We start from the raw sequence: 57,671 nt of genomic DNA on the forward strand, positions 1-57,671 counted from the left end.
TTGCCCCGTTCCATCATGGTTTCGCCTGCCGGTGCGAAGGTATCGCTGTACCACGCCGCATGAAGACCATCGGTCGAGAGTGCCGGCATGAGATAATGGAACGGAGCAAAAGCGCCGCCTTCGATGACAAGCGATGCGGCGCGCAGATTGGCGGCGGCCAGCGGGATGGCAATGGCGTCGTTGAGGCAGAGACCCGGCTGGAGCTCAAAGCTGAATGTACGCCCGGTGCCGACGACACTCTCGAACCGTTCCGCGGCCGCCGGGCCGGGTTGCTGCAACCGGCGGTCAGGCACCGACCACCGCCGAACAGCTCTGTCCGCCATCGACGGGCAGGCAGACACCGGTGATGAATTTTGCTTCGTCTGAGGCAAGAAAGACGGCGGCATTGGCCACATCGAACGCGCTGCCCATCTGCCCCAGCGGAACAAGGCGATTGCGTGCGGCGACCATCTCTTCGTTCGATGTGTAGTTGCCGGAAATCTGCTTGTAGATCAGCGGTGTATCGATCATGCCGGGCATGATGCAATTGGCGCGGATGCCGTGCGGTGCGTATTGCATGGCAAGAGCCACGGTCGCCTGATTGACCGCGCCCTTGGCCGCGTAATAGGCGAAATAGGGATAACCGGTCCAGCGGATAGCGGCCAGCGACGAGATATTGACGATCGCACCGGATTTGCGTGCCTTCATGTGCGGCAGGACGGCCTTGGCGGTGCGGAACACCGAGCCGACATTGATATCGAGCGACATCCGGAATTTTTCATCATCGAGGTCTTCCGGTCCGCCCGCTGTGGCGACGCCGACATTGTTGTGCAGGATGTCGATCCGGCCATAGCGCTCGATCGTGGCGTCCACCGCTTGCGTGACGGAAGCGCTGCTGGTGACATCCGAGGTAACCGCCAAGGCGGAAAAGCCTTCCGCCGCAATGATTGCTGCCGTTTCCTCGGCGGCTTCCTGTTGCAGGTCGATGCAAACGACGGTTGCACCTTCCCGGGCGTAGGCGACGGCGGCAGCCTTGCCGTTGCTCCATCCGGGGCCGGACGAGCCTGCCCCGAAAACCATGGCGATTTTATCTTTCAGTCTTTCAGTCATCAGAGGAAGCCAATCGAAATCCACGGGACGGCAGCCACGAGAATGATGCCGAGAATGAGGGCGGCGAGATAGCCCCAGATGGGCCGCATGCCCTCGTCGGGGTTGACCCGGCCAATGGCGCAGGCAGCATAATAGCCAACGCCGAAGGGTGGGGCGAAAAGGCCGATGCCCATCGAAAGGATCACGACCATAGCGTAGTGCACCTCGTGCACGCCGACCTGCCGGGCGATGGGAAACAGCAGCGGGCCGAAAAGCACGATGGCGGGTATGCCTTCCAGAACGCTGCCGAGAATGATGAACGCGACAATCGAAACGGCAAGGAATGTGATGGGACCGCCGGGCAGGCCCGTCATGGCGGCGGCAAGTTCGCGCGAGAAGCCGGACTGCGTCAATGCCCAGGCCATCCCGGTCGCCGCGCCGATGATCAGCAGGATGGCGCCGGAAAGCGAGGCGGTATCCACCAGCATCGGCTTCAGCCGTGCCCAGTCGAATTGCCTGTAGATGAAAAGCCCCGCCACGATGGAGTAGACAATGCCGATGGTCGATACTTCCGTTGCCGTCGCCACACCCTCGACCACCGAAGCACGGATGATGAAGGGAAGCGCCAGGGCGGGCAGGGCGATGACAAAAGCCCGACCGATCTGCCGTCCGGTGGCGCGGGTGACATGCGACAGGTCCTCATGGCGGTAGCGCCGCCAGACGACGAAACACAGCATCACAGCCAGGACAACGCCGGGAAGCAAGCCGCCGGTGAACAGCGCCGCGATGGACACGCCGGTGACCGAGCCGATGGTGATAAGCACGAGGCTGGGCGGAATGGTTTCCGTCTGTGCGCCGGTGGCGGAGAGCAGGGCAACCAGATCGCCCGGCTTGGCGCCGCGTGCCTTCATTTCCGGGAAGAGCACCGGCGCGACGGCGGCCATGTCGGCGGCCTTGGCGCCCGATATGCCGGAGACCAGATACATCGCGCCGATCAGCACGTAGGACAGGCCGCCGCGCACATGCCCCAGGAGGCTTGCCAGGAACTGCACCATGGCGCGCGCCATGCCGGTCATTTCGATCAGCACGCCGAGAAACACGAAGAGCGGCACGGCGAGGAGAATGAGGTGCGACATGCCTTCGTCCATGCGTCCGATGACCACGATCATCGGCACATTCGTCGTCAGGGCGAGATAGCCGAACGTGGCAAGACCGAAGGAAAAGGCGATGGGAACGCCGCTGAGAACGAGGGCTGCGACGACACCGACGAAGAAGATCAGCAGATTGATGTTGCCCAGCGGCTTCAGGGAAGGTCCGAGCAGCCAGAAGACAAGCGTCAGCACGCCGATAAGGGCAATCGCCGTCACGACATGCCGCAGGTTCGACACCTGAAAGAGTTTGATAAGCGCCGAGACGATCATCAGTCCGGCACCGACGGGCAATGCCGCCGCCCGCCATGCATTGGTTATCTCCAATGCGGGCGTGGTGATGTAGGTTTCCTCATGGGCATAGTCATAGGCGGGGTAGACGATGAACAGGAGAAATGCCATTGCGCCAACAATGGCGATGACATCGAAAAATGCCCGGCGCTGCGGGTTCATCATGCCGACCAGCGCCGTCATGCGCATGTGCTCGCCGCGCCGGAACGCCACCACGGCACCCAGCATGGCAAGCCACAGGAACAGGATCGACGCGAGTTCATCCGACCAGATCAGCGGTTGATGCACGACATAGCGGGCGATGATGCCGGCAAACAGGATGACCACCTCGGCAACAACGAGGATTGCCACGGGAAACTCGACGAGATGGCCAAGCAGCCGGTCGAGTTTCGATGCGATGGAGTGGTCATTGCGGGGCGGGGGAGAAAGAATGCTTTCGCCCTCCGCCGCCACGGCGCCTTCGGTCAGTCTGATTCCTGCCATCGGGTGCGCCCCTATGTCAGCTGGCCGACGACTTTTTCCAGAAGACCCCAGGCTTCCTCGCCATACTTGCCCTTCCATTCGGAATAGAAGCCTGCCTTGCGCAGGGCATCGCGGAAGGGCACGGGGTCCGGCGTGTTGAATTCAAGACCCTTGGTTTTCAGATCGGCCTGCAAGGTTTCGGTGAGCTTGGCCACGTCGTCGCGTTCGGCAAGACCGGCGGCGTTGATATGCTTGGCAACGACGGTTCTGATATCGTCGGGCAAGGCTTCCCAGGCGCGGCGGTTCGACAGGAACCAGAAGCCGTCCCACATATGGCTGGTCAGCGAGCAGTATTTCTGCACTTCATAGAGCTTGGCCGTCGAGATAATGGCGAGCGGGTTTTCCTGGCCCTCGACAACTTTGGTCTGCAGCGAGGAGTACACCTCGTTGAAGTTGATGCTGGCGGGTGATGACTGGAAAGCGGTGAACATCGATGTCCACAACGGGCTGACCGGAACACGGATCTTGAAGTTCTTCAGATCATCCGGTGTGGTAATCGGCTTGGTGCTCGACGTAATGTGGCGGAAGCCGTTGTCCCAGATCTTTTCCATGGCGACGAGATTGGATTTCTCGATCTGCTTGCGCACATGGGCGCCGAGATCGCCATCCATCGCCTTCCAGACGGAGGCGCTGTCGGGGAAGGCAAAGCCGATGCCATTGATCGACGCCGCCGGAACGAGCGTCGACAGGATCAGGCCGGACAGCGTGAAGAATTCCACCGCGCCGGAACGCAGCTGGCTGAGCGTATCCGTATCGGAACCAAGCTGGCTCGACGGGAAGATCGACAGTTCGAAGCGTCCGCCCGTTTCCGCTTTGATCTTGTCGGCGGCTTCCTGCGCCCGGATGTTCATCGGATGAGACACCGGCAGGTTGTTGGCGTATTTATAGGAAAACTCGGCAGCATGGGCCGGACGCCGCATGATGAAGGGGCTGGCAACCAGCGTTGCAGCAGTGCCGGCCAGAACCTGGCGGCGTGACAGATTATTCATGTGATTTCCTCCCGAACAGCATGGCGCATTCCCCCGGAACTCATTGAACGAATGCAACCTCCATCGCATCTGTTCAAATCATAGGTCCATATTATAGAATGCAATTCCTCCTTGAATTGGATAAAACCATAAACAAATACTGGTATCTTGCAATAATTTTTATGCCATAGTTCAATAGAACAACAAAATGATCCACAATATGGATCAAAATGCGTGTGGGAGAGCATGGAAGAAAAGATGACGGCACCGGCCAGTCTCAACGGGTCGCAAAGTGTCGACAGGGCACTGGGTCTTCTCAGTCTTGTCAGCTATTTCGGCGATCAGGGCGGATCGCTGAGCGAGATTGTCGAGCAGGGCGGCCTCAACAAGCCGACGACGCGGCGACTGCTGCTTGCACTCATCCGCTCGGGGCTGGTCGAACAGGATGCGCAGACCCGGCGTTATTATCTCGGGCAGGAAGCCTATGTGCTGGGAACGCTTGCCACCCGCCGTTACGGCCTATTGCAGATCACGCGCGACAGCCTCAGCATTCTCTCCGCCAAAACGCAGGATACCAGTTTTCTCTCCATCCAGCGCGAGACCTATGCGGTGTGCCTGCACCGGGAGGAAGGCACCTATCCCATCCGCACCCATGCGCTGCAGGCAGGGTACCGGCATCCCCTTGGCGTCGGCGGCGGTTCGCTGGCCATCCTTGCAACGATGCCGGATGACGAGATCGATATCATCCTGGCCGCCAACGAGGCGGTGCTGCTTGCCGATTACCCCAATCTTCCGCCGTGGCAGATCAGGGAGGATATCGCGGCAACGCGGGAACAGGGTTTTGCCCTCAACCCCGGGCGTATCCTGGCCAATTCCTGGGGTATTGGCCTTGCGATCCATTTTCCGGATGGGCGGGCCGCCGGCGCGTTGAGCATCGCGGCCATCGACAGCCGCATGCAGCCGGCACGCCAGCAGGAACTGGCGGAACTGATGCGTATCGAGGCGAAAAAGATCGAGGCGCGGCTGGCCCATCTCCAGCCGCTCAATGACCGGCCGAAACGGGCTTCGGCGGCCGGTGTGAAATCCAGAGCACGACCCGAACGGATAAAAGCATGAGCAGCACGGACACAGCCCTGATCACGGCCATGTCGAAACGCGTGATGAACCTGTCCGGTTTCCTGGCGCAGACCGCCCGCCGTCTGCCTGAAGAAACAGGTTTTGTCTGGGGAGAGAAAAGCTGGAGCTGGCGCGAGCTGCAGCGGCGTGTCGATGCGATGGCTGCGGCACTGCACAGCGAATTCGGTGTCGTCAAGGGTGACCGTATTTTGATCCAGTCGCAGAACTGCAACCAGATGTTCGAATCCATGTTCGCCTGTTTTCAGCTGGGCGCCGTGTGGGTGCCGACGAATTTCCGCCAGACGCCGGATGAGGTTGCCTATCTCGCCAAGGCGAGCGGAGCCAAGGGCATGATCTGCGGTCACCTCTTCCCCGACCATGTCGTGGCAAGCCGGGACATGAACCCAGATCTCGCTTTCGTCATTGCCATCGGCAAGGCGGATTTCGGCGACGATTACGATGACATCGTCGCCCGCTTTGACGGCCGGAACGTTGCAACCGCCGCCGTCGATCACGACGATCCCTGCTGGTTCTTCTTCACGTCAGGCACGACGGGCCGTCCCAAGGCGGCCGTCCTCACCCATGGCCAGATGGCTTTCGTCATCACCAATCATCTCTGCGATCTCATGCCCGGCACGACGGAGAAGGATGCTTCGCTGGTCGTTGCGCCGCTGTCGCACGGCGCGGGCATTCACCAGCTGACCCAGGTGGCGCGCGGTGCGAAGACGATCCTGCTGCCGACGGAGAAGTTCGATGTTGCCGAAGCGTGGAGGCTGGTCGAGCGCTGGCGCGTGAGCAATATGTTCACGGTGCCGACGATCCTGAAAATGCTGACGGAACACCCGTCGGTGCATGAGCGCGATCACTCCTCCCTGCGCTACGTGATCTATGCCGGTGCGCCCATGTACCGGACCGACCAGATCCATGCGTTGAAGACGCTTGGGCCGGTGCTCGTGCAGTATTTCGGCCTTGGCGAGGTGACCGGCAACATTACGGTCCTGCCGCCTGCCCATCATACGTCGCAGGATGGTCCCGATGCACGGATCGGCACCTGCGGCTTTGCGCGGACCGGCATGCAGATCGCCATTCAGGACGATACCGGCCAAGAGGTCAATCCCGGCGAAACCGGCGAGATCTGTGTCATCGGGCTGGCGGTGTTTGCGGGTTATTACGACAACCCCGAAGCCAATGCGAAAGCCTTTCGCGATGGCTGGTTCCGGACCGGCGATCTCGGCCACATGGACGAGGCGGGTTTCGTCTACATCACCGGCCGGGCGTCCGACATGTATATCTCCGGCGGTTCCAACGTCTATCCGCGCGAGATCGAGGAAAAGATACTCACCCATCCGGATATCAGCGAAGTGGCGGTGCTTGGCATTCCCGATCCGGTGTGGGGCGAGGTCGGGCTGGCTGTCTGTGTCGCACGATCCGGCAGCGCCCCCGATGGCGAGGCTGTCATGGCGTGGCTGACCGGCAAGATGGCGCGCTACAAACTGCCGAAGCGTATCGTCTTCTGGCCGGATATGCCCAAATCCGCCTATGGCAAGATCGCCAAGAAGCTCATCAGAGAAGAACTGATCCGGCGGGGTGAACTGGATAGCTAAGCTCATTCCAGCATCCGCGCTTTCACCAGATAGCGCATCGGTCCCGATGTTGCGGCATCGAATGGCCAGCAGGTGGCAAGAACCAGATTCTTGCCGGCGGCATTCGTATCAATGCCGGACTGATCCCAGCGGACGACCGATGTTTCCGTAACCTGATAGGTGAACACTTTGCCGTCGCGCCGGGTAATCCGGACCGCATCGCCGACCTGTACGTGCTTCAGAAAGGCAAAATGCGTATCGCGGTGTGCGGCATAGACGGCGGTGCCGTTGTCGCCTGCTTCTGCACTGCGGTCCACATGGCCGGGACCGAAGGCCAAGGCCTGTCCGCTTGCCCCGTGCAAGGCGATGGACGTTTCGCCGATACGCGGAAATTCAAGCCGCGCAACGGGCCAGGTGTCGGCCCATGACCAGGGTTTGACCGGCTGGCCGGTTGCGACGCTCCGGGTAAAGGCACGGTCCAGAAGCACCTGCGCCACCATGGCTTTCGCGTGAATCCACAGGCCTTGGCTGACCAGTACCAGTCCGACCAGAGCCATCACGATCATTCCGGCCCGCAGGGCAGGGCGGAGCACCGCCCTGCCTTTCCACTCGGAGACGCCGTACCGTGTGCGGATCGTGCTCATCATGCTTTCCCCATTGTCTTGCGGCTGAAGAAGAACAGCCCGGCGCTGGCGAAGAGCAGCAGCAACCCGGCGATCATGCGCAGTTCCGCATCGGTTGCCGTCTGCGGCAGGGGAAGCTGATCGGCAGGCGCCTGTTGGACAGCCGGCTTCTTGCCTGCCGCCAGCTTGGCAAACTGGACGTCCGGGCCATTGTCGAGGCTGGCCTTGCGTGTTGCCTGTTCACCGAACACCTTGTCGAAATCCCAGCCTGCCGGGAGATTGAGCGGAACGTCGGCGCGGGTCAGCGGCTTGTCCTGCGGCCGTGATGGATTTGTGTCGACGGCAACCAGACTGGTCAGGCGCGAGACGAGACTGTTTTCAAGCGCGAGTTTCAGGATGCGCCTGTCAGCTTCGTCACGGCTGATCTTGCCGAGGGTACTTTCGACCTCCGCATCGGAAATCTTGCGGCGGGCCCAGAGTTTTGACAGGCCTTCACCTTCAGCGGCCTTGGCAACCGGCAGCGTGACTTCCCATGGCTGCTTGCCGATCATGCCCTTGATTGTCAGGGTGCCGGAGAGCGAACCGAGCTTGGCGGCAATGACGAGCGGCTCGCCACGATAGAGGTCAGGCAAGATAGCTGGCGTTACGTCAGCGTTGCCGGAGGAGAAGGTGGCGCTGAGGTTGGTGATGATGGGACTCTCTAGCTTGGCAAAGAGATTGCGCATGCGCTCGTCGACCTGATCCGTCGAGCCGATGGAGGTGAAGGTGCCACGGCCAAGTTCAGCGGCGCGGTTCATCAGATAGTTGTTGGGAGCCGAGCCGATGCCGACCATGAAAACCCGTGACCGACCAAGCTTGGCGGCAATGGTATCGAGCAGTTGCTGTTCATTGCCGATGGCACCATCGGTGAGGAACACGATCTGGCGGACAAAGGACTGATCGTTGGGGCGCCGGTCGTTGAGGGCTGCCTCCAGCGGTGCAAGCATTTCCGTGCCGCCGGATGCTTCAAGGGCACCGACAAATTCACGGGCGGTGGAGACGTTCTCGCGGTCGGCGCTGACGGTATCCTGGAACAGCGAGGTCATGGTGTCGTCGAAGCGGATGACGTTGAAGCGGTCAGCGGGTTTGAGGCGGCTCAGGGCATAGTCGAGGCTGGCCTTGGCCTGATTCATCGATGTTCCACCCATCGAACCGGAATTGTCGATGACAAAGACGATTTCGCGCGGGCGCTGCTCCTGCTTCTGTTCGATAACTGGCGGCGTCACATAGGCAAGGGCATAGTCATGCTTGCCGACCGTTTCGCGGAACAGGCCGACAGCGGGTGCCTTGGCATTCTGCGGTTTCCAGGTCAGTTCGAAGTCGCGGTCGGCGTGGTTGTCACCCGCCAGCGAGATGACCTGCGTCTGCGCATCAACGGTTTCGGTGTTGACGGAATGGTGATGGCTCTTCACCTCGCCGAGGGCAAATCCAGCCTGCAGACGAACCTTGATGCTGACCGGATTGACCGGGGCGTTGATGCGCGGATCAAGCACGGGCGGCGTGATCTTGCTGCGATCGGGGACAGGATCGGCTGTGGTGCCCCAGCCGGAACCATCGGCCGCAAGGTCGGCGGTCTGCGTGATCGGTGCAGGATTGTAGCGCGGGGCGACAACCAGCGGCACGCGCAAGGAAAATTCATCGCCGGACAGGCGCACGGGCTCCTGATAATCGATCTGGACAACAACCTGTTCGTGCGGGCCGATATTGGCGACGGAGTTGGTGAAAAGGTTCGGCCGCTGCTGTTCGACAAGGCTGGCTTTCTGGCCGGCTGCCTTCGCCGTTTCATAGATGGTTTTGGCTTCCTTCTTTTCCTTGATGTCACCGATGATCACGCGCTTGCCGACAACCATTTTCAGGGCGTGCACGGCGCTGTCTTCCGGCAACGGATAGGCATAGACCGCCTCGACCCAGCCATTGGACGGGTTGGTGAATATCTGGGTGATACGGGCGCGTGCGGTGGGGCCGCTGACGACGATGTCCACATCGGTGGCCACGCGCGGGGCTTCGATGTAGCGGCCGGCTTCCGAGCTCTTCAGCAGAAGCGTGCCGGATTTGACGTCATCGAGGGTGACAAGTGGCGACCGGGCGGTTTCGGCATGCGCCGTCGCCAAACTGAAAAAGAATACGGCGAGCGCAATAAATGGCAGACCAACGACGTTGATCAACCAGAGTGCGTGGCAGGTACGGCGCAGCCAATGGGGCATCGCTCGGGGAGATTGCTGGGTATGGAAGGTTGCGGTTTTCATCGGGAAAGCTCCTGTTGGTGCTCCCATCGGGAAGCTTTCCCCATTTCATACATGGGCCTTTTTGCCGCCAGCGTAAGCTTCGGGAATGTTCCGCACGGCCGCGTCACGAGATGTCTTGCCCCCGACGGCCTTGTGTGGATATGTGAAGGAATGTACGTGATTTGACGGGAGCGAGGCCTATGGCCGGGGATATCGACAGTCAGCTATCGGAGCGGCAGAACCAGGCGGTCGCCACGAAGATCCGCGAGGAAATGGCGCGGCGGCGGGTTTCGCGGCAGTATCTGGCCGACCAGGCGAAGATCAGCCTGTCCACCCTGGAAAAGGCACTTTCCGGCCACCGGCCGTTTACACTGGCAACCACGATCCGGCTTGAAGAAGCGCTGGGCATGCGTCTGCGCGCGGCGGACCTGCTCGATAACCCGGTTGCGGTGAACAGTGGACATGCCAGTGAGGAATTCGGAGCCTATTCCCGCGCAGGAGCCGGGTGGATTGAAGGCCGGTATCTGACGTTGCGCCCTTCCTTCGGTGATCCGAAGGCAATCTTTGCCTATTGCACCGAGATCGGCTGGAACGATGCCGCATCCAATCTGCGGTTCATTGAAAAGGAACGGCTCGATGCGGCCTTTACCCAGCAGGGGACGGTGGCGATCCCGAATCTCTCCGGCCACATCTATCTTGCGACCAATACGTCGGGACAGCAGCGCCTGATCATCGTTTCGCGCCCGTCCATTACGGGTGAAATGTACGGAATCCTGACCACATTGCAGGCGGGCCGCGGCGCGCAATTGACGCCGATATCAGCACCTATCGTTCTCATTCCGATGGTATCCATGCCGGACGCACAGTTCGGACGCATCGCGCCCGATCACGGCAGCTACGCGTCCTATCTCGCCTATCTCAAACGCACGGTGGAGGAGCCCTTTGCCGTGTTCCTCCCCGGGCCTGCTGTCTCCGGTTAGGCCCGCATCGATTTGCTGCGCACGTCCAACCAGACGGCGAAGAGAATGACGATGCCCTTGAAGATAAGCTGGTAGAAATAGGGGACGGCCAGCATGTTCATGCCGTTGTTGATGACGCCGATGATGAGCGCGCCGAGAATGGTGCCGACCATGGTGCCGACGCCGCCGGCAAGGCTGGTGCCGCCGAGCACGACCGCGGCAATCGCGTCGAGTTCATAGCCCATGCCGGCATTGGTCTGGGCCGAGGAAAGGCGCGAGGACAGCAGGATGCCGCTGATCGCCGCCATGACGCCTGAGATCATGAAGATGATGATCTTCAACCGGTCGACGCGGATGCCGGAATAGATCGCCGCCTCGCGGTTGCCGCCGGCCAGATAGGCGCGGCGGCCGAAGATCGTGCGGGAGAGGACGATGTGGTTGATGGCAAAGAGGGCGATGACGATCCAGATGATGATGGGAAGGCCAAGCCAGCTTTCGCTGCCGATGGCCAGCCATGTTTCATTCTCGATGGAAGCGGGGGCGCCGTTGGTCGGCAGGCTGACAGCGCCGCGGTAGATGCCCATGGTCGCAACGGTGACGATGAAGGATGGCAGCATGAGTTTTGCCGACAGGACGCCGTTGAGCCCGCCCATGATGGCGCCTGCCGCCAGCGTGATCAGCACAGTCGGTGCAAAGCCAAAGCCCATGGAAAAGGCCTGCGCGGCCACCATGCCCGCCACGGCGATGATCGAGCCGACGGAAAGATCGATGTCGCCGAGCAGGATCACATAGGTCATGCCATAGGCAGCAACCGCGATTACAGCCACTTGCTGCATGATGTTCATGAAATTGTTGAAGGCAAGAAACCGCGGGCTGATCGAGGAGAAGACCAGGCACAGGATGATCAGCGAGATGACGATGCCACCATATTGCCGGATGAGGGGGGAAGCCAGAAGCGCCTGCTTCGTCTCGGTCGAATTGCTCATTGGTGTATTCCTGCTGCATAGGTCATAACGGTTTCGGGGCTGAGGCCCTGCGCATCCAGCGTTTTCGCCACGCGCTTGTCGTGCATGATGACGAGCCGGTCGCTGAGGCCGAGCACTTCCGGCAATTCCGACGATACCATCAGGATCGCAGTCCCGGCGGCGGCGAGCTCGCGGATGATGCGGTAAATCTCGAATTTCGCACCGACATCGACGCCGCGTGTCGGTTCGTCAAGAATGAGTATTTTGGGCCGCGTCTGCAGCCATTTGGCAATGACGATCTTTTGCTGGTTGCCGCCGCTGAGCGAGCCGGCAGGGGTATCGATGGAGGCGGTCTTGATGGCAAGGCGCAGGACTTCCGTCTTGGCCGCCGCCCGTTCGCGGGCCGGGCGGGTAAAGCCGAACTGTCCGGCCAGCTGGCCCAGCGCGACCATGTTGATGTTGCGCTCGACGCTGTGCTGCAGCACCAGCCCTTCTTCCTTGCGGTTTTCCGTAACGAAGGCGATGCCGTGTCGGATCGCATCGGCCGGGGAGCGCAGATGCACGGGAACACCGTTGAGGCGGATTGTCCCGGCCGGTTGCCCGAAACCGAACAAGGCCTTCATCACGTCGGAGCGGCCGGACCCGATCAGGCCGAACAGGCCGACAACTTCGCCCGGCCGCACGTCCAGCGAGACATTTTCGAATTTTCCCGTTTCGGAGAGATTTTCAACTGCAAGGACCGGAGGCACCGCAGATGAAGGGCGTTCGACAAGACGCGGCGGGTAAATGTCCTTCATCTCCCGCCCGACCATCAGCGCGATCAGGCCTTCGATGCTCGTGTTCTGCTTTTCCGTCGTCGCGACAAAGGAACCGTCGCGGATCACCGTGATATCATCGGAAATCCGCATGATTTCCTCCATGCGGTGCGAGATGTAGATGATGGCCGTTCCCTTGGCCTTCAGGCGTTCGATGATGGTGAAGAGGATTTCCGCTTCGCTGTCGGACAGTGAGGATGTCGGCTCGTCAAGGATGACCACGTCTGCGGGACGGCTGAGCCCCTTGGCGATTTCCACCAGCTGGCGCTGGGCGATGGACAGATCGCCGACCTTGGTGCGCACATTGACGGGCAGGCCGAGGTCCTGAACGATCTGCGCGGCCTGTGCGTTGAGATCGCGTTCATTGATGAAGCCGAACCGGTTGGGTTCATGCGTCGCCAGAATGTTTTCGGCAACCGAAAGGTTGCGGCAGAGGCTGAGCTCCTGGAACACGATGCTGAGGCCCAGTGCCTTTGCCTCGATAGGGTTTTTCGGGGCATAGGGCTCACCGCGCAGCATAATCGAGCCCGATGTCGGCTGGAACAGGCCGACGAGAATTTTCATGAGCGTGGATTTTCCGGCACCGTTCTCGCCCAGCAGCGTATGCACGCGCCCGGGCCGCACGGAAAGGTTCATGCGCTTGAGTGCCGTCACCGGACCGAAGGTCTTGGCGACGTCCTTGATTTCAAGCACAGGTGCGTTGGATGAAACGGCCATGAATGACAATCCTTACCGCAGGTCTTCCTGGACTGCCACCCGCGCGGCGGTCCTGCGCGGGTGGCACTGTTGTTTGTTGACGTTGGCGGGGGTTACTTTTCTTCGCCTGTTTTGGTGACAACGCCAGGAACGATCGGCTGCTTGGCGTCAACGGTCTCGCCCTTGATGACCTTGCCCGCGGTCGCAACCGCAACCTTGCCCATCTGGTCCGGATACTGCGCGATCACGCCGACCATGATAGGGTCGTTCTTGACCGCATTGCGGGCTTCTTCCATGCCGTCGAAGCCGATGACCTTGACCTGATCCTGCAGCTTTGCCGACTTGACGGCCGAGGCTGCAGCAAGGGCCGCATCGTCGCCGAAGCCGAAGATGCCGACGACGTCGGGGTTCGCCTGCAGGATGTTCTGGGCGGCGGCAAGCGCCTCGGGACGGGTGATGCCGGTCTGGATGGAGACGATCTTGATATCGGGATGCGCGGCAATCGCCTTCTTGAAGCCTTCAACGCGATCAACCACCGACTGCACCGTCGGGTAGTCAATGACAGCCACATTGCCCTTGTCGCCGATCTGCTTGGCCATCAGTTCGCCAGCCTTGACGCCGCCGGTATAGTTGTCGGTGCCGACATGCGAGGTGACTTCAACGCCCTTGGCGGGAACGTCCACGGTGATCACCTTGATGCCAGCCTTCTGCGCCTTGGCGATGGCGGATTTCACGCCTGTGCTGTCCACAGGCGAAATGATGATGACGCTGACGCCCTTGGTGATGAAATCTTCCACATCGGCGAGCTGCTTGTTCAGGTCCTGATTGGCAATCGCGATTTCAAGCGGCAGGTTTTCCGCCTTGGCTTCCGCGGTCATTGCCGAAGCAAGCGAGATATAGAATGGATGCTGCTGGGTGAGCAGCGAAGCGCCGATACCTTCGGCAAAAGCGCCGGTGGCCATCAGTGCGGCGGCGCCAGCAAGCAGCAGTTTGGTAAAATGGGTACGGATCATTGTTCCCTCCAGAACAGTTGTTTTCTCGAAAGCCGGCAGATGGGCATTGGCGATACACAACCGGATACTGCATGGCCGCTCTGCCGTGCTTCGTCCGTTGGCGATGGCCGATGCTCCTCCCACCTTCGTCCGCCGCATGGATGTTCAATTTATGTTGCTGTGTCAATATAAAAATTTGCGCGCGTAAAGTTTATTGCAGAAAGATGATCCGCATTCGCCACGGTATTTATTCGTTTGATGATGGCTGCTTGATGTCAGGGCCGTCATTTCGCGGCGTGTGATCACGGAAGAGATAGTGGGAGGCAAGGAGAACCGGCTCCAGGATGACCACGCCGAACAGGATGCCCGCAAGCCGTTCGATACCGGGTTCCAGCGCGGCACTGGTGTAGGTGTCGGGCACAAGGACGACAAGAAAGGCAAGGACGAACTGCGTTCCGATATAGCTGATGGAGGAGTTGCTGTTTTCGATATGCCGCCCGACAAGGACACCGATGCACACGCCAAGCGTCATGAGGACGGGCGAATGATGACTGCCGAGCAGGATGATCGTGGCGATCAGGCCGCCGACGCTGCAGCCGACAAAGCGCAGCACCAGCCGCGATGTGATCGGGTTCAGCACGCTTGCGGCCAGACTGCTCACCGGAATCATCATCACGGCCATGATGGTAATGCTCGACTGGCTGAGGGAGGTGATGCCCGTCCACAGCCATATCCATGGAATCAACCCCAGAGCGATTGCGGCCTGCAGCGCATGCTTCGCGGCGCCCCTGTGCCAGATCACGGAGTGTCTTATCGCGGTCTGCGCGGGCGTTTCCCGGGATTGCCGCGGCAACCGGCGCCGGATGGTGAAGGTCGATACCGCGCTGACGAGAATGCAGGCGAGGGTGCCCGCAAGAATTTCGACGAGGCGCGACTGGGCGAACGGCAGCACCGATTCCGATGGATGTTTCATGCCGTCGATCAGCACCATGCAGAATGTCAGCCCGGTGAACAGCCAGGCATAGCTGCGTTTTCCGACGAGGGCGAAGTAAAGCGTGACGCCGCCGATAATGACCAGCGACAGGCTGAGAAGGAACGGCTTGCCGATGACAAGCGGGGCCAGGGCCAAAGCGGCACCCGCACCCGCCGATGTGCCGATGATGCGCAGAATGCCGCGGGTGAGACTTTCCGATACATGCGAGCGCATCACCATGTAGCCGCTGAACGCCGCCCAACCGATGTTTTTCGCCCCAAGGACGTGCGCGAAGATGATGGCGAGCAGCACGGATATGACGCACTCGAACTCGTCGACCATCCGCGGTCCGGGCCTTGCCAACGACCGGAGTTCCCGCACGCTTGCGGTTGCGAAAACAGTAAGGCTGGCTGTGGCTTGCCGCAGATAGTTCATTGTTTGCTTCTACCGATCTTGCAGCCAGCTGTCGATGTTTCGATTTCCGGGCAAGGCGCGGCTTCCGAACCAATGCCGCTCTTGTTACTCTCGCACACCCTTAACGCTGGAGCACTGTCATGGGCCACGCATTCGACGCGATCATCATAGGGGCGGGGCAAGCGGGTCCATCGCTCGCCGGCCGGCTGACCGCGGCTGGCATGAACGTGCTGATTGTCGAGCGAAAACTGTTTGGCGGCACCTGCGTCAACACCGGCTGCATGCCGACGAAGACGATGGTTGCCAGCGCCTACGCGGCGCACCTTGCCCGGCGCGGCGCTGATTATGGCGTTGTGATAGAACAGCCCGTTCGCGTCGACATGAAGCGTGTGCGGCAGCGTGCCGATACCGTTTCGTTCAATGCCCGCACGGGTGTCGAGACCTGGCTGCGCGGCATGCACAATTGCCGGGTTGTCGAGGGGCATGCCCGGTTCGTCGACGCTCATACGATTGCTGTCGACGGCGCGCTTTTTCAGGCGCCGCGTATTTTCATCAATGTGGGCGGGCGCGCCAACATTCCGGACATGCCGGGTATTCGGGATGTCGATTGTCTCACCAATACGACCATGATGCGGCTCGATACCTTGCCTCGGCATCTGGTGGTGGTTGGCGGCAGCTATATCGGCCTCGAATTCGCGCAGATGTACCGGCGCTTCGGATCGCAGGTCACTGTCGTCGAGAAAGGTCCCCGGCTGGTTGGACGCGAAGACGCCGATGTGTCCGAGGCGATCAGGTCCATCCTGGACAATGAAGGCGTTGCCTGCCGTCTCGATGCCAATTGCATCGCGTTCAAACCGCATGCCGATGGCACGGAAGTTCATCTCGATTGCGATTCCGGTGCGCGCAGTGTGGTCGGCTCGCACGTGCTGCTGGCGATTGGCCGGCGTCCCAATACCGACGATCTCGGTCTGGACAAGGCAGGCATCGAGACGGACGAGCGGGGTTACATCAAGGTCGACGACTTTCTGGCGACGAGTGCCGACGGTGTCTGGGCGCTTGGAGACTGCAACGGGCAGGGCGCATTCACGCACACGGCCTATAATGATTATGAAATCGTGGCTGCCAATCTGCTGGATGGCGAGAGCCGCAAGGTCAGCGATCGGGTTCCCGGCTATGCGCTTTATATCGACCCGCCGCTCGGTCGGGCGGGAATGAGCGAAACCCAAGCCAGAGCAACGGGCCGCCCCATTCTGGTGTCGAAGCGACCCATGACCCGGGTTGGCCGGGCTGTCGAGAAAGACGAAACGCAGGGCTTCATGAAGATCGTTGCCGATGCGCAGACACAGCAGATTTTGGGCGCGGCGATTCTGGGTACCAGCGGCGATGAGGCGATCCATGGGATAATCGACGCGATGAGCGCCAAGGTGGGCTACCCCACGCTCAAATGGGCGGTGCCTGTCCACCCCACCGTTTCCGAACTAATCCCGACAGTTCTCGGCGATTTGTCCGCCCCGGCGCTCTGACAAGGCCCGCGTCAAAGTGGAGCGACGGCGCAACTTGTTCCGGAGAAAATTAGAGGTTATTGCCTTGTTCAGATATGACGGATAGCCTTTATGCGTGTTTGCGGTCGATGCCCACGCCCTCCGGTGGTTTCGGCCGATACGGAATAAAAGGGGAGGAGATGATGAGATGACCACTGCATTCGATACAGCCGATGAAGCCGCCATTCAGCAGTGCGAAGAACGCCTGAGGTCTGCGATGCTGCGCAGCGACGTTGAAGCGCTCGATGTGCTGCTGGCCAACGACCTCATTTTCATCGATCATCAGGGACGCCGGATTGAAAAGGCGCAGGACCTTGAAGCGCATCGCAGCGGTGTCCTGGCGCTCGAACAGATCGACGTCCTCGACAGCATCATCCGGCCGCTTGGCAATGCAGTCCTGGTTTCGTTGCGGGTCAGGTTTACCGGAACCTATTACGGCGAAAAATTTTCTGAAAAACTGGCCTTTACCCGTGTCTGGAGCCGCACGGCGGATGACTGGGCCGTTACCCTGGCCCATTGCTCCAGAATCACCATGTAAACAAAAGCAGCGAACCGACCGGCGAAACGCCGGTCAGTTCGTCCAGGTGCGTTCGAGAACGCTTATCCAGTTGCCGTGGCAGATCTTGTCGAGCGCCTCCCCATCATAGCCCGCCTGGCGCAGGGCATCGACCAGCAATTGCAGGTCGCCGGCATCGCGCATGGCGGCTGGAATGGTTGTGCCATCGAAGTCCGATCCAAGCGCAACATGATCGATCCCGATGCGATCGACGATGTAATCGACATGCCGCACCAGCTCACTCAAATCCGTGTCGGGATTTCTCACGCCGTCCTGACGCAGGAACAGGACGCCGAAGTTCAGGCCGACCAGTCCGCCTGTATCGCGGATCGCGTCGAGCTGGCGGTCCGTCAGATTGCGGCTGTGCGTGCACAGCGCATGCACATTGGAATGCGAGGCCACGAGCGGTGCATCCGATATGGCCGCAATATCCCAGAACCCCTGTTCGTTCATGTGGGAGAGATCAACCATGATCCGCAGCTCATTGCAGGTCCGGATCAGCTGTTTGCCATGGTCGGTCAGGCCCGGCCCGATATCCGGGGAACTGGGAAAGCGGAAGGGCACGCCGTGGGCAAAGATATTGCTGCGGCTCCACACGGGTCCGAGCGTGCGCAACCCCGCCTGATGCAGGACGTAGAGTGCATTGAGGTCGGGTCCGATGGCTTCCGCGCCTTCGATATGGAGCACCGAGGCAAACGCCCCGTCTTTCATTGCATTGCGGATATCATCCGCCGTCCGGCAGATGCGCAGGCGGTCCTTCGCCTGCCGTTCGATCCGTGTCAGAAGCGCGGCCATGGCCAGGGTGGTGTTGAGCGCACTTTCCATGTCCGGCGTGTTGTAATCGCCATTGGTATTTTTCTGCGGCGATGGCGTCGGAACGTAAATCGCACACAGTCCTCCCGCCAGTCCGCCCTTTTTCGCGCGCGGCAGGTCGATATGACCCACATTTTCCCCCTCGATGAAGCGCTTCTCCGGCGACGGTTCGGTCGACATCCAGAGGCGGAGCAGGACATCGTTGTGCCCGTCGAAAACCGGGACGATTGAATGGCTGGTCATGGGTCAGGAAACCTTGGTGCGTTTTGCGGTGGCGGGAGCGAGTCCCGAAGCTGTCACCAGCTTTGGCGCGAATACCGGCAAATGGCAAATGCGTTTTCGGTCGCTGCCCATGCGCGCAACGCATCGGCGCGCCTGTTCCGTACCTCTGTTCCCGCCGCATGCACAGTGTGCATAGGTACTGCCAAAATCGGCATTGGCCGCCCGTTCAACCAGCATGATAGAGCCTGCTTAAAAAATTGACACGCAAGAAATTTGGGCGGCGAGCCAGTCAGACGATGTCTGCGGCGGGGCGACGTCCGGGAACAAAAATAACCATGAGCAAAGGGGCACGCAACATGATCTCAAGACGCAATCTGTTGATTGGCGGCGCAGCGATACCGTTTCTATCCTATGTCAATCTGACCCAGGCATTTGCCGATACACCGAAGGACATCCTTGTTGTCGCGCAGCAGATCGACAACATGACAAGCCTCGATCCGCATGAAAGCTTTGAGGCGGTCGGCAGCGAGATTGCCGGCAATATCTATCACAAGCTGGTGCATCCCAATCTCGAAAATGCCGATCAGGTTGATGGCGGCCTTGCCGAATCATGGGAAGCCGATACCGACGGCAAGGTATTCACGTTCAAGATGCGCGCGGGTGCAAAGTTTGCCAGCGGTGCGCCGGTGACGGCCGAAGACGCGGCATTTTCCCTGCAGCGCGCCGTCAAGATGAACAAGGGACCCGCGTTCATCATCACGCAGTTCGGCTTTACCGCCGAGAATGTCGAGCAGCAGATCAAGGCTGTTGATGACAAGACATTGAAGATCACGCTTGAAAAGCCGGTTTCCCTGTCCTTCCTGCTCTATTGCCTGTCCGCCAATGTCGGCAGCATCGTCGAGAAGAAGGTGGTTCTGGAAAACGTGGCAGGCGACGATTTCGGCAATGGCTGGCTGCAGAAGAACAGCGCCGGTTCCGGCGAGTGGGTGCTCATGGCCTGGAAGCCCAGCGAAAGCGTCACGCTCAAGGTCAATCCGGAAGGCGCCTATAAGGGCAACATCAAGCGCATCATCCTGCGCCATGTGGTCGATCCGTCATCCCAGCTGCTGATGCTGCAGAAGGGCGACGCCGATATCGCGCGCAACCTGACGACCGAGCAGCTGCGCACGCTTCAGGGCGACGAGAACTATACGCTGGTGCAGAAGGGCGTGGCTTCGCTGGTACTTATCTCGCTCAACCAGAAGAACCCGAATCTGGCCAAGCCGCAGGTCTGGCAGGCGGTCAAGTGGGCGATCGACTACAAGGGCATCCAGCAGAACATCGTGCCGCTGACGCACAAAATCCATCAGAGCTTCCTGCCTGAGGGCTTTCCCGGCGCCGTGAACGACACGCCGTTCCAGAAGGATGTCGAAAAGGCCAAGGCACTCATGGCCGAGGCAGGCCTTGCCGGTGGTTTCGATATCGTCATGGACCATTATTCGGCCCAGCCCTATCCGGATATTGCGCAGGCACTTCAGGCGAACCTTGCCGAAATCGGCATCCGCGTTCAGCTGCAGGCGGCCGAAAACCGCCAGGTTCTGACGAAAATGCGTGCCCGTGAACATCAGATGGCGCTGTCCGCCTGGGGTTCGGACTATTTCGATCCGCATGCCAATGCCGATGTGTTCAATATCAATCTCGACAACTCGGACAATGCAAAGACCAAGCCGTTCCTCTGGCGCTCGTCCTGGCAGGATGCGGAAATGACCAAAAAGGCCGAGGAAGCCCGCGACGAGAAGGACCCGCAGAAGCGCATCGAGCTCTACGAAGCCTTGCAGAAGGCGCATATGGAGCACAGCCCCTTTGCCCTGATGCTGCAGACAAAAACCACGGCTGCCTGCCGCAAGGCTGTTTCGGGCATGCGCCTTGGCACATTGTCTGACTCCCACTCCTATGCAGGGATCGCAAAGGCTTGAACGCGCGGATAAAAAATCTGTCCAGCCTTCTCGGCAGTGTCTTCCTGACACTGCTCGGGCTGACGGTGATCACGTTCATGATCGGCCGCGTCATGCCGGTCGATCCCGTGATCGCCGCCGTGGGCGACAATGCGCCCGAGGCCGTCATCGCCCGGGCGCGGATCGAAATGGGACTGGATCAGCCGGTGGTGATCCAGTTCCTCCACTATCTCGCGCAGATCGTTCAGGGTGATCTTGGCAAATCCATCCTGACCCGCAATCCTGTGGCGACCGATATCGCGCGTTATTTCCCGGCCACGCTGGAACTGGCAACCGCGGCACTCATTCTTGCCGCCGTGATCGGCATTCCGCTTGGCGTCTGGGCCGCCGTTCGGCAGGGAAGCTATGTCGACCAGACCATCCGCGTCATCTGCCTCGCCGGCCATTCCGTTCCGGTTTTCGTGCTGGCGATGATTTCGCTGCTGGTGTTTTACGCCGTGCTCGGCATTGCGCCGGGGCCGGGGCGTCAGGACATCATTTTTCAGGATATGGTGCCGCACGTCACCGGCATCCTGACAATCGACTCCATCATTGCCGGGGATTGGGATGCGCTTTATGACGCGCTCATCCACATGATACAGCCCGTCTGCATCCTCGCTTATTTCAGCATGGCCTACATCACGCGCATGACCCGCGCCTTCATGCTGGATGCGCTCAAGGGCGAGTTTGTCATTACTGCGCGTGCCAAGGGGCTTTCTGCCGCCGCCGTTGTCTGGAAACATGCCTTTCCGACCGTCGCAGTCCAGCTCGTCACGGTTCTCGCGCTCACCTATGCCGGTTTGCTGGAAGGGGCGGTCGTGACGGAAACGGTGTTCAGCTGGCCGGGCCTTGGGCAATATCTGACCATCTCGCTGATGAATGCGGACATGAACCCGGTTGTGGGCGCAACGCTGCTGATCGGCCTGATCTATGTCGTTCTCAACCTGCTCGCCGATATCTTATACAAACTCCTGGATCCACGCGTCCGATGATACAGACATCTTTTCGTAACTGGGCGCTGGATGAAACCCCCGCCTCGCGCTCGCAAGCCAATTGGGGACGCCGGTACCGTATCTGGCTGAGCCTGAAGTCCAATCCTTTGGCGATGATCGGCCTCGGCATCATCCTTCTGTTTGCCCTGCTGTCGCTGCTGGCACCCTTGATCGCGCCCTATGATCCGAGCCTGCAAAATCTCGGCAACAGATTGGCGCGTCCCTCGGCTGTGCATTGGTTCGGAACGGATGAACTGGGGCGGGATATCCTGTCGCGCATCCTGTTCGGCGGCCGCGTCACCCTTGGAATGGTGGTGTCGGTGGTAGCCGTCGTTGCGCCGATTGGTCTGGCTGTGGGTTGTGTTGCCGGATATATGGGCGGGGTGGTCGATTCCGCTCTCATGCGGATCACCGACGTGTTTCTGGCGTTTCCGCGTCTCATTCTTGCCCTCGCCTTCGTCGCTGCGCTGAAGCCCGGCGTGGAGAGTGCAATCCTTGCGATCGCCTTGACCGCATGGCCGCCCTATGCCCGGCTGGCCCGGGCGGAAACCATGACGATCCGCAACACCGATTATGTCGCCGCGTACCGCCTGACCGGCGCATCGCGCTGGCGCATCATGCTGCGCCATATCGCGCCGCTGTGCGTGCCAAGCCTGATCGTGCGCACCACGCTCGACATGAGTTCGATCATCATCACTGCGGCCAGTCTCGGTTTTCTCGGCATGGGCGCGCAGGCGCCGTCCCCGGAATGGGGCGCGATGATTGCCACGGCCAAACGCTTCATCTTCGAACAGTGGTGGGTTGCGACAATCCCGGGAATAGCGATCTTCATGGTATCGCTCGCCTTCAACTTCCTGGGTGATGGCCTGCGCGACGTCCTCGACCCGAAGCAGAATTAGGAAACAGGATGCTGGTCGATATCAAGAACCTTCGTATTGCCTTTGAAACGCGAACAAGCCGGTTTGAGGCCGTGCGCGGCGTATCCATGCAGCTGGGTACCGAAAAACTCGGCATCGTCGGCGAAAGCGGTTCGGGCAAGTCCCTGACGGCGCGCGCCCTGATGAAGCTTCTGCCAAGCAATGCCAAGATTGAAGCCGACAGGCTTGCGTTCGATGGCATCGATATTCTCGGTGCTTCGGAACGCGGCATGCGCCAGATCCGCGGAAAGCGCGCCGGGTTCATTCTGCAGGACCCGAAATATTCGCTCAATCCGGTGAAGACGGTGGGCAGCCAGATTGCCGAATCATGGCGCACCCACAAGAAGGGCAGCCGGAAAGAAGCGGCGGAAGCTGCCATTGAACTGCTGGATCAGGTGATGATCCGCGACCCCCGCAAGGTGGCCGGTGCTTACCCCAACGAGATTTCGGGCGGCATGGGACAGCGCGTCATGATCGCCATGATGCTGGCGCCCGATCCGGAACTGCTGATTGCCGATGAACCGACCAGCGCACTCGATGCAACGGTGCAGGCGGAAATCCTGCGTCTCATCGACGATCTGGTGTCGCGCCGGGGCATGGGCCTCATCCTGATCAGCCATGACCTGCCGCTGGTCTCGCATTTCTGCGACAGGGTTGCCGTCATGTATTCCGGCCGGGTTGTGGAAGAGCTCAAGGCTTCCGAGCTCGCCAAGGCACAGCATCCCTACACGAAGGGCCTGCTGAATTGCATGCCGTCGCTGATGCACCCCAAGGAAAGACTTCCCGTTCTCACTCGCGATGCAGCGTGGCTCAATCCATGATCAAGGTCGATCAACTCAGAATCTCGTTCGGCACGCATGAAGTTGTCCGCGGCGTTTCCTTTGATGTTGCCAAGGGCGGCAGCTTCGGCATCGTCGGCGAAAGCGGATCGGGCAAATCAACGGTTTTGCGCGCGATGGCCGGTCTCAATGAAGACTGGAGCGGGCGCATCGCCTTCGACGGCACGGATGCGCCGCTGAAACGTCCGCCGGCCTTTTTCCGTCAGGTGCAGATGGTGTTCCAGGATCCGTTCGGTTCGCTGCACCCGCGCCAGACCATAGACCGGATTCTCAGTGAACTCCTCCTGGTGCACAAACTGCCGGACGTCGAAAAACGCATCAAGCAGGCACTTTCGGACGTTGCCTTGCCGCAGACCGTGCGCTTTCGCTATCCGCACCAGCTTTCCGGCGGCCAGCGCCAGCGTGTTGCCATTGCCCGCGCGCTGATTGCCGAACCGCAGGTCCTGCTGCTGGACGAGCCGACCAGCGCGCTTGACGTGTCGGTGCAGGCGGAAATTCTCAACCTCTTGGCCGATCTCAGGCAAGCACGGAATTTGACCTATGTCCTCGTCAGCCACAATCTGGCAGTCATCGCGCATCTGTGTCCGCAGCTTGGCGTCATGCTGAACGGCGAGATGGTCGAGCAATTGAGTGCCGATGATCTGCGGGCAGGACGCACGAAACACGCGCATACGTCGGCGCTTCGCACGTTGAGCATCAATCTCGAAGAACCGGCATAACGGAGGACAGGATGTCCGTCAGTTTGAATTGGGCGGCCGCTGCGGCCTGTGCCGAAAACTTTGCAAGTCAATGGCCGGCCAACGAGCCGGGCGGGGCCATCATCGGTTTCGATAGGCAAGGCATCCGCTTCGCCTATGCCGGAGGATTGGAAAGCCTCGCGACAGGCACGGCGTTTTCAGCTGACAGCGTGGTACGCTACGCCTCGGTGACCAAGCATGTTTTTTCGGCAATGGTGCTACAAAACGCTGGTCTTATCACGCTGGATGATCGCCTCGGTGACCATCTTGCGGAGCTGCAGCCGCCTCTCGCCGACGTGACCGTTGGCCGTGCCCTCGACATGAGTGGCGGTCTGCCGGATGTGCGCGAATGCCTGACGCTTCTCGGGCTGTCCGTTTATACGGAAACACAGAAACAGCCGCTGCTGGATTTTCTCAGCTCGCTGACGCGGCTGAACTTCGATGCCGGCACAGACGTTTCGTACTCCAACACCGGCTATCGTCTGGTCGAAGCGGCTCTCGAACGCAAGGGGAAGACCTTCGACGCTTTTGTCCAGGATGAGATTGCCGGTCCGCTGGCTATCTTCCTCAAGGCGCCGGAAGTGTGGAACGATCCGGTTTCCGGTCTTGTGCCGGGCTACTTCAAGGACGATGAAACGTGGCAGCTCAGCGCTGCTGGCCTGCATATCTCCGCGTCCGGCAGTCTGACGGGGAGCGGCAACAGCCTTGCCGTATGGCTGCAGCATTTGCTTGCGGACGGTGATCGCCATGCGGGCCTGCTCGCGGCACTTTCCGCCACCCGCTGCATGGGCGATGGCCGCCCATCCAACTACGGACTTGGTCTGCGCTGGTCGGAATTGGCCGGGCGCCGCTTCGTCGGCCATGGCGGTTCTCACCCCGGCTACAAATCCTATTTCCTTCTCGATGCGGAAGCGGGAACCGGGTTTGTCGTTGTGTCCAATCGCGACGATACCAACGGCTACAAGATTGCCCTGGCCGCGATGGGTGCCCTCACGGGACAGCCGCTGCCACAGACAAACTGCACCATTCCCGACGGTCTCTACGTCACGGAAACCGGCCCGTACTGGATTGAAATGGCGGGCGGCATTGCCACCTATCTCGACGCCGAGGACACGCTCTATGACGATGGTGACGGCTGGTTTTCATCGCGATCCGCTTCCTCGCCGATGCGGCTGCGCTGGACCGGCACGGCCCTGGAAGGCGAGGCGGGTTATATCAACCGGCGATTCCTGCCGGTAAAGCCGGGACTGGCATCCGCCGACCTGGACGGCCATTGGGTCGCCGCTGAATATGGGGCGCGTTTCGATATACGCGATGGCATGGTAAGCATGGGGATCGGCCCGACGCGCCATGCCATGCAATTGGTTCCCCTGGGCAATGGCCGTTTCCTCTTCACTCTCATCGATGGACCCTGGCGCAAGCGCATCTGCCTGCATTGTCTTGCCGATGGAAAAGTCGAGCTGGTTCTCAGCCGCAGCCGCATGATGGAATATACGCTGGCACGCTGATTTTGATTTGAAATCCGCATCGCTTTCCGTAATACGGGAAGGCGCCCGCCCATCGCGGGTGCCTTTTTGTTGTGAAGCAGGAACCGTCCCATTGGAAATCAAGTGGCTCGAAGACTTTCTCGCGCTGGCGAATACGCTGAATTTTTCGAAAGCTGCCGATGAGAGACATGTCACGCAGTCCGCTTTCAGCCGGCGCATCAAGCAGTTGGAAGCCTGGCTCGGAACAACCCTCATAGATCGGGCGACCTATCCGTCCCGCCTGACCGATGCGGGAGACAAGTTTGTGCCCGTCGCGCAGGAGGCGTTGAAGACGCTTCATCAGGCCCGGCGCAAATTCAAGGTGGACGAGGGGATCGATGCGCACACGATTACCTTCACGGCGCTGCACACCCTGTCATTCACTCTTTTCCCGGAATGGCTGAAGGCGCTGAACACAAAAACCGGACCGGTCCTTTCCCGGTTGCGCCCGGACTCCGGCATCATGGAGCAGAACGCCAATTCCCTGGTGGATGGCGAATGTGATTTCCTTTTGACCTACGCCCATGCGTCGGTGCCGTTGCTGCTCGATCCCCTGGAATTCGAGTATCAGCTGCTCGGTTCGGAAAATATCATTCCGGTGTCGGCACCCGGCGCCGATGGAGAGCCGTTGCACGCGTTTGGCCGCGAGGGGAAACCGGTCGCCTATATCAGTTATGAAAAGGCTTCGTTCTTCGGCCAGCTGATGGCCGACCTCTTTGCCAGGCGGCAGCCCGACTACACGCTTGTGCATGAGGGCAGCATGGCCGTCGGACTGACGGGCATGGCGCTTGCCGGCTGGGGTGTCGCCTGGGCACCGGAGAGCCTGACGCGAGCCGATCTCGCGCAGGGCGCGCTGGTCCGCGCTGCCGATCCAAGCTGGGATATCAGCGTCGACATCCGGCTTTACCGGTCCCGGCAAAACCGGCGGCCTGTGGTTCGCCGCGTCTGGCAAGCCATCGCCGAAATGACGTCATCGCACTGACGCCGTCCGATCTGCCTTGCCGATATGGAAAGGCAGATCCGCGGCGCCGAGGGTCAGACCGCCGTCTTGTACGCGTGCTCGATATACAATTCACGCAACCGCCGCATGACGGGGCCGGGTGTACCGTTGCCAACGGGCAGTCCGTCGATCGTCGTGACCGGCAGGACAAAGTTGGATGCGCTGCTCATGCCCGCCTCGGTGGCGGCAAGAGCCTCGGTGAGGCTGAACGGGCGCTCCTCGATACGCATGCCGGTTTCCTGTGCCAGCTGCAGAAGAGCGAGACGCGTGCATCCGGGCAGCGTCTTGCTGCTGTTGGCGCGGGTGACGATCGAGCCTTCCGGTGTCACGATATAGGCCGTCGAGGATGCGCCTTCGGTGACCAGGCCATCTTCGATCATCCATGCTTCCTGGCAGCCCGCTTCCCTGGCGATACGTTTGGCCAGGACCTGCGGCAACAGGCAGGTGCTCTTGATATCCCGGCGCGCCCAGCGCATGTCGTCGACGGATTTGATGGCGAGCCCCGTATTCACGGCTGGCAAATCGAGCAGCTTCTTGACCTGGGTGAACATGATAAGGGTTGGTTCGAGGTCATCGGAAAACAGAAAGTCCCGTTCCTCGGCACCGCGCGTCATCTGGAGATAGATCAATCCCTCGACGAGCGCATTCCGCTCGATCAGGGTCTTTTGAATCTGCTCGATCTCCTCGGGGGAGACCGCCATCCGGATGCCGATCTCATTCGTCGACCGTTGCAGCCGCGTGGTGTGAGGCTTGCTGTCGACCAGTTTGCCGCCAAGAACGGCAGTGACTTCATAAATCCCGTCGCCGAAAAGAAAGCCGCGATCAAAGATGGAAATACGTGCTTCCGCAGCGGGAACGAACGCGCCGTTGACGTAGGCGATGCGGCTGTCGGCCGTGTGTTTCATGGGAACTCCTTGGTATGAAAAGGGTGCGCCGGCCGGAAAATCACCGGCGGGCGAGGCGCTTCAATGTCTCGAACGAGATGGCCTCGATCCGGTTGGGGCTCGATGTGCCGGCATTGAAACCTTCGGTGGTTTGCGCCATGCACAGGGAATTGAGGATGCTTTCTTCCGTTGCTTCGATGGCTGCCTCGAACAGCGGCGACACAAGCTCATTCGGCAGATCCGGTATTGCCGTGACTTTCTTGCGCTGCTTTTTCGTGCGGCGAACCTCCGTTGCGGTGGAAAAGGCCAGGGCGTAATCGCCCGAACCGTTGCTCAGCGCCGCACCGGTTCGGGCGAGGCCGCCAAAAGCGCGTGTGGCCAGACGCTTCAGATTGCGGTCCGACAGGGGCGCGTCTGTGGCCACGATGATGACGATGGAGCCGTCCCGGTCTTCGCTTGCCGAACTGGCATAGGGTGACCCATCGATGCGCAGATGTCCGCCGTAATTGGACTGGACGAGAATGCCGACGGTATAATCCTTTCCGCCCGTGCTGACGCGTCTGGAACTTGTGCCGATGCCGCCTTTCAGGCCGAAGGCCACCGTACCCGTGCCCGCGCCGACGCTTCCTTCCGCGACAGGACCGTCGGCGGCCGCTGCAAGCGCCTCGCCCATCTCCGCGATGCTGGGGCGCCCGCTGCGGATGTCATTGAGACGGGAATCATTGGTTTCGCCAACCACGGCGTTGATGGAGACCAGCTGGCCATTGTCCGGCTGCGACAGGGTCCAGCGGTTGATGGCTTCAATGGCCCTGCCGGTTGCCAATGTGTTTGTCAGAAGAACCGGCGTTTCCATCTCGCCCAGCTCTTCGATCTGGGTCGAGCCGGCGAACTTTCCGTAACCGTTGAGAACGGCAATCGCGGCCGGTACCTTGTCCTGGAACAGGTTGCCGCCATGCGGCAGGATCGCGGTGGCGCCGGTGCGGATGGTTTCGCCTTCGACAATCGTCACGTGCCCCACATGCACGCCAGCCACATCGGTGATCGCGTTGAGCGGACCGGGCGGATAGTGGCCGGGAGCAATGCCGATATCCCGCGCTCGCGATCGTTGTGTATTGCCGTTGGCCTGTGCCATCCCGTGCGCTCCCTTATGGCGTTTTCATAGCGCTCTTCCGCACGGGATGGCATCGCAAATGTGGAATAGTTCTATGTCGAATGCGCAATAGGCATGGCACAGCAATTTACCGCGACCATAACGATCAGGCGAGGCAGGCTAATGCTGAGGTTTGACCTCAAGGAAAATGCCGGCCTCGCGTGCCGCATCGACAAATGCACGCCGGGCCTTGTGGGCTGGTTTCCACCCATCAAGGGCGTCCATACAGGATTGGAGTGCCTTCCGGTATTTGGGGCCGTGATTGCGCGGCCAGTGGATTTTGAGACATTCTACCGCTTCCCATGTGCTGTAGATCATCCTCTGTCCCGCAATGCCCAATCGTACTGCAACGGGGACAGAAAAACGTTTTTCACTCATCTCTTCCTCTTTTCCATCGCATGATTCCAACATCTCGATGATCGCAGAATTTTGGGGCAGCAATGAGTCATCCCTGCCGCAACCGGCGTTCCGGCATGCTTGGGTCAGAGCGATGTGGGGACATCGCCATGATCCACCCTGCGTGAGAATTCCGTTTCCAGGCCCTGTGCAAGCCGTGCCGCCTGACCGATCCAGTCTTCCCGTTCAATGCGTCCGGGAAAGGCGAGGTAGCTCCCGACCCATTCCGCATTCTGATGGTTCCACGCCGCGATCTGGCTGAACGTCCAGATGCCGAGCTCGTTGAGTTTGATCTCGTTGGCATGGCCGACACCTGCTATCCGTTTCAGATTGTCAGGGGTTGCAACCCTGTCGATTGACGGCGGGCGCTGTCCGGGATGACCGTCGCTGGCCAGAGCCGTTGCGACCGGCGCGGCGGCAACCGGTGCCGCCGCCGGGGCCATGGCGGTTTGCTGTTGGACAGCCGGTTCGGCGGCGCGCAGACTTGCCAGCCAGCTGCCGGCGAAATAACCGACGATGTAGCTGCCGACAAGCAGCAGAGCCGCTTCCAGATACTGCCCGGCAAGGCCCGGCAGCCATTTCAGCACCGCGACGACGAGGCCGACGACGAAGAGCAGGCAAAGCAGTCTAAGCCAGCTTGGCCAGGAAACCGGCCGCCATGCCTGGACCGATCGCTGGAAGGTCATGAAACCCACTGCGATGCCCAGAAGAAGCGCAATCAACATCCAAGGCCAGTACGTCGAAAGTAGATAGGTCATTGCCGTTCTCTCCTATTTGACAGAGAATTCGATCGGGCGATCAAGCGCCTTGCCTATATCAGTATCGTTCGATGCAATCGGATATGGGGAACCGAGGTCGACGGCAGTCAGCCGCTCGGGTGATAGGTCGGCATTTGCCAGGCAAGTGGTGCTGGCCTTTGTCACTTTGAGGGCCGACTCATCGCACTGTCCTCGGATGAATAAAACCTTAAGTTGCAGCGACAACCTATACGTTTCCGCGCCTTCTTTCTAGTGACGCAATTTGTCCGGATTCTTCCCGATTGATCCACACAGCGTCAGAACGGCGCGTTGGCTGCCCGGTTACCGGCTCAAGCGACGATCGGCACGGCAATGTCGTGTCCGGCGATTGCCTTGACATTGTTCCGGCCGCTGTGTTTTGCCCGGTACAGCGCTTTGTCGGCATTTTCCAGAATCTGTTCCGAACTGTCGAAAACGCCGCTTCGCATCGACGCGACGCCAAGGCTGGCGGTCATTCTTATGATGTCGTCCTGCGGGGCCTTGATACGCAGGCTGCTGATCGAGGTCCGGATGGCCTCTGCCACGCAGACACCGTCTCCCAGGCTGCAGGCGGGAAGAACAAGTGCAAATTCTTCTCCGCCATACCGCGCGATATGACATACCCGGTCCGAGCAGACGCCGCTGAGGACGCTGGCGGCGGCTTTGAGACACGTATCACCGGCCTGATGGCCGTAGCGGTCATTGATGGACTTGAAGTGATCGAGATCGACCATGACGATGGCCAGATCATCGCCCCGCTCGACGGATGTGTTGAACGCCTCGACGAGCTTTCGCTCAAAACTGCGCCTGTTGGCGAGCCGGGTCAGGCCATCCTCCTCGGACAGGGTGTGCAGAATGGTGTTGGTCTCCAACAGGTCGCGTGACACCCGGCCATAGGCCTGAATGGCATCGAAAATGGTGGAAAGTTCGCGGAACAGGGGATGGCGGAACTTGACGTCGCCCGCTTCCTGCCGGTCAATCGACCCGAGATAGTTGATCGCCGTATGGATGGGGGCAATGATGTGGCGGGCCACAACGAACAGCGCGCCGATGGCGATTATCACCGGGAGTATCAGGATGACGATCCATGCCAGCTGGATCATCCTGGCGGTCTTCTGAATATCGCCCGACATCGCATAGGCGAGCGCTGCGGCGTCCGTCGTCAGGTCCTGTGTCAAGCTGTCCGTCAGATGCATGGCCGATTGATAGGCCTCGAGCGCCTGCTTATCCAGCTGTGCGGCGGAAATCCCTTCGGTTTTCGTTTGGGCCAGTGTCTCGCTTCGCCTGATCTGTTCCCGCTTGGCAATGATGCGCTTTACCTGTTCGGCGACTTCCAGCACCTTGTCGGCCAGTTGCGCATTGTTATCCAGGGTGAAGCTTCTGGCGAGGACATGGGTCTGCAGCTGCACCTGCCGTTCCAGTTCGCGATCCCGGGCGAGATAGGCTGAGCGGACAAGCGAGGCCAGCCGTTCGATCTTCAGGGCATTGCGGTTCTGGGCCAGGACGAGCGGCAGCTGGTTTTCCTGCGCGTAATCGGCGTTGCTTTCGATCTTTTGCAGCAGGAAGAATGAATAGCCGGCCGCCGCAACGGCATAGACGAGGACAAGCGCAATCAGGAGCTGACCTGCAGCCCGCATCGAAATTTGCATTCCCTGAAAAGGATTACGCATGTCGGGTAACGCCTAATAGATGCTGAATGGAAAGTAGTTGTTGTTGATCCGGTCATAGGTTCCGTTGAGCCGGATCTGGCTCAACGCCTCGTTGACCTGCTGGATAAGCTCGGTATTGCCCTTCGAGGCCGTCACATGCGATGTGCTGCGCAGGAGATCGCTGGTGAGCGGATCACCCACATAGTCGAACCTGGAGTTTTCGGGTGACTGCAGAAAGGCAAGCAATTCTATCGAGTCTGCCAGCATCAGCTCGACACTGCCGGAGGTCAGCAGTTTCTGAGCGGAGGGCTGGTCCGCGGCCAGAATGATCGTGCTTTCGGGGTAGACCTTCTTGAGATATTCAGCCTGCATCGTATCCTTGCCGGCGCCGATTTTAATGCCCTTCAAGGCAGCGGGGGAAATGTCGTGGAATTTCTGCGGATCGCCGGCAAAAGCCGAATGGGAACGGTAATAGGGCGTGGAAAATTCCATGCGCTTCGCGCGTTCATCGGTCAGCGACATGCTGGCAACCACGAGATCGTATTCGTGCTGTTCAAGCCGCGTGATGATCTCCACCCACGGCACCGTGACGATTGAGCAGTTTGCGTCCATCTCCTTGCAGAGGGCATGGGCGATTTCAACGTCGAAACCGGTCAGCTTGCCGGAGGCATCGATGAAATTGAACGGAGGGTAGGCGCCCTCGGTCGCTATTCTCAGTGTCTGCTTTTCCGCCGAAGCCATACCGCCGAGCGAAACCAAAGCTGCAATTGCAAGAGCCAATACCGATTTCATCTTGTGTGCCCCAAATAGCATTTTGAACCATTTGGTTGCCTCGAAATGAATAAAGTGTAACCGGCGCCCCGCGATGTCGCGACATGATTTATTTTGATTGAACAGCTCAAGTTCAAATTTAGAAAAACCGGCTTCAGCGGGACGTTTGTGTGCCGCCCGTGGGGTGAGCTGGAAATCAACCCAATAATAACCTGATCCGTTAATTCAACATCAAGTGTTTGTCCGTAGTGGAAGACCACGGGAGGATGCAAACAGGGACAGAGAGAACCGTAATCATGATGTTGGTGATGGCGTGTATCGGCGGAAAACACAACATTTGGCTTGTTCTCCTTGCGGCTTTCGTTTGCGTATCGGGTTCATGGGCGATCTTCCGCCTGTTCCAGCGGGCGGCGACTACAACGGGCCCGGAAAAAATCGGATGGCACTTCCTGACGGCAACGGCGGCGGGATCAGCGATCTGGTGTACCCACTTCATCGCCATGCTGGCTTATGATCCGGGAGCACCCGTCGCCTTCGATGCCGTCCTGACCATCGTTTCGCTTCTGGTCGCAATCGGCGGGGCGCTGGTAAGTTTCGTCATAGCCACGAGCGGATCGGGCCGGCTGCCTTCCATCGTCGGCGGTTCGCTGTTGGGTGTATCCATCGCAGCCATGCATTACACCGGCATGTTCGCCTATCGCGTCCAGGGTATCGTCGACTGGGACATGCCCTATCTGATGGCCTCGATCGTTCTGTCGGTCGTCCTTTCAGCCGTTTCATTGCACCTTGCCGTCAATGGCAAATTCAACAGGCGATTGGCCGCTGCGTCCGGCGTGCTGGCGCTTGCCATTGTCAGCCTGCATTTTACCGGCATGACGGCGTTCAAAATAACCCCGTTGTCGACGGCGGGTGCGTTCACCGATCATGCGGCCCTGCAGGCCATGGCCCTCGCGATTGCGCTGGTGGGCATGATTGTCGTGGGTACGGGGCTCGTCAGTTACCTCATCGATGACCGTACACGGGCGGATTCGTATCAGCGGCTGCGCCAGATGGCGATGAACGACAGTCTGACGGGCCTTCCCAACCGCGCCAGTTTCAATGACCGCCTCGACCGGGAAATCCGCGCCGCCGGCAATACCGGAAACCGGATTGCGCTGGTCTGCATCGATCTCGACCGCTTCAAGGAAATCAACGATGTCCGTGGGCATAGTTCCGGCGATGAGGTTCTGCGCACGCTGGCGCAGCGCATGAGCGATCTGTTGCACGACGGGGAATTTGTCGCCCGGCTGGGCGGGGATGAATTTGCCGCCATTCATCACGCGCACAACGGAGAAGCGCTGAACGGGTTTCTCGCCCGCATTGAAACAGCGATGTTCAAGCCCATCCGCATTGGCGATTTTGACGTGAACCCTGGAGCGAGCATCGGCGTTGCACTCTATCCCGACGATGCCGATACCAAGGAAATGCTGATCAACAATGCCGACCTTGCCATGTATCGCGCCAAGGCCGACCGGACCACGGCAGTCTGCTTCTACGAACAGGGAATGGACGAAACGGTCCGGGCCCGCCGGACATTGGCGGGAGAGCTGCGCGAGGCGCTCGACAACAATGAACTCGACCTGTACTATCAGGTGCAGACCGCTGTTTCGACCGGCGAGGTTCGCGGCTATGAAGTCCTGCTGCGCTGGAAGCATCCGAAGCACGGTTTCATCCCGCCGTCAGAATTCATCCCGCTTGCGGAGGAAACCGGGCTGATCCTGCAACTGGGCGAATGGGTCCTGCGGAGGGCCTGTGCCGCCGCCACATCCTGGACGCCTGCCTACAAGATTGCGGTCAATCTGTCGCCCGTTCAGCTTTCCCATGCGGACTTGCCGAAGCTGATCCATGAAATCCTGCTGGAAACCCAGCTGCCTGCCAGCCGCCTCGAGCTCGAACTCACGGAATCGACGATCATCGCCGATAAGGTCCGGACCCTGCATATCCTGCGCCAGATCAAACAGCTGGGTGTCACCATCGCCCTCGATGATTTCGGAACGGGATATTCGTCGCTTGAAACCCTGCGGTCGTTTCCCTTCGATACGATCAAGCTGGACCGTTCCTTCATGAGCGAAGTCGAGACGAGCCCGCAGGCAAAGGCCATTATTCGCGCGGTTCTCGCGCTGGGCAAGAGCCTCAGCATCCCGGTTCTGGCCGAGGGCATCGAAACGCAGAGCCAGCTGTCGCTTCTGGATGCGGAGGGGTGCGATGCGGCGCAGGGCTTTTATCTGGGCAGGCCCGCCCCGCTGGACCAGATCATGATCAGCGGCCAGATCAGCAGGATTGAAGACGGTATTGCAGCAGAAGTGCCGCTGCCGCAACCAACCACCATTCTGGCTTTGTCGGCCTAGAATTCCACCGTTCCACAGGGGCATCGCAGAACAGAAAAACGGCTTTTCGCCGCTGAAAGCTAACTGAAAGGTTGCGTCGTCTATAGTACCCCTGCATCCATAAGAACACACCCACGGTGTGACAAAGAATTGAGGGTGCGGGAAACAAATCGAGGACGGAACAATGGCACTTTCACGCTCTTTTTTTCACACGGCTTCTTTTGCCGTTTTGATGGCCGCCAGCACATTCGGTGCCGGATCCGCCGCTCATGCCGATGACAAGATCACCATCATGGTGGGCGGCTATGAAAAGCACATTTATTTGCCTGCAAAGCTTGCCGAAGCGCTCGGCTATTTCAAGGACGAAGGCCTGGATGTTGAATTGCTCAACGAACCGGCCGGTGTCGATGCCGAAAACCAGCTGCTGGCAGGCGCCGTCCAGGGCGTTGTCGGTTTCTACGATCACTGCATTGACCTGCAGGCCAAGGGCAAGCTTGTTGAATCGATCGTTCAGTTCAGCCAGGCGCCGGGCGAAGTCGAACTGGTTTCGACGAAACACCCCGAGATCAAGTCTGCGGCTGACTTCAAGGGCATGAGCCTCGGCGTCACCGGGCTTGGCTCCTCCACCAATTTCCTCACGCAGTATCTGGCTTTCAAGAGCGGCTTGCAGCCCGGAGAGTTTACATCCGTGCCTGTCGGCGCCGGAGCGACATTCATTGCCGCCATGCAGCAGGACAAGATCCAGGCTGGCATGACAACCGAGCCGACCATCTCGCGCATGCTCAAGACCAAGGAAGCAAGCGTCCTGATCGACATGCGCACGATTGAAAGCACGCGGGCCGCTCTCGGCGGAACCTATCCCGCCGCATCGCTCTATATGGAAACATCGTGGGTCGATGCACACAAGGAAACGACGCAGAAGCTGGCCAATGCCTTCGTCAAGACCTTGAAATACATCAACACCCACAGTGCGGATGACATTGCCGACAAGATGCCGAAGGATTTCTACGTCGGCGACAAGGAAGGCTATGTAAAGGCGCTTGCCGACGGCAAGGGCATGTTCACCGCAGACGGCGTGATGCCGGCGGACGGTCCGCAGACCGTACTGAACGTTCTGTCGAGCTTTTCCAAGAACGTCAAAGGCAAGCAGATCGATCTTTCCAAGACCTTCACGTCTGAATTCGTGAAAGCTGCCAAATAACCTTTCCGAGCCTATCGCTTCCGGCCGCCAGCGGCTGGAAGCGATCCCTTGGTATCGGGCATTGCGTGCACGCCCGTTATTCAGCACGCCCCAGGTATTTGCCATGAAAGACAATGCATCCCAGACCCCTGCCATTGAATTGATCAATGTCAGCCGTCGCTTCGTTTCACCGACCGGCAAGTCGCTGACTGCCTTGCGCGATTTCAACATGGTGGTCGAACCCGGCGAGTTCGTCGCCGTTGTCGGACCGACAGGTTGCGGCAAGTCCACAACACTCAATCTCGTCACCGGACTTGCCCGGCCAAGCGCCGGCGAAGTGCGCCTCATGGGCGGCCCGGTCAATGGTATCGATCCGAGAGTCGGCTTCGTGTTTCAGACCGACGCGCTGTTCCCGTGGCGCAATGTCATTGACAATGTCATGGCCGGCCCGCTCTTCCGGGGAAAATCCCATGCGGAAGCCACCCGCAGCGCCAGGGACTGGCTCGCCCGTGTCGGGCTGTCCCGCTTCGAGCAGCACTATCCGCACCAGCTTTCGGGCGGCATGCGCAAGCGCGTGTCCCTGGCCCAGACTTTCATCAATGAACCTGAAATTCTGTTGATGGACGAGCCGTTCTCGGCGCTGGACGTGCAGACCCGGACCGTGATGCACGAAGAGCTGTTGCGCCTGTGGGCGGAACGCAAGGCCTCGGTCATCTTTGTGACGCACGACCTTGAGGAGGCCGTTGCCCTCGCGGACAAGGTCTATGTGCTGACTGCCGGACCCGCAACGGTGAAATCCGTCTATCCCATCAATCTCCCGCGTCCGCGCGTGGTTGCTGACATTCGCTACGAGCCCCGTTTCATCGAATATTGCCGCACGATCTGGGAAGATCTGCGCGATGAAGTGGAAATGAGCTATCGCCGCGCCAGTCAGGCAGCCTGAACCGGAGGAATTCCATCATGACCGATACCCCATTGGAAAATATCGCTCCGATTTTCCGCGCCGGAACCTCGGATGCAGAAATAGAGGCCGCGGCTCTCAAGGCAATTCGACGCCGCAAACACGCTGTCCTGTTCTGGCGGCTTGTCATCCTGGTCGGCATTCTCGGCGCCTGGGAACTTGCAGCCAACAGACTTTGGATTGATCCGTTTTTCTATTCCAGCCCAAGCGGCATTGTCATGCGCCTGTATGAATGGATCACGGAGGGCACCGCCGAAGGGTCGCTCTGGTTCAATCTGTGGGTCACCATGGAAGAAGCATTGATCGGCTTTTTTGCAGGCTCCATTGCCGGCGTGCTGGTTGGCATCGGCCTTGGCCGCAACCAGTTCCTCTCCGACATTTTCTCGGTTTATATCAAGGCGATCAACTCGATCCCGCGCGTCGTTCTTGCCCCGATCTTCATCATGATCATGGGGCTGGGACTGGCATCCAAAGTCGCGCTGGCCTTCATCATGGTGTTCTTCGTGGTGTTTGCCAATGCATTCCAGGGCGTGCGCGAAGCCGACCGCAACATGATTGCCAATGCCCGTATTCTCGGGGCGTCCAACTGGCAGGTGACGCGCACGGTAATCGTACCATCGGCGATGAGCTGGATTTTCGCCAGCCTGCACGTCAGCTTCGGCTTTGCCATCATCGGCGCGATCGTTGGTGAATTTGTCGGCGCACGCTTTGGCATCGGTCAGTTGATCTCGATTGCCAAAGGCACATTCGATGCGGCCGGCATGTATGCCGCCATCATCCTGGTGATGCTCGTTACGCTGCTGGCGGAAATGATCATGACCATGATCGAAACCCGCTTGGCAAAGTGGCGCCCGCAACAGCACACCGACATGCAGTAATTCAGCATGCCAGCGATCAAGACAGGACCGGCTCGCTCCGGTCCTGTTTTATTGTTGGCAGCTTGATGTCCACAGTCAATCCTCCGCTCGGGGATGTGCCCAAACTCACCGTACCGTCAGCGCCGTCGACGACTTCCTTGACGATGGCAAGGCCCAAGCCGCTACCCTCGGGCTGCACGTCCATGATGCGGTAGAACCGCTCGAAAACCTTCGCTCTTTCATCGTCGGGTATACCTGGCCCGTTGTCTTCGACACGAAGCTGCACCCATTCGTCACCTTTGGAAACGGAAACCGTGACGGTGCCGCCAACCGGCGTGTAGCGCAGGGCATTGTCGATGAGATTGACGATCATCTCGGACAGCATCGGGCCGTCGCCTTCGACGAAAGCCGGTTCGCTTGCTTCGAAACCGAGATCGATCTGGCGGCGCAAGGCCGTTTCGGCATAGGTGTCGAGGACCTGCCGTGTTGCCGCGGTCATATCAACCCTGTCGCGCCGTGGCCTGCGGCTACCCGGTTCGGCGCGCGACAATGTCAGCAGCTGACTGGCGAGGCGGGCGAGCTGCTTCGTGCTGGACCGGAGAGCCTGCAAGGCCTCGTTGCGGCGGTCGTTGTCCTGTTCCCGCGCGGCAAAGCTTGCCTGGGTCGCGACCAGGGTCAGGGGGGTGCGCAACTGGTGCGCCGCGTTGGAGACGAACCGCCTCTGTGCCGCCATCTGGCTTTGTACGCGCTCCATATAATCGTTGAGGGCGTGGACCAGGGGACGCAGTTCGGTCTGCACGGTTTCGGGGGAAAACGGATCAAGCCGCTCCCGTCCCTGTTCGCGCACCGCATCGCGCAGGCGCAGGACCGGGGTGAGTCCGCGCTGCAGCCCGACAATGGCGACAAAACCGGCGACGAGAACCAGCAATACCTGTTTGGTGAAATCCGACAGCCAGAGCCTTTGCCGCATGGCCCGTTCGCCATTCAGCGTCACCGCGACCGACACGGACACTTCGGCATCCCGCGCCAGGCCGATCACCGGGTGGTTCAATGTCAGCACGCGTACCGGAGAGTCTCTGAAAACCGCATCTTCGCCCACCTGTTCCTTCTTGGGTTCGGGCAGGTTGTCGAAGCCGGAGACCAGGGTTCCCCATGCTGTCAGCACCCGGTAAAAAACCCGGTCGCCATGGCCGATATCGAACATCTCAAGCGCAGCGGGCGGAATATCCACGGCAACTGTCCCGTTGGTGTCCACCGTCACAGCTTCGGCAATCACCCGGGCGGACGCCAGCAGCAGCTGATCGCTGACCAGATCGGCGGTGGCCTCGGCAGATTGAAAGCTGATGACGAGATTGACGCAGATCACACCGATCAGCGGAAGAACGATCCAGAGTAGAAGCTGGACCCGCAGGCTCTCGCTCAGCCGTTTCCACAAACGGCGGAATTTCGACTGCGTCTGGGGCTTGCCGTCACTCGCCATGGCGCAAAAGATAGCCCATGCCGCGCAATGTCGCGATTTTCACCGAACTGCCTTCCAGCTTCTTGCGTACCCTGTGAACATAAATCTCTATGGCATTTGCATCGGCCAAATCATTGAAACCGAAGACACTTTCGCACAGGACAGTTTTGCTGACCGTCGTCCCCGCCTTGAAGATCAGGTGCTCCAGCACCGCATGCTCGCGCGGTGTCAGCGACATGAGCTTGCCCGACAGAAAGAACTGCCGCGTCCTGCCGTCGAACAGCAATTCACCCAACTCGATCTCGGGATTGGCCCGGTTATGCCCGCGGCGGAGCTGCGCCCGGATCCGCGCCTCCAGTTCGGCGATCTCGAATGGTTTGGCCAGGTAGTCGTCGGCGCCTTCGTCGAGCCCTGCAACCCGGCCGCCAAGGCTTGCATTCGCGGTCAGTATGATGACCGGAACGGTACTGCCGCTCTTGCGCAGGCGTCGCAGCACGGTCATTCCGTCCATTTTGGGCAGGGACAGATCGAGAATGACAAGGGCATAGTCGGCGACCCGCAGTGCATGGTCGGCATCCTCCCCATTATAGACGGTATCGACGGCATAATGGGCCTGCCGCAGCGCCTTATCGAGCCAGGATGCCAAATCACGATTGTCTTCAACGAGGAGTATGCGCATGCGCGTAGGATATACTACGGGTGCAGGAATTTACCAATGTGCCTGGTCTTTTTATGGACAAACATGATTCTTGCATCTCGCCAGCGCAGGGATTCATGATAAGAGCGCCAGGTGTGGAAAAGAGCCGCAGGTGCCGACCCAATCTTTACCACAATCATACCTGCGTGACATTCCTACCTGTATATTTCGAGCGCATGCTTCCCCTATGCTTTCGGTCAAGAATGGAGACGTACTTTATGAGCTTTCCCGCGGTATCTCGCTTGGCCGCAATGCTGGTCATCGGCATTGGCATCGGTAGTTTCCTTGGGCAACCGGCCGATGCTGCCAATGAGGTGCTGGTGCCGCCGGGCAACCGTTCCGAGACGCAGCCACCCATCCCCAAGACATCGGCGGACCGGGCAAAAGCGTTCAACACGACATATGACGAAAAATACAAGCAGATCATTGCGCTGCTCACGCGCGAGACAAAGCTGGTTGCGCAGATCAAGGATGCCGCCCGCGCCTATCACATCGATCCCATTCACATCGTCGGTGCGCTGGTCGGGGAGCATACCTACAATGTCAGTGCCGTCGGCAAGGTGCAGACCTATTATGTCAAGGCGCTGGCCTATGCCAATGCGGACTTCTCCTTCCGGTACAAGGGCGTCACGATTCAGGCTTTTGTCAAAAAGCCGGAATTTGCCGCCTGCGCCGCGCTGACAGCCAGCGCCGAGCTGTGGAATTGCCGCGATCAGGTCTGGGACGACCGGTTTCGCGGCAAGACCGTCGATGACGTGGCCTATGAACCCATTTCACTTCAGCGGGCGTTTTTCCAGCCGTTCTACGGCGGTCAGACGTTTGGCCTCGGTCAGATAAGCCCGCTGGCGGCCCTGGAGGTGACGGACCTTGTCTCGCAGGTCAGCAAACTTCCAAAGCTTTCCCCCGATCAGCCTCAGGCGGTTTATCGCGATGTCATGGATCCCGACCGCAGCGTCGTCTACATCGCGGCAATCGTGCGCGATGCCATCGACGCCTATGCGGCGCAGGGTTTCGACATTTCGAAGAATCCCGGCATCACGGCGACCCTGTACAATGTCGGGCAGCCACGGCGCCGGGCCGCCGAGTTGCGGCAGGCAATCGCAAGCGGCAGCAACCGCAAATATCCGGTCGAAAACTATTATGGCTGGCTGATCAATGAAAAGCTCGATGACCTCGAGGGCATTCTTCAATCGAACGGGCAGTGATCGGCGTCAGATCAGTTTCTTGCCTGAAGGTTTGCGGTGGAGGCTCTTGATGCGTCTCCACGCAGATTGATGGATACCCAGATGTTGGGATTTTGCTGCGACTGACGCTTGAGGAAATTATAGCCGGTGACGTCCCATGGCCGGACCTGGTCAGCCAGGTTGTCGAGGACGAAATCGCCGCGGTCGGTCTTTACCGTCAGGATCGTGTGACCTTCGTCGCTCAAATCGCGCACGATGGTCATGAGCAGCGCCTGCCGCGGAAATCCGGCATCGAGCAGAAGCTTGCGCTTGTAGAGGGCATAAATCTTGCAGTCGCCCTTGCCGTCGACCGGGTAATCCCAGTGATCCATCATCGTGCCCCAATGCTCAAGATTGCTCATCGGTTCGATGGAGGCATTCACCTCGCGGTTGATGCGTTCAAGATAATTCCATGTCTCGGCCGTGAGTTTGACATCAGATGCCGGCAGCGGCGAGACATTGCACTCCGCGGGACGCCGGCCGCAAAAATCCACCCAGCCATAGGGAATGCTCGTCTTGCCGCCGGTGGCTGCAGCGCTTGCCGCCAAGGGCTTCGTGCTGCCGGGGATCGCGCCGAACAGGGCCGCGCGGCGCTCGAAGGACACGGAGCGTGCCGTGGCCGCGGTGGACGGATTCGAGGAACCCGCATGCGTCAGCGATGAAAGACCCAGAAACACACAGATCGCAACGCTCAACACACGCAACATTGCCGCTACCCCAACAAACTCTTAACAAGGAGTTAACGCCAAAACGGCTGCCTCAATCAATCAAATGTTAAACAAATGGTTAATGGTCGTCAGTCGCGTTGCAAGGTTTCTCCGCTCGTATCGATCAGCAATGAGGTATAAGTTCCATACGGCATGGGGCGCCGGACAGGGGATGCATACACGGTTCGCATTCACCACAATTCGAACACACTGCGAGCGATCCCCTGGCATCAGGATAATCGGAGAATCTCGATGGAAGAAATCTCGTCTGAAGCATTTGAACACACGGAACATGCCCAGCACGCCCTGCACAGCGAGAATGCCTTTCTCGCCATTGTTGCGGTAACGATTGCGGTTCTTGCTGTCGTCGCTGCGGGCGTCGGCAGTCTGGAAACAATCGAGAGCGGCGGGGCCACCGCGGCCAAGACCCAGGCCGTGCTCTTCCAGAACAAGGCAACGGATAACTGGAATTTCTTCCAGGCCAAGAGCCTCAAGAAAAACATGTACGATATTGCTGCGGCGCAAGGCGGACCAAAGGCGGCCGACTTTGCATCCCAGTCACAGCGCAATGAAGCGGAAAGCCAGGAGATCCAGAAAGCGGCGCGGGATTTCGAGGTCAAATCGGAGGATGCATTGCAGGAAGGCCTCGTCCACGAAGGGCGGCATCATCACCTGACAATCGCAGCGACGTTCCTGCACATAGCGATCGCGGTCGCGACCATTGCCATTATCACCGGCGGCCGCCGCTGGCCCTGGTATGCGTCCATTCTTCTCGGAATCATCGGCACAATCATAGCCGGCGCGACCTACGCGATCTGATCTGCTTTCCCTCGTTTGATCGTCAGCGCCTCCCATAAGGGGCGGGCAGAATATGTTGCATCTTTCCCCAATATAGGGTAGGGGGGTATATTATGTCACATACAACCAAAGAGAAAGCCAAGCTCCTTGCCCGCGTCCGCCGCCTGAAAGGGCAGATGGAGGCAGTGGAGCGCGCGCTGGAGGCGGAAGTTGCCTGCGGTGAAATCCTCAATCTCGTCGCATCCGTCCGTGGCGCTGTAAACGGCCTGGTTGTCGAGCTGATCGAAGATCACATTCGCATGCATGTGGTCGATCCGGACAAGGACCCCGATGTGGAACGGGCCCAAGGCGCTGCGGAACTCATCGATGTCGTAAGGAAGTATCTCAAATGAAAAATCACCACGCGGCACGGTCAAATACCGGTTCGCACGACCATATATTCCTTGGCCAGAACCACGCGCGCAACGAACGGCGCACATGGATGGTTATCGCCTTGACCACCGTCATGATGATTGCTGAAATTGCTGCCGGAACCGTCTACGGTTCAATGGCGCTGGTGGCGGATGGCTGGCACATGTCAACCCACGCGGCGGCAATGCTGATAGCAGCCTTGGCCTATCTCTATGCGCGAAAGCACGCGCACAATTCGCGTTTCACGTTCGGAACCGGAAAATTCGGTGACCTGGCGGCCTTTGCCAGTGCGGTTGTTCTGGCTCTGATTGCGCTGCTGATTGCCTGGGAAAGCTTTGTCAGGCTGGCGAATCCCGTTCCGATCAATTTTCCCCAGGCAATATCGATTGCCGTGGTTGGTCTGGCGGTCAACCTGCTTTCCGCCTGGCTCCTGCGCGATGATCATTCGCATCATGGAGACCATGATCATCATCACGATCACGCGCATGCGCACGACAATAACCTTCAAGCGGCCTATATCCACGTGCTCGCTGACGCACTGACTTCGGTGCTGGCTATCGGTGCTCTTGTAACCGCAAGTCTCTATGGATGGCTTTGGCTCGATCCGGCCATCGGCATCATTGGTGCGCTGGTCATCGCCAATTGGTCGTTTGGGCTCATCCGGCGTGCCGGGGGCGTGTTGCTGGACTATGTTCCGTCAAGCGAGGATCTGCCGGAAGAAATCCGTTCGGCCATCGAACGGGAAGGGGATGTGATCACGGATCTGCATGTCTGGCAGCTGGGCCCGGGTCATCACGGTGCCATTGTTTCGCTGGTGAGCGATCATCCGAAAGCGCCGTCTTCCTATCGGGCAAAGCTGTCCCACATTCATGATCTGTCGCATGTGACGGTCGAGGTTGAGCATAAGGCAGCCTGACGACTGCGACAGAATTGATTCCCATGCGCCAATGATTCTCATGGGGTTGCCTTTGGAAAGCGTGTATTTCCGAGGCCGGCGTTAACCTTTTCTGGGTACCTGCTTGTAGTGAATAAACGCGCAACAGAAGGCATCGCGCGTTTATTCCACACTCTTTGAAAGTAGCGGTGCTTAATTGTGTTATTTTTGCCACTCGATGTTTATTCTGTGTGGATTAAGCAGGGAAATACTCTGAACTGACTAGCCTCATTTCAACAAAATATGCATTTTGTGCTGCTTGGGTGCGTGTTCGCACCGGAATGCTGGGGGAGCCACCATGCGTTTTTCCGTGTTGCACACGCGATTTCTGTCTCTTTTTACCACAACAGCACTCATCTCAATTGCCAGTCCATCCATAGGTTGGGCTGCATGCAGCAGCCTTGCGCCGGTATCGGGCCAGACGATCACCTGCGATACCTCGGCACCCAATCCCGCGACGGCGGGCGTGCATGCGGTAGCGGGAAGCTCCGGCGTCAAGGTCAACATTGGCAGTGGTGCCCAGTTGAATATTGTCCGCAGCCCCACCGAGAACTCCGGTGTCAGTGTCGTCGATGGCAGCACTGTCGTGAACAACGGCGCGATATCACTGACGGGATCGGGCAGCACGGGACTCAATCGCGGTGCAGGTCTGGTCGGCACCGGAAGCAACAACAGCCTGACCAACAACGGTTCGATCAGCACGACCAACCAATACAATGACGGCATGGCCGCAGACGGCTCCGGCAATACGCTCACAAACAATGGCACGATCACGACAACGGGACCCAACGCTTACGGCATGACGGCCAGTTGGGGGCAGAGCGGCGGCGGATCACCGAACAATACCCTTATCAACAATGGAACGGTTACAACCAACGGAAGCAATGCGCGTGCAGCCTCCATTCTCGGGCAAAACGGAACCGTCATCAATACCGGTACATTGACGACAACCGGCAACAGTGCCCCAACGGTTTACATGCAGGGCACCAATGCCCGTCTCACCAACAGTGGTGTGATTCACGCGCAGGGTGGCGCGGCATCCGGTGGCTTGCCTTCGGACGGCGTGTTTTCGAACACGCTGGGGTCGAGCTTCAACGCGACAATCGAGAATTTGGCTGGCGGTCAAATCATCAGCGATCAGGGCCCCGCGATCCGCACGCTCAACGGTCCGACCAAGATCACGAATGCCGGGTTGCTGAGCGGCGGCAATGGTTTCGCCCTGAGCGGCGGCACCGGCAATATCGACTTCACGCTGCAGACCGGCTCAAAAATCATTGGAACCGCCAATGGCGGGGGCGGCAGCAATCAGCTGACCCTTCAGGGGTCGGGGCTGATCGACAACGCCTTTACCAATTTCCAGACGATGTACATGAAGGGTACTGACTGGACATGGGCGGGAACCGGAGATTTTCACGACAGTTTCATCCAGACAGGCAACTTCACTCTGCAAAAGGACCTGACCGGCAATGTAACCGTATCGTCGGGGGCGAAACTGCTTGCCGGAGGTGGCTTCAATCCATCGATCACGCCATATGCCGGCGGACCGGCAATCACTGTCACCAATGCGGGTGTCATCGATTTGACCAATGGTTCGGGCGCTGCGGGAGACCGGCTGACCATCGTGGGCAACTATGTCGGCAACAATGGCTCTCTTCTCCTGAACACCGTTCTTGGCGATGACTCCTCCGCATCGGATAAACTCGTTCTATCCGGTGGAACGGCGACCGGTACAACAGGCATTGCCGTTACCAATGTCGGAGGGACCGGCGCTGCGACGGTGATTGACGGTATCAAAGTGATCGATGCCGTGAATGGTGCGACAACGGCCGGGAGTGCATTTTATCTGAGCGGCCGCGCAGCGGCCGGGGCTTACGAGTATTTTCTGTTCAAGGGGGGCGTCAGCGCGAACACGACCCAGAATTGGTACTTGCGCTCGGAATATGTCACCCCCACGCCGACGCCGGACAATCCGACGCCGACGGGACCCGTCATTGCGCCAACCGATCCGGCAACGCCAAACGTTGTACAGCCGCCCGTTCCGGGCGGACAACCGCCGGAACCCGGTGCAACACCGGTTACCCCGGTCGTTGAGGAGCGGGGTGGGGTGTCCGTGAGCGTCGTGCCGCTGCTTCGTCCGGAAGTCGCGACCTATTCCGCACTTCCGCCGGCCGCCAGACTGGCAACGCTGGCAACGCTGGGCACGTTCCACGAGCGCCGCGGTGAGCAGAGCGTCCTCACGCCGGGCAGTGACCTGTCGGCGGCCTGGGGACGCGTTTTCGGTCAAAGCATCGAGCAGGGCTGGGCAGGCACGGCATCACCCTCGATTGACGGATCAATTTGGGGATTCCAGACAGGTATCGATATCCTGCGCCGGCAGAGTGAAGGCGGGCATCGGGATATTGCGGGTATCTTCTTCGGTTATGCCGGCATGAATTCCGATGTCAAAGGTCAGGCCCTTGGCTGGAACAATTTGAGTACGGGCAAGATCAAGGTCGACGCGACAAGTGTCGGCGGTTACTGGACACATATTGGCCCCTCCGGCTGGTACCTGGATGGTATTGTGATGGGGACCTGGTATGGCGGCAATGCGCGCTCGGTGAGTGGAGCCGGCATAGACAATGACGGCAGCGGCATTACCGTGTCGCTCGAAGGCGGCTATCCCTTCGCACTGACCGACAACTGGCTGCTTGAACCACAGGCGCAGCTCATCTGGCAGCGCGCCTGGCTCGACAATCAGCAGGATGCGTTCTCCGGTGTTTCGTTCGACAGCAACGATGCCGTCACAGGTCGCATCGGTGCGAGGCTGCAAGGCAATTACCAGACCGCGCGTGGATTGTTCCAGCCCTACCTCAAGGCCAATCTCTGGCACAATTTCAAGGCCACCGATACGGTGCTGTTCGGCACCGATCCGATCACGACCCAGGCGGAAAGCACGTCACTCGAATTGGGCGGCGGTATCGTCCATAACTTTACCAAGAATGTGAGTGCTTTCGCCACCGCGGACTACACCTTTGACGTGAGCGGCGAGCGGAAGCGCGCCTTCGAGGGGAATATTGGCCTGACCGTGAAGTGGTAGCAGCCAGTCTTGCAAGCCGCCCCTGGCATCGTGGCTCGTGGAGCGCTCATTTGAAGTGTTCCACGTGTTCACCTTCAATTGCGCCGGCATGTTGCATGGAAAGCCATGTATCGGATAGATGAATGACAGGGCTGGTGCGTTAATATTCCGCAACCAGATACTTAACGTAAATTCATTTACCAATGATACGTGATTAAATCTTGCCTCGTTGAGGGTGAATAGTAGACCTTCGATAAGTTCTTTTAAATATATAAGAGTTAAGTATTATACAGTGAATAACTACTGAGTCCTTTATAGAGAATCGGAGGTGCTTGTCAGCGGCAAGCAAACCTTGAGGAGGATGAATGAGTTTCGGATATTCGGTACGCAGTTTCACAACAGTCGGGCTGGCCGCTTTGCTTGGCCTTTCCAGTCCGGCATTGGCCGCCACGGCCACCGGTACCTTTACAGTCCAGATCGCTATTCAGGCATCCTGTGTCCTGGTGAGCACCGCGATGCTCACCTTCACCGCCGTGGGTGTGATCGCGGCAAATGACGATGTGTCCACCACGCTTTCCGTGCAGTGCACCAACACGACGCCGTACAACATCGGCCTTGACGTGGGGGTCGGCACCGGTGCGACGGTTGCTTCGCGCAAGATGACCGCGCCCGGCGGCGCGCTGGTGAACTATACCCTCTATTCCGATACCAACAGAACCACCGTGTGGGGGCAGACCATCGGTACCGATACGGTTTCAGCCTCGGGTACCGGCGCCGCGCAATCCTATACGGTCTACGGGCGGGTTCCCGTCCAGACAACGCCAGCGCCCGGCACCTACACCGATACGATTACGGTGACCGTCACCTATTGAGGATAAGCCGAATACGGGCGGCTGATCTGCCGCACGGGCCTTGCTCTCGTTCAGGAATGCCGCTGATATCCTCCGGCAACACCCTGGGGTGAGAGGACCGTCTGCCAAAGCTGGATCTGGCGCGCCCGAAAGCATCCGGCCATGCACAACAGATAGTAGCGCCACATGCGATAGAAACGCTCGCCATATTTGGAAGCAAATTGCGGCCATGCGGCTTCGAACCGCGCATGCCATGCCAGCAGTGTCCTGTCGTAGTCGGCACCGAAATTGTGCACGTCCTCGATGACGAAGCGGCCATCCACGCTGGTGGAAATCTCAGCCAGGGACGGCAGTTCGCCGTTGGGGAAGATATACCGGTCAAACCACGGATCGATCATGTTCCGGGTGCGTTTCCGCCCGATCGTATGCAGCAGGAACAATCCGTCATCCGACAGGCTGCGCCTGCAAGCGTCAAAGAAAGCGGCGTAGTTCTTGTGCCCGACATGCTCAAACATGCCGATCGAGGCAATCCGGTCGAATTTCTCAAGTCCCTCGACATTGAACGAACGGTAATCCGCGAGGCGGAATTCGACGGGCAGGCCCTTCAATGTCTGTTGCGCGAATTCCGCCTGTTCCCTGGAAATGGTCAAGCCCACACAGGAGACGCCATAGTTCTCGGCGGCAAACTGCATCAGGCTGCCCCAGCCGCAGCCGACATCCAGAAGGCGCATGCCCGGTTGAAGACCGAGCTTGCGGCAAACGAGATCGAGCTTTGCACTCTGGGCGTCGTCGAGATTGCCGGCGTCTTTCCAGTATCCGCAGGAATAGGTCATGCGACGGTCAAGCATCGCGGAAAACAGGTCATTACCGGCGTCGTAGTGCTCTTTGCCGACCTGCCAGGACCGCCTGCTGTTCTGCAAGTTGAGCAATCGCGCCCGCAGTGTTTGCAACACGTCCTTGGCCGTCACATGTTCGGTCAGATTGGCGCGAAATATGCGGTCAAAGAACTGATCCAGCGCCGCACAGTCCCACCATCCGTCCATGTAGCTTTCGCCGAGGCCCAGACTGCCTTGCCCCAGGATGCGGGTTGCGGCTCTCGGATCCTTGATCTGGATGTCCCAGGGGGCGTCGCCGTTGACGCGAATGCCAGCACGGCCCAGAAGATTGCTCAATGTACCGAGTGCTGAAGACTTGCTGCCGTTGGCCGGTGCCAGCTGTGGTTTGGCTTCTCTCTTTGATGCGTCGTCGAAATCCAAGTCCATGTTTGCTCCAGCGCTGGTGCTTCAAGTGTGCCGTTGGGATCGAAACCTGATTTGCAGCCATATGAGCAGAAAGGACGACGCAATGTCAAAAATTGTTCAGGCGACTTCCACCCGATTGCGTCCGCTGGTTTTCGCGCGATAGAGCGCCCTGTCTGCCGCTTTCAGCAATGCTTCCATGCTGGTGTGCTGCCCGTTGAGACTGGCAACGCCCGCACTGACCGTGACGGTTACGTTCTCAAGGTCCGTGGAAAAGCGCGCAAGCTCGATCTCGCTGCGCACCCGCTCGGCGAGTTCATTGGCTACATTCTGCGGCGTATTCGTCAGCAGCAGGACGATCTCCTCGCCGCCGTAACGGACAACAACGTCGGTGATGCGAACATTCCTGCGGATGATGGCCGCGACATCCGCCAGCACCATGTCACCCGTATCGTGACCCCACCGGTCATTGATGGCCTTGAAATGATCGATGTCGATCATGACCAGGGAACAATGGGCTGCCTTGGACTTGTTGTCATTCATGGCCCGAAGCGCCGCGCGATCGAAAGCGCGCCGGTTCTGCAGCTTTGTCAGCGGGTCCACCCAGGCTTCGTGCTCCAGAGCCCGCATGATCCGCAGGCGCGACTTTTCCCGCTCGAGAAAATCCGAGAGAATCACGACATTCACAATATTGGCGATGACGACGGCAAAGAGGGGAAATCCGACGATCGTTGCAATGATGTCGTGCGGCAACAGGCTGATCGAGACGAGCGACAATGAGGCGAGCATGCCTGTCACAACGGAACGGATAAACCCGATCGGAAGCTTGCGCACGGGGATAAGCGCGACCCCGCACCCTATGGCGCAAATCAGGACAATCGAAATCAGTCCCGGTACCACCCCCACGCCGCCGAGCCAGATTCGGTATCCCGCCATGAGCAGGGCGGCAACGATTGTGCCGACAGGCCCGCCATAGGGGTATGCGATGGCAAGCAATGCTGTCCGTCCATCAAAGATGACCCCCGGTGCGATGACAACCGGATCATTCATCGACAAGATTCCGCCGAGCGCCAGAAGAACGCCGACAGCCGCGCCCTTTTTCCACCCTTTGGAAAAGGTGCGGATGACGATGGAATAGCTGAGGATGACAAGCGCCGTCAGACCAAGGATACGAACAACACCGGTCAACAATATGCTGTAGTCCATGTGGCCCTCTTGGTGTTTGTGCATCAAACCTGGCCGCGGCAGATGATGAGCATATCAGATCAGCGAAGACAGAATGTGGCAAGCGCTTGCCGGTCACATTTTGTCACTGCCTTCACTTGCCGTGTATAGGTTGAGAAAAGGTCAATTCGGCGCGAGATGGATGAAACGTTTCATGGCGGGAGTTGTTTTCGCCCGCGCGGCCAGGTGGCAATCGTCACCAACCGGAGGCGCCATTCCAGCGGGCTATCAGGTGCGGGCATATCCGCGTCTGACCGGGCAAATCCTGGATTGCATGAATTATAATTCACGTTATGAATTATATTGACAGTCGCTTTGTCATACGCTTAGTTATCCCTGCCAGCACTCGAGGAGGATTGCTGGTCTTCATAAGGAACAGCGGCCGCCATTCAAGGCGCCACACACCAATGGGAGGGGCTTCGGCCTCGAGGAGGACACTTGCGCACTTTTCTGGGCACGACCGCCATGGCGGTCCTTGCGACCACACTCTTTGCATCATCGGCGAACGCGGAAACGGAAAATCCGTTCCGCTGCAAGCCGGGTGAAAAATACGTCATGAACGTCATGGTTTCGGGCGTTGAATACTGGTTTCCCGTCTATGAAATGTTCAAGCAGGCGGGCAAGCAGCTGGGCTGCGAGACAGCCTATACCGGCACGCCGGAATATGACGTCAACAAGCAGATAGCGAGTTTCGATCAGGCGCTGGCGCAGAACCCTGCCGGTATTCTGGTGCATCCGATGAATTCCGATCCCTTCATCGAACCGATCAACCGGGCGGTCGACCAGGGCACGGCGGTCGTCACCTTCGCGGCCGACTCGCCGCTGTCCAAGCGGATTTCATTCATCACCTCGGATAACAAGCGTGAAGGCATTTATGCAGCCGACGCCATCGCCACGAAGCTGGGCGGCAAGGGCGAATATGCCGTTCTGGAAAATCCGGGCCAGGACAATCATGACCGCCGCGTCACGGCCTTTATCGACCGGATGAAGGAAAAGTGGCCGGATATGAAGCTGGTCGGCAGGGCGGCGTCGAATCAGGACCCGACAAAGGCGTATCAGGGCCTGATGAGCATCGCCCAGGCGAATCCCAATCTGGCAGCCGTCTTCATGCCGGAAGCCAACTCGGCGATTGGCGCCGCGCAGGCCAACAAGGAAAGCGGCGGCAAGATTCTCGTCATGTGTGCCGACGTCAATGCCAATATCCTTGATATGATCAAGGCCGGTCAGGTCTTCGGCTCGATCAATCCCAATCAGGGCATGCAGGGCTATATGGGTTTCATGCTGCTCTGGTTCGCCAAGCATCCGGAACTGATTGATCCCATGAACGATGCCAAGCGCGCCGGGTCCAACCCGATGAGCATCCCGTTCGTCGACAATGGCCTGTCCATTGTAACAGCCGACAATGCGGATGACTTCTTCTGGGACAAGTACCTCAAGCGTCGCGGCACCAAAGGCATCGACGAGTAGTCTTCGCAGACGGCTATCCGGGCCCGCAAGGTCCGGATAGCCTCGGCGAACGGAAGGGAGAAAGGCGCGATGGCATCGGAACCGGTCTTGAGTATCCGCGGTATCACCAAGCATTTCGGTGCGGTGAAAGCGCTGACGGGCGTCGACTTCACTCTGGCGCGCGGCGAGGTCCATGCGCTTTGCGGTGAGAACGGTGCCGGAAAATCCACGCTCATGAACATTCTTGCCGGCGTCCTTCAGCCCGATGACGGTGAGATTCTGCTCGATGGCAAACCGCAGAAGATCGGATCGCCTTCGGTTGCGCAGTCACTGGGCATCGGACTGGTGCACCAGGAAATCGCGCTCTGTCCCGACGCCAGCATCGCCGAAAACATTTTCATGGCGACGACAAGCCGTCGCCGGTCGTTTCTGATGAATTACCGCAGGCTGGAACGGGACGCGCAGGCGGTCATGGACCGCTTGGCGCCCATTGACGTCCGGCAAAGGGTCGGCGACCTGGCGATTTCCAGCCAGCAGCTGGTGGAGATTGCCAAGGCGCTCACGCTCGACTGCCGGGTGCTGATTTTCGACGAACCGACGGCGGCGCTGACGGAAGCGGAAACGCGGATACTCTTCGGCATCATCCGGGAACTGAAGGCGCATGGCATTTCCATTATCTATATCAGCCACCGGATGGCGGAGATTTTCAGCCTGTGCGACCGGGTCACCGTGCTGCGCGACGGCCGCTATGTCTCCACCGAAGATATTGCCGATGTCACTCCCGATGACGTGGTGCGGCGCATGGTGGGACGCGAGATCACGCAGCTCTATCCGCCCAAGCAGATCGAAACCGAGCGCTCGGGCGAGACAATCTTGTCGGTTCGCGCGCTTGGCGACGGGGGCCGTTTCAGCCGCGTGTCGTTTGATCTGAAGCGCGGCGAAATCCTCGGGATTGGCGGGCTCATCGGGTCCGGGCGCACCGAGATTGCCGAGGGCATCTGCGGTTTGCGTGCGGCTGTCGAGGGTGAGGTTTCCCTGCACGGCACGTCTCAGACCATTCGAACCTATGCCGATGCGGTCCGGGCCGGCATTGTCTATCTCTCCGAAGACCGCAAGGGCTCGGGCGTTTTCCTGGACCTGTCGATTGCCCAGAACATCTCTGTCCTCAATCTGAAGGCAGTCACCGGTCATCTCGGTTTGATCGATGCCAAGGCCGAAGGCCAGCTCGCCCGCGATTTTGCGCGCAGGCTCGGCGTGCGGATGAACCATGTCGACATGCCGGTGTCATCGCTCAGCGGCGGCAACCAGCAGAAGGTGGCCATCGCCAAGCAACTGGCGGTCCAACCCAAGGTTATCCTGATGGACGAGCCGACGCGCGGCATCGATGTGGGCGCGAAATCCGAGATTCATCAGCTTCTGCGCGAACTCGCGCGCTCCGGGATCGGCATTGTTGTCATTTCCTCGGAGCTTCCGGAGCTGTTGGGCCTGTGTGACCGGGTGCTTGTCATCCGCGAGGGAACGGTGGCCGGTGAACTCGGCAGCGATGAAATGAGCGAAGAAGCGATTATCCGGCTCGCATCCGGACTGAAACATACAGCGACGCATGCACCAGAACATGCAGCCTGAAAAGCGATTGGGAGATACACGAATGGCGGTCGAGACGATGACGGCAAAAACGGTGCAGGTTTCATCCTGGAAGAAATTGGGCTCGATGCGCGAAGCCGGTCTCATCGCCATCATTCTCGCGCTCTGCATCGCGATGAGTTTTGTCTCGCCGCATTTTCTGACGCTTGGCAACTTCCGCGCCATGCTGATGAGCTTTTCCGTGGAAGGCATTGTCGTTGTCGGCATGACGATCCTCTTGATCGTCGGCGGCATCGATCTCGCCGTCGGTTCGGTTGTCTGCTTTGCCATGGTGCTTTCCGGCACGCTGTTCCTGGCCGGGCTCGACCCGTGGACGGCCTCGCTCATCGGCATTCTGGCCAGCGGGCTTATCGGCTGTGTCATGGGGTTCTTCGTCACGGTGGTGGGGCTCAACCACTTCATCACCTCGCTGGCCGGCATGGTGATCGTGCGCGGCCTGTGCCTGATCATCACCAAGGGAACGCCGCTTTCGCTTTTCACCCTGCCGCCCGCATTCAAGGCAGTCGGGCAGGGTTCGTTTTACGGGGTACCCTACGTCATCCTCATCTTCTTCGCGGTGGTCATGCTGTTCGATTTCCTGCTGCGGCGCGCCACCGCCCTGCGCAAGGTTTTCTATACCGGCAGCAATGAAAAGGCGGCGCTTTATTCAGGCATCCGCACGAAGCAGGTCAAATTCTGGGTGACGGTTCTCTGCTCGACGCTCGCGGGGTTCGCCGGGGTGATCTACATGTCGCGCTTTGGCGCGGCGACACCGACCTTCGGCGTCGGCATGGAGCTCAACATCATTGCGGCTGCGGTTATCGGCGGTGCCTCGCTCAATGGCGGGTCCGGCACGATCCTTGGCGCCATCCTTGGCATAGCGCTGCTGTCGCTCGTCACCAGCTCGCTGGTGCTGCTCGATGTCTCCGTCTACTGGCAGGACATGATAAAGGGGTGCATTCTTCTGACGGCCGTCTCCATCGACCATTTCCTGCACAAGCGGAAGGCCTCCTGACCATGGCGATTGTCAAACTCAATCCGAAACACGCGGCGCCGCGCGAGGAAATCGTTATCGCGCGGCAGATGCACCAGGCGCTGGTCCTGCACTTTCTCGAGGGGTTGACCCAAGCGCAGATTGCCGACCAGCTTGGGCTTTCGCAGCCGACGGTCAACCGCCTCATCAAGCGCGGCCGCCAGCTTGGCCTCGTCGAGATCAAGATCAAATCGCCGGTCGAGCCGCTGGTCGATATGGAGGAACAGCTGCTGGCGCTGGGCGGTATCAGCCGTGCCATTGTCGTGCCGACGGTGTCCGACAATCCGCAGACGGCGCTTCAGGCGGTCGGCGAGGCTGCGGCGCGATTGCTGATCGAGGAGATCACCGATGGCGATACGATCTGCATTACCGGCGGCAAGGGTGTCAGCGCCGTGGTTGCCGGATTGCAGGCGCCGCGCCGTTTCGATGTCGAGGTGATCCCGGCCACCGGCTGCGTCCAGGGCAAGCACTATACCGATGTCAACCATGTCTCGACCCTGATGGCCGACAGGCTCGGCGGGCACGCCTACCAGATTCACGCGCCGCTGTTTGCCGATAGCCCTTCCGAGCGCGCCATGCTGATCAACATGCGCTCGGTCGCCGATGTCTTCAAACGGGCGCGCGAGGCCAAAATCGCCGTCGTCGGTATCGGCTCGATCCTCACGGATGACTCGAGTTATTACGACCTGCATCCATCATCGAGCACGGATCTCGAGGCGATCGAGCGTTCCGGCGCGCGCTGCGAACTGCTGGCCCACTTGCTCGATGAGCGCGGACAAGTCTGCGATTACAGCCTCAACGGTTCGCTGGTCTCGCTGACACTGCAGGAGTTCGCCTCCATTCCGACCAAGATCGGGGTTGCCAGCGGACCGAACAAGGCGCGGCCGATCCTCAGCATCATGCGCGGCAATCATCTGGACACGCTGGTGACGGACGAGGCGACGGGACAGCGCATTCTGGACATTGCCTCTGAAGGAGAACAGGCATGAGCAACGAGCAATTGACGCGGGCAATCGGCAAATCCGGCGTGCAGGCGTCGGCTGTGGGGCTGGGGACATGGGCCATCGGCGGCTGGATGTGGGGCGGCACTGACGAGCAGGAATCGATTGCCGCCATCCAGGCATCGCTGGATGCCGGTGTCAGTCTTATCGACACGGCTCCCGCCTACGGGCTTGGGCGTTCGGAGGAAATCGTCGGCAAGGCTCTCAAGGGGCGCCGTGACAAGGCCGTCATTGCCACGAAATGCGGTCTCGTCTGGCACACAACCAAAGGCACGCACTTTTTCGATCAGGACGGCAAGCCGGTGCACCGCTATCTCGGGCGCGATGCCATTGTTCACGAGGTTGAGGAAAGCCTGCGGCGTCTCGGCACCGATTACATCGATCTCTACATCACCCATTGGCAGGACCCGACGACGCCGATTGAGGAGACGGTGCGGGCCATGGAGGATTTGCGCAAGGCTGGCAAGATCCGAGCCATCGGTGCGAGCAATGTCAATCTGGCCGAGATGAATGCCTATATCGCCACCGGCGCGCTGGATGCGATCCAGGAACGGTTCAGCATGATCGACCGGGAGCTTGAGGCCGAATTGCTGCCGGTAACGCGCAAAGATAACGTTTCATTGCTGAGTTATTCGTCGCTGGCGCTGGGTTTGCTGTCCGGGACCGTTGATCCCGGGCGCGTGTTCTCCGGCGATGACCAGCGCAAGGACAATCCGCGCTTCTCAGTCGATAACCGATTGAAGGCAAAACAGTTTGCCGACGCCATTCGGCCTGTCGCGGACAAACACGCAGCCAGCATCGCCCAGATCGTCATCGCGTGGACGCTGGCGCAGCCGGGCATCACCTTTGCGCTGTGCGGGGCGCGTAACCCCGATCAGGCGCTCGACAATGCGCGGGCGGGAACCATCCGGCTCGGCACAGACGACCTCTCGGCCATTGACGCGGCCATCGCAGTGCAACTGGCAGACATGAGGTAACAGGCTGCATCATGAACCGTGAAGAGATATTTGACGGACTTCGTCGAAGTCCGAAGGTGGACGTGTGCGTCGTCGGCGGCGGTATCAACGGCATCAGCGTCTTCCGCGAGCTGGCGCTGCAGGGCGTCAATGTACTGCTCGTCGAGAAGCATGACTACTGTTCCGGTGCCAGCGCTGCCCTGTCGCGCATGGTGCATGGCGGCCTGCGTTATCTTGAAAACGGTGAATTCAGCCTGGTGCGGGAATCGCTGGCCGAACGCGACCGCCTGTTGAAAAACGCGCCGCATCTTGTTGCGCCGCTGCCCACGACCGTCCCGGTCTTCGATATTTTCTCCGGTCTTGCCAATGGCATCGTGCGGTTTCTGGGGCTGAGCCGCAGGCCAAGCCGGCGCGGTGCGGTTGCGGTCAAGGCGGGCTTGAGCATTTATGACTTCCTGACCCGCAAGCGGGCTCTGATGCCGCGTCACCGCTTCCGCGGGCGGCAGGCGACACTGGCCAAATGGCCGGCGCTCAATCCCGCCGTCAAAAGCTCCGCGACCTATCACGATGCCTGGGTCAAGCATCCCGAACGCCTCGGCATGGAGGTGCTGAGAGATGGCCTTGCGGCGGGCGATCACGCCTGCGCCCTGAATTACGCCGAACTGCGGCGGTCTGCTGACGGCTTCGTCGTCCACGATCACGTCACCGGTGCGGCCACGCCAGTCGAACCCGCCTTCATCATCAATGCGACAGGCGGGTGGATCGATATCGCCAACGCCGGTCTGTTTTCGCAGGAAAAGCGGCTGGTGCCGCTGATGGGCGGCACGAAGGGATCGCATCTCATCATCGACAATGCGGACCTCGCCGGAGCCCTCGACGACCATATGATCTATTACGAGAACGAGGACGGGCGCATCTGCATCCTCTTTCCCTATCTCGGCAAGGTTCTGGTCGGTTCGACCGATATCCGCGTTGACGATCCCGAGAGCGTTCGGTGTGAGCCGGACGAGCGGGATTATATCCTGCAGTCGCTGGCCTTTGTCCTGCCCGGCATCCGCATCCGGCCGGAAGACATTGTCTTCCAGTTCTCCGGCGTGCGTCCCCTCCCGGCCAGCAAGGATGATTTTACCGGCCGTATCCCGCGCGATCACTACTGCACGATCATCGAACCATCCGATGGCGCGCCGCCGGTGCTGTGCATGATCGGCGGCAAATGGACGACATTCCGCTCCTTCGGTGAGCTTGCCGCCGACATGACGCTGGAACGCCTGCACCGGGCACGGGACGTAACAACGACAGCCCGTCCTATAGGGGGCGGACGGGCATTTCCGGAGGACATCGGCCAATGGATTTCGCGGATTTACGCCGAAACAAGCGTTGCTCCAAAACGGATTGCAGAGCTCTTTGAGCGATACGGTACTGATGCCGAAGCGATTGCACGTTTTATCGCGGCCGGCCCGGACACCGCCATGGCAAATGCCGGATATTCGAGCCGGGAAATCGCGTTCCTCA

The 57,671-nt window shown here is 59.5% G+C and carries 49 protein-coding genes and 1 pseudogene (2 of these 50 running past the window's edge); 28 read left to right on the forward strand and 22 right to left on the reverse strand.

Going from position 1 to position 57,671, the window contains the following annotated elements; translation table 11 throughout:
- The 4 genes in view from J1W56_RS26090 to J1W56_RS19085 are tightly spaced (at most 11 nt apart) and all read right to left on the reverse strand, a layout consistent with a single transcriptional unit that may run on beyond the window.
- A protein-coding gene (locus J1W56_RS26090) for a PCC domain-containing protein (RefSeq protein WP_223614871.1) crosses the window boundary here: on the reverse strand, positions 1–293 show its start. It extends 565 nt beyond the left edge of the window; the window shows 293 of its 858 coding nt (coding positions 1–293); it begins with the start codon at positions 291–293; its stop codon lies beyond the left edge, outside the window.
- Positions 286–1,089, reverse strand: a complete 804-nt coding sequence (locus J1W56_RS19075) for an SDR family NAD(P)-dependent oxidoreductase (protein ID WP_223614872.1) — start codon at positions 1,087–1,089, stop codon at positions 286–288. Before J1W56_RS19075 ends, J1W56_RS26090 begins: the two co-directional genes overlap by 8 nt.
- Positions 1,089–2,990, reverse strand: coding sequence for a TRAP transporter large permease (locus J1W56_RS19080; RefSeq protein WP_223614873.1), 1,902 nt, complete (start codon positions 2,988–2,990; stop codon positions 1,089–1,091). Before J1W56_RS19080 ends, J1W56_RS19075 begins: the two co-directional genes overlap by 1 nt.
- An 11-nt stretch (positions 2,991–3,001) precedes the next feature.
- A complete protein-coding gene (locus J1W56_RS19085) occupies positions 3,002–4,018 on the reverse strand; it encodes a TRAP transporter substrate-binding protein (protein ID WP_223614874.1) in 1,017 nt (338 codons plus the stop codon).
- A 237-nt stretch (positions 4,019–4,255) separates the two neighbouring features.
- Here J1W56_RS19085 and J1W56_RS19090 point away from each other — a divergent pair, with 237 nt between their 5' ends.
- Positions 4,256–5,113, forward strand: a complete 858-nt coding sequence (locus tag J1W56_RS19090) for an IclR family transcriptional regulator (protein WP_223614875.1) — start codon at positions 4,256–4,258, stop codon at positions 5,111–5,113.
- Positions 5,110–6,717 (forward strand): acyl-CoA synthetase, encoded by a 1,608-nt coding sequence (locus J1W56_RS19095; protein ID WP_223614876.1) that lies wholly within the window; start codon positions 5,110–5,112, stop codon positions 6,715–6,717. The genes J1W56_RS19090 and J1W56_RS19095 overlap by 4 nt, the downstream gene beginning before the upstream one ends.
- A gap of 2 nt (positions 6,718–6,719) precedes the next feature.
- Here J1W56_RS19095 and J1W56_RS19100 read toward each other — a convergent pair whose 3' ends face one another.
- Together J1W56_RS19100 and J1W56_RS19105 are read right to left on the reverse strand one after the other, a co-directional pair.
- Positions 6,720–7,340 (reverse strand): class GN sortase, encoded by a 621-nt coding sequence (locus J1W56_RS19100; RefSeq protein ID WP_404928424.1) that lies wholly within the window; start codon positions 7,338–7,340, stop codon positions 6,720–6,722.
- A complete protein-coding gene (locus tag J1W56_RS19105) occupies positions 7,340–9,562 on the reverse strand; it encodes a marine proteobacterial sortase target protein (RefSeq protein ID WP_404928462.1) in 2,223 nt (740 codons plus the stop codon). The genes J1W56_RS19100 and J1W56_RS19105 overlap by 1 nt, the downstream gene beginning before the upstream one ends.
- Positions 9,563–9,783: 221 nt before the next feature.
- Here J1W56_RS19105 and J1W56_RS19110 point away from each other — a divergent pair, with 221 nt between their 5' ends.
- Positions 9,784–10,563, forward strand: a complete 780-nt coding sequence (locus J1W56_RS19110; RefSeq protein WP_223614878.1) for a helix-turn-helix domain-containing protein — start codon at positions 9,784–9,786, stop codon at positions 10,561–10,563.
- Here the strand turns inward: J1W56_RS19110 and J1W56_RS19115 are convergent.
- From J1W56_RS19115 to J1W56_RS19130, 4 genes are all read right to left on the reverse strand, one after another.
- Positions 10,560–11,528: an ABC transporter permease gene (locus tag J1W56_RS19115; RefSeq protein WP_223614879.1), complete on the reverse strand. Its 969-nt coding sequence runs from the start codon at positions 11,526–11,528 to the stop codon at positions 10,560–10,562. The two genes, J1W56_RS19110 and J1W56_RS19115, sit on opposite strands and share 4 nt — an antisense overlap.
- Positions 11,525–13,039: a sugar ABC transporter ATP-binding protein gene (locus tag J1W56_RS19120; RefSeq protein ID WP_223614880.1), complete on the reverse strand. Its 1,515-nt coding sequence runs from the start codon at positions 13,037–13,039 to the stop codon at positions 11,525–11,527. Before J1W56_RS19120 ends, J1W56_RS19115 begins: the two co-directional genes overlap by 4 nt.
- 92 nt (positions 13,040–13,131) lie before the next feature.
- Entirely contained in the window at positions 13,132–14,031 is a 900-nt protein-coding gene (locus tag J1W56_RS19125; protein WP_223614881.1) for a substrate-binding domain-containing protein, read from the reverse strand.
- 226 nt (positions 14,032–14,257) lie between these two features.
- Positions 14,258–15,418 carry an FUSC family protein gene (locus J1W56_RS19130; RefSeq protein WP_223614882.1) on the reverse strand — a complete coding sequence of 387 codons (1,161 nt, stop codon included), beginning with the start codon at positions 15,416–15,418 and terminating at the stop codon, positions 14,258–14,260.
- 119 nt (positions 15,419–15,537) lie between these two features.
- Here J1W56_RS19130 and J1W56_RS19135 point away from each other — a divergent pair, with 119 nt between their 5' ends.
- Positions 15,538–16,920 carry an FAD-containing oxidoreductase gene (locus tag J1W56_RS19135; protein ID WP_223614883.1) on the forward strand — a complete coding sequence of 461 codons (1,383 nt, stop codon included), beginning with the start codon at positions 15,538–15,540 and terminating at the stop codon, positions 16,918–16,920.
- Positions 16,921–17,086: 166 nt separating this feature from the next.
- Positions 17,087–17,476, forward strand: a complete 390-nt coding sequence (locus J1W56_RS19140) for a nuclear transport factor 2 family protein (RefSeq protein WP_223614884.1) — start codon at positions 17,087–17,089, stop codon at positions 17,474–17,476.
- Between the two features lie 33 nt (positions 17,477–17,509).
- On the opposite strand, the gene J1W56_RS19145 is transcribed toward J1W56_RS19140, so the two are convergent.
- On the reverse strand, positions 17,510–18,550 hold the full coding sequence (locus tag J1W56_RS19145) for a dipeptidase (protein ID WP_223614885.1): 1,041 nt from the start codon (positions 18,548–18,550) through the stop codon (positions 17,510–17,512).
- 335 nt (positions 18,551–18,885) lie between these two features.
- Between J1W56_RS19145 and J1W56_RS19150 the strand changes: the two genes are divergently transcribed.
- The 7 genes from J1W56_RS19150 to J1W56_RS19180 all read left to right on the forward strand — a co-directional run bounded on the left by J1W56_RS19150 (position 18,886) and on the right by J1W56_RS19180 (position 26,495).
- The gene (locus J1W56_RS19150; protein ID WP_223614886.1) at positions 18,886–20,484 is read left to right on the forward strand and encodes an ABC transporter substrate-binding protein; all 1,599 of its coding nucleotides are present in this window, start codon (positions 18,886–18,888) and stop codon (positions 20,482–20,484) included.
- Positions 20,481–21,494 carry an ABC transporter permease gene (locus tag J1W56_RS19155; protein WP_223614887.1) on the forward strand — a complete coding sequence of 338 codons (1,014 nt, stop codon included), beginning with the start codon at positions 20,481–20,483 and terminating at the stop codon, positions 21,492–21,494. Before J1W56_RS19150 ends, J1W56_RS19155 begins: the two co-directional genes overlap by 4 nt.
- Positions 21,491–22,393 carry an ABC transporter permease gene (locus J1W56_RS19160; RefSeq protein ID WP_223614888.1) on the forward strand — a complete coding sequence of 301 codons (903 nt, stop codon included), beginning with the start codon at positions 21,491–21,493 and terminating at the stop codon, positions 22,391–22,393. Before J1W56_RS19155 ends, J1W56_RS19160 begins: the two co-directional genes overlap by 4 nt.
- An 8-nt stretch (positions 22,394–22,401) precedes the next feature.
- Positions 22,402–23,232 (forward strand): ABC transporter ATP-binding protein, encoded by an 831-nt coding sequence (locus J1W56_RS19165; RefSeq protein ID WP_223614889.1) that lies wholly within the window; start codon positions 22,402–22,404, stop codon positions 23,230–23,232.
- The gene (locus J1W56_RS19170) at positions 23,229–23,969 is read left to right on the forward strand and encodes an ABC transporter ATP-binding protein (protein WP_223614890.1); all 741 of its coding nucleotides are present in this window, start codon (positions 23,229–23,231) and stop codon (positions 23,967–23,969) included. Before J1W56_RS19165 ends, J1W56_RS19170 begins: the two co-directional genes overlap by 4 nt.
- An 11-nt stretch (positions 23,970–23,980) precedes the next feature.
- Positions 23,981–25,495: a serine hydrolase domain-containing protein gene (locus J1W56_RS19175; protein ID WP_223614891.1), complete on the forward strand. Its 1,515-nt coding sequence runs from the start codon at positions 23,981–23,983 to the stop codon at positions 25,493–25,495.
- A gap of 91 nt (positions 25,496–25,586) precedes the next feature.
- A complete protein-coding gene (locus tag J1W56_RS19180) occupies positions 25,587–26,495 on the forward strand; it encodes a LysR family transcriptional regulator (RefSeq protein ID WP_223614892.1) in 909 nt (302 codons plus the stop codon).
- 53 nt (positions 26,496–26,548) lie between these two features.
- On the opposite strand, the gene J1W56_RS19185 is transcribed toward J1W56_RS19180, so the two are convergent.
- From J1W56_RS19185 to J1W56_RS19210, 6 genes are all read right to left on the reverse strand, one after another.
- Positions 26,549–27,418 (reverse strand): D-amino-acid transaminase, encoded by an 870-nt coding sequence (locus J1W56_RS19185; protein ID WP_223614893.1) that lies wholly within the window; start codon positions 27,416–27,418, stop codon positions 26,549–26,551.
- A 40-nt stretch (positions 27,419–27,458) separates the two neighbouring features.
- Complete coding sequence (locus tag J1W56_RS19190) at positions 27,459–28,529, reverse strand: DmpA family aminopeptidase (RefSeq protein ID WP_223614894.1); 1,071 nt, start codon at positions 28,527–28,529, stop codon at positions 27,459–27,461.
- Positions 28,530–28,667: 138 nt separating this feature from the next.
- Positions 28,668–28,925: a DUF982 domain-containing protein gene (locus J1W56_RS19195; RefSeq protein ID WP_105733511.1), complete on the reverse strand. Its 258-nt coding sequence runs from the start codon at positions 28,923–28,925 to the stop codon at positions 28,668–28,670.
- Positions 28,926–29,029: 104 nt separating this feature from the next.
- Positions 29,030–29,701 carry a hypothetical protein gene (locus J1W56_RS26095; RefSeq protein WP_319025568.1) on the reverse strand — a complete coding sequence of 224 codons (672 nt, stop codon included), beginning with the start codon at positions 29,699–29,701 and terminating at the stop codon, positions 29,030–29,032.
- Between the two features lie 329 nt (positions 29,702–30,030).
- Positions 30,031–31,356, reverse strand: a complete 1,326-nt coding sequence (locus tag J1W56_RS19205) for a GGDEF domain-containing protein (RefSeq protein WP_223614895.1) — start codon at positions 31,354–31,356, stop codon at positions 30,031–30,033.
- A 45-nt stretch (positions 31,357–31,401) separates the two neighbouring features.
- A complete protein-coding gene (locus tag J1W56_RS19210; RefSeq protein WP_223614896.1) occupies positions 31,402–32,160 on the reverse strand; it encodes a transporter substrate-binding domain-containing protein in 759 nt (252 codons plus the stop codon).
- A gap of 275 nt (positions 32,161–32,435) precedes the next feature.
- Here J1W56_RS19210 and J1W56_RS19215 point away from each other — a divergent pair, with 275 nt between their 5' ends.
- The 4 genes from J1W56_RS19215 (at position 32,436) to J1W56_RS19230 (ending at position 37,524) form a co-directional block, all read left to right on the forward strand.
- The gene (locus J1W56_RS19215) at positions 32,436–34,526 is read left to right on the forward strand and encodes a putative bifunctional diguanylate cyclase/phosphodiesterase (protein ID WP_223614897.1); all 2,091 of its coding nucleotides are present in this window, start codon (positions 32,436–32,438) and stop codon (positions 34,524–34,526) included.
- 163 nt (positions 34,527–34,689) lie between these two features.
- On the forward strand, positions 34,690–35,706 hold the full coding sequence (locus tag J1W56_RS19220; RefSeq protein ID WP_223614898.1) for an ABC transporter substrate-binding protein: 1,017 nt from the start codon (positions 34,690–34,692) through the stop codon (positions 35,704–35,706).
- Positions 35,707–35,809: 103 nt separating this feature from the next.
- On the forward strand, positions 35,810–36,628 hold the full coding sequence (locus tag J1W56_RS19225) for an ABC transporter ATP-binding protein (RefSeq protein WP_223614899.1): 819 nt from the start codon (positions 35,810–35,812) through the stop codon (positions 36,626–36,628).
- A 17-nt stretch (positions 36,629–36,645) separates the two neighbouring features.
- Entirely contained in the window at positions 36,646–37,524 is an 879-nt protein-coding gene (locus tag J1W56_RS19230; protein WP_223614900.1) for an ABC transporter permease, read from the forward strand.
- A gap of 16 nt (positions 37,525–37,540) precedes the next feature.
- On the opposite strand, the gene J1W56_RS19235 is transcribed toward J1W56_RS19230, so the two are convergent.
- A complete protein-coding gene (locus tag J1W56_RS19235; RefSeq protein ID WP_223614901.1) occupies positions 37,541–38,983 on the reverse strand; it encodes a sensor histidine kinase in 1,443 nt (480 codons plus the stop codon).
- Positions 38,973–39,641 carry a response regulator gene (locus J1W56_RS19240; protein ID WP_105733521.1) on the reverse strand — a complete coding sequence of 223 codons (669 nt, stop codon included), beginning with the start codon at positions 39,639–39,641 and terminating at the stop codon, positions 38,973–38,975. Before J1W56_RS19240 ends, J1W56_RS19235 begins: the two co-directional genes overlap by 11 nt.
- Positions 39,642–39,877: 236 nt before the next feature.
- On the opposite strand from J1W56_RS19240, the gene J1W56_RS19245 reads away from it, so the two are divergent.
- Complete coding sequence (locus J1W56_RS19245; RefSeq protein WP_223614902.1) at positions 39,878–40,864, forward strand: DUF1402 family protein; 987 nt, start codon at positions 39,878–39,880, stop codon at positions 40,862–40,864.
- 11 nt (positions 40,865–40,875) lie between these two features.
- On the opposite strand, the gene J1W56_RS19250 is transcribed toward J1W56_RS19245, so the two are convergent.
- On the reverse strand, positions 40,876–41,589 hold the full coding sequence (locus J1W56_RS19250) for a transglutaminase-like cysteine peptidase (RefSeq protein ID WP_223614903.1): 714 nt from the start codon (positions 41,587–41,589) through the stop codon (positions 40,876–40,878).
- A gap of 252 nt (positions 41,590–41,841) precedes the next feature.
- On the opposite strand from J1W56_RS19250, the gene J1W56_RS19255 reads away from it, so the two are divergent.
- The 5 genes from J1W56_RS19255 (at position 41,842) to J1W56_RS19275 (ending at position 47,659) form a co-directional block, all read left to right on the forward strand.
- Positions 41,842–42,408 (forward strand): DUF4337 family protein, encoded by a 567-nt coding sequence (locus J1W56_RS19255; protein WP_223614904.1) that lies wholly within the window; start codon positions 41,842–41,844, stop codon positions 42,406–42,408.
- A 92-nt stretch (positions 42,409–42,500) separates the two neighbouring features.
- Positions 42,501–42,779, forward strand: a complete 279-nt coding sequence (locus tag J1W56_RS19260) for a metal/formaldehyde-sensitive transcriptional repressor (protein WP_223614905.1) — start codon at positions 42,501–42,503, stop codon at positions 42,777–42,779.
- Positions 42,776–43,714, forward strand: coding sequence for a CDF family Co(II)/Ni(II) efflux transporter DmeF (dmeF, locus tag J1W56_RS19265; RefSeq protein WP_223614906.1), 939 nt, complete (start codon positions 42,776–42,778; stop codon positions 43,712–43,714). The genes J1W56_RS19260 and dmeF overlap by 4 nt, the downstream gene beginning before the upstream one ends.
- A 316-nt stretch (positions 43,715–44,030) precedes the next feature.
- Positions 44,031–46,808: an autotransporter family protein gene (locus tag J1W56_RS19270; RefSeq protein ID WP_223614907.1), complete on the forward strand. Its 2,778-nt coding sequence runs from the start codon at positions 44,031–44,033 to the stop codon at positions 46,806–46,808.
- Positions 46,809–47,152: 344 nt separating this feature from the next.
- Positions 47,153–47,659 carry a Csu type fimbrial protein gene (locus J1W56_RS19275; RefSeq protein ID WP_223614908.1) on the forward strand — a complete coding sequence of 169 codons (507 nt, stop codon included), beginning with the start codon at positions 47,153–47,155 and terminating at the stop codon, positions 47,657–47,659.
- 50 nt (positions 47,660–47,709) lie between these two features.
- Here J1W56_RS19275 and cfa read toward each other — a convergent pair whose 3' ends face one another.
- Both cfa and J1W56_RS19285 read right to left on the reverse strand, forming a co-directional pair.
- Positions 47,710–48,900 carry a cyclopropane fatty acyl phospholipid synthase gene (gene cfa / locus J1W56_RS19280; protein ID WP_223614909.1) on the reverse strand — a complete coding sequence of 397 codons (1,191 nt, stop codon included), beginning with the start codon at positions 48,898–48,900 and terminating at the stop codon, positions 47,710–47,712.
- 96 nt (positions 48,901–48,996) lie between these two features.
- Positions 48,997–50,082: a diguanylate cyclase gene (locus J1W56_RS19285; RefSeq protein WP_223614910.1), complete on the reverse strand. Its 1,086-nt coding sequence runs from the start codon at positions 50,080–50,082 to the stop codon at positions 48,997–48,999.
- Positions 50,083–50,538: 456 nt separating this feature from the next.
- Here J1W56_RS19285 and J1W56_RS19290 point away from each other — a divergent pair, with 456 nt between their 5' ends.
- The 6 genes and pseudogenes from J1W56_RS19290 to J1W56_RS19315 form a co-directional block, all read left to right on the forward strand.
- The gene (locus tag J1W56_RS19290; protein ID WP_223614911.1) at positions 50,539–51,567 is read left to right on the forward strand and encodes a substrate-binding domain-containing protein; all 1,029 of its coding nucleotides are present in this window, start codon (positions 50,539–50,541) and stop codon (positions 51,565–51,567) included.
- 69 nt (positions 51,568–51,636) lie between these two features.
- Positions 51,637–53,172, forward strand: a complete 1,536-nt coding sequence (locus tag J1W56_RS19295) for a sugar ABC transporter ATP-binding protein (protein ID WP_223614912.1) — start codon at positions 51,637–51,639, stop codon at positions 53,170–53,172.
- Positions 53,173–53,194: 22 nt separating this feature from the next.
- The gene (locus J1W56_RS19300) at positions 53,195–54,184 is read left to right on the forward strand and encodes an ABC transporter permease (RefSeq protein ID WP_223614913.1); all 990 of its coding nucleotides are present in this window, start codon (positions 53,195–53,197) and stop codon (positions 54,182–54,184) included.
- Positions 54,185–54,186: 2 nt separating this feature from the next.
- On the forward strand, positions 54,187–55,191 hold the full coding sequence (locus J1W56_RS19305) for a sugar-binding transcriptional regulator (protein WP_223614914.1): 1,005 nt from the start codon (positions 54,187–54,189) through the stop codon (positions 55,189–55,191).
- Entirely contained in the window at positions 55,188–56,180 is a 993-nt protein-coding gene (locus J1W56_RS19310; RefSeq protein ID WP_223614915.1) for an aldo/keto reductase, read from the forward strand. The genes J1W56_RS19305 and J1W56_RS19310 overlap by 4 nt, the downstream gene beginning before the upstream one ends.
- An 11-nt stretch (positions 56,181–56,191) precedes the next feature.
- A pseudogene (locus tag J1W56_RS19315) lies at positions 56,192–57,671 on the forward strand (glycerol-3-phosphate dehydrogenase/oxidase); it runs 265 nt beyond the window's last position.

It is taken from the genome of Phyllobacterium calauticae, from assembly GCF_019991125.1.
Taxonomy (GTDB): domain Bacteria; phylum Pseudomonadota; class Alphaproteobacteria; order Rhizobiales; family Rhizobiaceae; genus Phyllobacterium; species Phyllobacterium calauticae.

Coding starts and splice junctions, on each gene's coding strand:
- J1W56_RS19275 (WP_223614908.1), top strand. CDS start 47,153: ATGAGTTTCGGATATTCGGTACGCAGTTTCACAACAGTCGGGCTGGCC.
- J1W56_RS19300 (WP_223614913.1), top strand. CDS start 53,195: ATGGCGGTCGAGACGATGACGGCAAAAACGGTGCAGGTTTCATCCTGG.
- cfa (WP_223614909.1), bottom strand. CDS start 48,900: ATGGACTTGGATTTCGACGACGCATCAAAGAGAGAAGCCAAACCACAG.
- J1W56_RS19100 (WP_404928424.1), bottom strand. CDS start 7,340: ATGAGCACGATCCGCACACGGTACGGCGTCTCCGAGTGGAAAGGCAGG.
- J1W56_RS19130 (WP_223614882.1), bottom strand. CDS start 15,418: ATGAACTATCTGCGGCAAGCCACAGCCAGCCTTACTGTTTTCGCAACC.
- J1W56_RS19095 (WP_223614876.1), top strand. CDS start 5,110: ATGAGCAGCACGGACACAGCCCTGATCACGGCCATGTCGAAACGCGTG.
- J1W56_RS19140 (WP_223614884.1), top strand. CDS start 17,087: ATGACCACTGCATTCGATACAGCCGATGAAGCCGCCATTCAGCAGTGC.
- J1W56_RS19160 (WP_223614888.1), top strand. CDS start 21,491: ATGATACAGACATCTTTTCGTAACTGGGCGCTGGATGAAACCCCCGCC.
- J1W56_RS19305 (WP_223614914.1), top strand. CDS start 54,187: ATGGCGATTGTCAAACTCAATCCGAAACACGCGGCGCCGCGCGAGGAA.
- J1W56_RS19255 (WP_223614904.1), top strand. CDS start 41,842: ATGGAAGAAATCTCGTCTGAAGCATTTGAACACACGGAACATGCCCAG.
- J1W56_RS19145 (WP_223614885.1), bottom strand. CDS start 18,550: ATGACCAGCCATTCAATCGTCCCGGTTTTCGACGGGCACAACGATGTC.
- J1W56_RS19310 (WP_223614915.1), top strand. CDS start 55,188: ATGAGCAACGAGCAATTGACGCGGGCAATCGGCAAATCCGGCGTGCAG.
- J1W56_RS19285 (WP_223614910.1), bottom strand. CDS start 50,082: ATGGACTACAGCATATTGTTGACCGGTGTTGTTCGTATCCTTGGTCTG.
- J1W56_RS19235 (WP_223614901.1), bottom strand. CDS start 38,983: ATGGCGAGTGACGGCAAGCCCCAGACGCAGTCGAAATTCCGCCGTTTG.
- J1W56_RS19120 (WP_223614880.1), bottom strand. CDS start 13,039: ATGGCCGTTTCATCCAACGCACCTGTGCTTGAAATCAAGGACGTCGCC.
- J1W56_RS19080 (WP_223614873.1), bottom strand. CDS start 2,990: ATGGCAGGAATCAGACTGACCGAAGGCGCCGTGGCGGCGGAGGGCGAA.
- J1W56_RS19195 (WP_105733511.1), bottom strand. CDS start 28,925: ATGAGTGAAAAACGTTTTTCTGTCCCCGTTGCAGTACGATTGGGCATT.
- J1W56_RS19250 (WP_223614903.1), bottom strand. CDS start 41,589: ATGTTGCGTGTGTTGAGCGTTGCGATCTGTGTGTTTCTGGGTCTTTCA.
- J1W56_RS19240 (WP_105733521.1), bottom strand. CDS start 39,641: ATGCGCATACTCCTCGTTGAAGACAATCGTGATTTGGCATCCTGGCTC.
- J1W56_RS19225 (WP_223614899.1), top strand. CDS start 35,810: ATGAAAGACAATGCATCCCAGACCCCTGCCATTGAATTGATCAATGTC.
- J1W56_RS19245 (WP_223614902.1), top strand. CDS start 39,878: ATGAGCTTTCCCGCGGTATCTCGCTTGGCCGCAATGCTGGTCATCGGC.
- J1W56_RS19110 (WP_223614878.1), top strand. CDS start 9,784: ATGGCCGGGGATATCGACAGTCAGCTATCGGAGCGGCAGAACCAGGCG.
- J1W56_RS19210 (WP_223614896.1), bottom strand. CDS start 32,160: ATGAAATCGGTATTGGCTCTTGCAATTGCAGCTTTGGTTTCGCTCGGC.
- J1W56_RS19085 (WP_223614874.1), bottom strand. CDS start 4,018: ATGAATAATCTGTCACGCCGCCAGGTTCTGGCCGGCACTGCTGCAACG.
- J1W56_RS19115 (WP_223614879.1), bottom strand. CDS start 11,528: ATGAGCAATTCGACCGAGACGAAGCAGGCGCTTCTGGCTTCCCCCCTC.
- J1W56_RS19075 (WP_223614872.1), bottom strand. CDS start 1,089: ATGACTGAAAGACTGAAAGATAAAATCGCCATGGTTTTCGGGGCAGGC.
- J1W56_RS19205 (WP_223614895.1), bottom strand. CDS start 31,356: ATGCGGGCTGCAGGTCAGCTCCTGATTGCGCTTGTCCTCGTCTATGCC.
- J1W56_RS19090 (WP_223614875.1), top strand. CDS start 4,256: ATGACGGCACCGGCCAGTCTCAACGGGTCGCAAAGTGTCGACAGGGCA.
- J1W56_RS19260 (WP_223614905.1), top strand. CDS start 42,501: ATGTCACATACAACCAAAGAGAAAGCCAAGCTCCTTGCCCGCGTCCGC.
- J1W56_RS19105 (WP_404928462.1), bottom strand. CDS start 9,562: ATGCCCCATTGGCTGCGCCGTACCTGCCACGCACTCTGGTTGATCAAC.
- J1W56_RS19230 (WP_223614900.1), top strand. CDS start 36,646: ATGACCGATACCCCATTGGAAAATATCGCTCCGATTTTCCGCGCCGGA.
- J1W56_RS19190 (WP_223614894.1), bottom strand. CDS start 28,529: ATGGCACAGGCCAACGGCAATACACAACGATCGCGAGCGCGGGATATC.
- J1W56_RS19295 (WP_223614912.1), top strand. CDS start 51,637: ATGGCATCGGAACCGGTCTTGAGTATCCGCGGTATCACCAAGCATTTC.
- J1W56_RS19175 (WP_223614891.1), top strand. CDS start 23,981: ATGTCCGTCAGTTTGAATTGGGCGGCCGCTGCGGCCTGTGCCGAAAAC.
- J1W56_RS19270 (WP_223614907.1), top strand. CDS start 44,031: ATGCGTTTTTCCGTGTTGCACACGCGATTTCTGTCTCTTTTTACCACA.
- dmeF (WP_223614906.1), top strand. CDS start 42,776: ATGAAAAATCACCACGCGGCACGGTCAAATACCGGTTCGCACGACCAT.
- J1W56_RS19150 (WP_223614886.1), top strand. CDS start 18,886: ATGATCTCAAGACGCAATCTGTTGATTGGCGGCGCAGCGATACCGTTT.
- J1W56_RS19170 (WP_223614890.1), top strand. CDS start 23,229: ATGATCAAGGTCGATCAACTCAGAATCTCGTTCGGCACGCATGAAGTT.
- J1W56_RS19135 (WP_223614883.1), top strand. CDS start 15,538: ATGGGCCACGCATTCGACGCGATCATCATAGGGGCGGGGCAAGCGGGT.
- J1W56_RS19125 (WP_223614881.1), bottom strand. CDS start 14,031: ATGATCCGTACCCATTTTACCAAACTGCTGCTTGCTGGCGCCGCCGCA.
- J1W56_RS19220 (WP_223614898.1), top strand. CDS start 34,690: ATGGCACTTTCACGCTCTTTTTTTCACACGGCTTCTTTTGCCGTTTTG.
- J1W56_RS26095 (WP_319025568.1), bottom strand. CDS start 29,701: ATGACCTATCTACTTTCGACGTACTGGCCTTGGATGTTGATTGCGCTT.
- J1W56_RS19185 (WP_223614893.1), bottom strand. CDS start 27,418: ATGAAACACACGGCCGACAGCCGCATCGCCTACGTCAACGGCGCGTTC.
- J1W56_RS19165 (WP_223614889.1), top strand. CDS start 22,402: ATGCTGGTCGATATCAAGAACCTTCGTATTGCCTTTGAAACGCGAACA.
- J1W56_RS19215 (WP_223614897.1), top strand. CDS start 32,436: ATGATGTTGGTGATGGCGTGTATCGGCGGAAAACACAACATTTGGCTT.